General features: G+C 37.6%; 54 protein-coding genes and 2 pseudogenes (1 of these 56 cut by a window edge). 23 read left to right on the forward strand and 33 right to left on the reverse strand.

Translation table 11 applies throughout. The features are described 5' to 3' along the window. Positions 1-48: 48 nt before the first annotated feature. The 9 genes and pseudogenes from F9U64_RS07565 to F9U64_RS07605 form a co-directional block, all read right to left on the reverse strand. Positions 49-879: an AraC family transcriptional regulator gene (locus F9U64_RS07565; RefSeq protein WP_153402404.1), complete on the reverse strand. Its 831-nt coding sequence runs from the start codon at positions 877-879 to the stop codon at positions 49-51. A 706-nt stretch (positions 880-1,585) separates the two neighbouring features. Then, complete coding sequence (gene phnE / locus F9U64_RS07570; RefSeq protein WP_153402405.1) at positions 1,586-2,392, reverse strand: phosphonate ABC transporter, permease protein PhnE; 807 nt, start codon at positions 2,390-2,392, stop codon at positions 1,586-1,588. Positions 2,393-2,407: 15 nt separating this feature from the next. Beyond that, complete coding sequence (gene phnE / locus F9U64_RS07575) at positions 2,408-3,223, reverse strand: phosphonate ABC transporter, permease protein PhnE (protein ID WP_153402406.1); 816 nt, start codon at positions 3,221-3,223, stop codon at positions 2,408-2,410. Next, on the reverse strand, positions 3,216-3,998 hold the full coding sequence (gene phnC / locus F9U64_RS07580; RefSeq protein WP_153402407.1) for a phosphonate ABC transporter ATP-binding protein: 783 nt from the start codon (positions 3,996-3,998) through the stop codon (positions 3,216-3,218). Before phnC ends, phnE (F9U64_RS07575) begins: the two co-directional genes overlap by 8 nt. Positions 3,999-4,121: 123 nt before the next feature. After that, entirely contained in the window at positions 4,122-5,234 is a 1,113-nt protein-coding gene (locus tag F9U64_RS07585; RefSeq protein ID WP_153402408.1) for a phosphate/phosphite/phosphonate ABC transporter substrate-binding protein, read from the reverse strand. 194 nt (positions 5,235-5,428) lie between these two features. Next, positions 5,429-6,412 (reverse strand): ring-cleaving dioxygenase, encoded by a 984-nt coding sequence (locus tag F9U64_RS07590; protein WP_153402409.1) that lies wholly within the window; start codon positions 6,410-6,412, stop codon positions 5,429-5,431. 636 nt (positions 6,413-7,048) lie between these two features. Further along, positions 7,049-7,876, reverse strand: a complete 828-nt coding sequence (gene nadE, locus F9U64_RS07595) for an ammonia-dependent NAD(+) synthetase (protein ID WP_153402410.1) — start codon at positions 7,874-7,876, stop codon at positions 7,049-7,051. Between the two features lie 14 nt (positions 7,877-7,890). Next, a pseudogene (locus F9U64_RS07600) lies at positions 7,891-9,346 on the reverse strand (nicotinate phosphoribosyltransferase). Positions 9,347-9,349: 3 nt separating this feature from the next. Then, positions 9,350-9,916: a cysteine hydrolase family protein gene (locus F9U64_RS07605; RefSeq protein ID WP_153402411.1), complete on the reverse strand. Its 567-nt coding sequence runs from the start codon at positions 9,914-9,916 to the stop codon at positions 9,350-9,352. 183 nt (positions 9,917-10,099) lie between these two features. Here F9U64_RS07605 and F9U64_RS07610 point away from each other — a divergent pair, with 183 nt between their 5' ends. Next, complete coding sequence (locus F9U64_RS07610; RefSeq protein ID WP_153402412.1) at positions 10,100-10,984, forward strand: TIGR01777 family oxidoreductase; 885 nt, start codon at positions 10,100-10,102, stop codon at positions 10,982-10,984. Between the two features lie 123 nt (positions 10,985-11,107). After that, positions 11,108-13,363 (forward strand): PepSY1/2 domain-containing protein, encoded by a 2,256-nt coding sequence (locus F9U64_RS07615; RefSeq protein ID WP_153402413.1) that lies wholly within the window; start codon positions 11,108-11,110, stop codon positions 13,361-13,363. Positions 13,364-13,427: 64 nt separating this feature from the next. Here F9U64_RS07615 and F9U64_RS07620 read toward each other — a convergent pair whose 3' ends face one another. Together F9U64_RS07620 and F9U64_RS07625 are read right to left on the reverse strand one after the other, a co-directional pair. After that, entirely contained in the window at positions 13,428-14,600 is a 1,173-nt protein-coding gene (locus tag F9U64_RS07620; protein WP_153402414.1) for a TraB/GumN family protein, read from the reverse strand. 73 nt (positions 14,601-14,673) lie between these two features. Next, positions 14,674-15,396 (reverse strand): GntR family transcriptional regulator, encoded by a 723-nt coding sequence (locus F9U64_RS07625; protein WP_153402415.1) that lies wholly within the window; start codon positions 15,394-15,396, stop codon positions 14,674-14,676. Between the two features lie 132 nt (positions 15,397-15,528). Here F9U64_RS07625 and nagA point away from each other — a divergent pair, with 132 nt between their 5' ends. The 5 genes from nagA to F9U64_RS07650 all read left to right on the forward strand — a co-directional run bounded on the left by nagA (position 15,529) and on the right by F9U64_RS07650 (position 20,081). Further along, positions 15,529-16,686, forward strand: coding sequence for an N-acetylglucosamine-6-phosphate deacetylase (gene nagA, locus F9U64_RS07630; RefSeq protein ID WP_153402416.1), 1,158 nt, complete (start codon positions 15,529-15,531; stop codon positions 16,684-16,686). 4 nt (positions 16,687-16,690) lie between these two features. Then, complete coding sequence (gene nagB, locus F9U64_RS07635) at positions 16,691-17,413, forward strand: glucosamine-6-phosphate deaminase (protein ID WP_153402417.1); 723 nt, start codon at positions 16,691-16,693, stop codon at positions 17,411-17,413. Positions 17,414-17,778: 365 nt separating this feature from the next. Then, on the forward strand, positions 17,779-18,330 hold the full coding sequence (locus tag F9U64_RS07640) for a sigma-70 family RNA polymerase sigma factor (RefSeq protein ID WP_153402418.1): 552 nt from the start codon (positions 17,779-17,781) through the stop codon (positions 18,328-18,330). Between the two features lie 18 nt (positions 18,331-18,348). Beyond that, a complete protein-coding gene (locus tag F9U64_RS07645) occupies positions 18,349-18,795 on the forward strand; it encodes a PadR family transcriptional regulator (protein WP_228275620.1) in 447 nt (148 codons plus the stop codon). Continuing rightward, a complete protein-coding gene (locus F9U64_RS07650) occupies positions 18,765-20,081 on the forward strand; it encodes an FtsW/RodA/SpoVE family cell cycle protein (RefSeq protein ID WP_153402420.1) in 1,317 nt (438 codons plus the stop codon). The genes F9U64_RS07645 and F9U64_RS07650 overlap by 31 nt, the downstream gene beginning before the upstream one ends. 154 nt (positions 20,082-20,235) lie before the next feature. On the opposite strand, the gene F9U64_RS07655 is transcribed toward F9U64_RS07650, so the two are convergent. Continuing rightward, positions 20,236-20,775 (reverse strand): DUF7010 family protein, encoded by a 540-nt coding sequence (locus F9U64_RS07655; RefSeq protein ID WP_153402421.1) that lies wholly within the window; start codon positions 20,773-20,775, stop codon positions 20,236-20,238. Between the two features lie 400 nt (positions 20,776-21,175). On the opposite strand from F9U64_RS07655, the gene F9U64_RS07660 reads away from it, so the two are divergent. Continuing rightward, positions 21,176-21,424, forward strand: coding sequence for a hypothetical protein (locus F9U64_RS07660; protein ID WP_153402422.1), 249 nt, complete (start codon positions 21,176-21,178; stop codon positions 21,422-21,424). Between the two features lie 302 nt (positions 21,425-21,726). Here the strand turns inward: F9U64_RS07660 and rlmD are convergent, their stop codons facing one another. The 5 genes from rlmD to F9U64_RS07685 form a co-directional block, all read right to left on the reverse strand. Then, positions 21,727-23,115: a 23S rRNA (uracil(1939)-C(5))-methyltransferase RlmD gene (rlmD, locus tag F9U64_RS07665; RefSeq protein WP_153402423.1), complete on the reverse strand. Its 1,389-nt coding sequence runs from the start codon at positions 23,113-23,115 to the stop codon at positions 21,727-21,729. Positions 23,116-23,169: 54 nt separating this feature from the next. Next, a complete protein-coding gene (locus tag F9U64_RS07670) occupies positions 23,170-23,784 on the reverse strand; it encodes a peptidylprolyl isomerase (RefSeq protein ID WP_153402424.1) in 615 nt (204 codons plus the stop codon). Between the two features lie 108 nt (positions 23,785-23,892). After that, positions 23,893-24,795, reverse strand: a complete 903-nt coding sequence (locus F9U64_RS07675) for a helix-turn-helix transcriptional regulator (RefSeq protein ID WP_153402425.1) — start codon at positions 24,793-24,795, stop codon at positions 23,893-23,895. Positions 24,796-24,820: 25 nt separating this feature from the next. After that, on the reverse strand, positions 24,821-25,822 hold the full coding sequence (locus F9U64_RS07680) for a pectinesterase family protein (RefSeq protein ID WP_153402426.1): 1,002 nt from the start codon (positions 25,820-25,822) through the stop codon (positions 24,821-24,823). 25 nt (positions 25,823-25,847) lie between these two features. After that, positions 25,848-27,371, reverse strand: a complete 1,524-nt coding sequence (locus F9U64_RS07685) for an extracellular solute-binding protein (protein ID WP_228275621.1) — start codon at positions 27,369-27,371, stop codon at positions 25,848-25,850. A gap of 365 nt (positions 27,372-27,736) precedes the next feature. On the opposite strand from F9U64_RS07685, the gene F9U64_RS07690 reads away from it, so the two are divergent. From F9U64_RS07690 to F9U64_RS07705, 5 genes are all read left to right on the forward strand, one after another. After that, positions 27,737-28,495, forward strand: coding sequence for a CAP domain-containing protein (locus F9U64_RS07690; RefSeq protein WP_153402427.1), 759 nt, complete (start codon positions 27,737-27,739; stop codon positions 28,493-28,495). 165 nt (positions 28,496-28,660) lie between these two features. Next, positions 28,661-29,170 (forward strand): DUF2243 domain-containing protein, encoded by a 510-nt coding sequence (locus tag F9U64_RS07695; RefSeq protein WP_153402428.1) that lies wholly within the window; start codon positions 28,661-28,663, stop codon positions 29,168-29,170. Further along, positions 29,139-29,756: a cytochrome c oxidase assembly protein gene (locus F9U64_RS07700; RefSeq protein WP_323125828.1), complete on the forward strand. Its 618-nt coding sequence runs from the start codon at positions 29,139-29,141 to the stop codon at positions 29,754-29,756. Before F9U64_RS07695 ends, F9U64_RS07700 begins: the two co-directional genes overlap by 32 nt. 84 nt (positions 29,757-29,840) lie before the next feature. Beyond that, positions 29,841-29,993 (forward strand): hypothetical protein, encoded by a 153-nt coding sequence (locus F9U64_RS23485; RefSeq protein WP_323125829.1) that lies wholly within the window; start codon positions 29,841-29,843, stop codon positions 29,991-29,993. A gap of 116 nt (positions 29,994-30,109) precedes the next feature. Next, positions 30,110-30,484, forward strand: coding sequence for a PH domain-containing protein (locus F9U64_RS07705; protein WP_153402429.1), 375 nt, complete (start codon positions 30,110-30,112; stop codon positions 30,482-30,484). Positions 30,485-30,656: 172 nt separating this feature from the next. Here F9U64_RS07705 and F9U64_RS07710 read toward each other — a convergent pair whose 3' ends face one another. After that, a complete protein-coding gene (locus F9U64_RS07710; RefSeq protein ID WP_153402430.1) occupies positions 30,657-31,571 on the reverse strand; it encodes a glycine-rich domain-containing protein in 915 nt (304 codons plus the stop codon). A 39-nt stretch (positions 31,572-31,610) separates the two neighbouring features. Continuing rightward, the gene (locus F9U64_RS07715; protein WP_153402431.1) at positions 31,611-32,462 is read right to left on the reverse strand and encodes a MurR/RpiR family transcriptional regulator; all 852 of its coding nucleotides are present in this window, start codon (positions 32,460-32,462) and stop codon (positions 31,611-31,613) included. Between the two features lie 217 nt (positions 32,463-32,679). Between F9U64_RS07715 and gnd the strand changes: the two genes are divergently transcribed. Both gnd and F9U64_RS07725 read left to right on the forward strand, forming a co-directional pair. Continuing rightward, entirely contained in the window at positions 32,680-33,576 is an 897-nt protein-coding gene (gene gnd, locus F9U64_RS07720; RefSeq protein ID WP_153402432.1) for a phosphogluconate dehydrogenase (NAD(+)-dependent, decarboxylating), read from the forward strand. 90 nt (positions 33,577-33,666) lie between these two features. Continuing rightward, positions 33,667-35,010, forward strand: a complete 1,344-nt coding sequence (locus F9U64_RS07725) for a GntP family permease (protein WP_153402433.1) — start codon at positions 33,667-33,669, stop codon at positions 35,008-35,010. Between the two features lie 42 nt (positions 35,011-35,052). On the opposite strand, the gene F9U64_RS07730 is transcribed toward F9U64_RS07725, so the two are convergent. Then, complete coding sequence (locus tag F9U64_RS07730) at positions 35,053-37,050, reverse strand: methyl-accepting chemotaxis protein (RefSeq protein WP_153402434.1); 1,998 nt, start codon at positions 37,048-37,050, stop codon at positions 35,053-35,055. A gap of 157 nt (positions 37,051-37,207) precedes the next feature. Between F9U64_RS07730 and F9U64_RS07735 the strand changes: the two genes are divergently transcribed. The 4 genes and pseudogenes from F9U64_RS07735 to F9U64_RS07750 all read left to right on the forward strand — a co-directional run bounded on the left by F9U64_RS07735 (position 37,208) and on the right by F9U64_RS07750 (position 40,250). Continuing rightward, the gene (locus F9U64_RS07735; RefSeq protein ID WP_153402435.1) at positions 37,208-37,537 is read left to right on the forward strand and encodes a four-helix bundle copper-binding protein; all 330 of its coding nucleotides are present in this window, start codon (positions 37,208-37,210) and stop codon (positions 37,535-37,537) included. Positions 37,538-37,557: 20 nt separating this feature from the next. Further along, positions 37,558-38,007: pseudogene (locus F9U64_RS07740) on the forward strand (DUF2188 domain-containing protein). A gap of 399 nt (positions 38,008-38,406) precedes the next feature. Continuing rightward, positions 38,407-39,759, forward strand: coding sequence for a PepSY-associated TM helix domain-containing protein (locus tag F9U64_RS07745; RefSeq protein ID WP_228275622.1), 1,353 nt, complete (start codon positions 38,407-38,409; stop codon positions 39,757-39,759). A gap of 17 nt (positions 39,760-39,776) precedes the next feature. Continuing rightward, positions 39,777-40,250, forward strand: a complete 474-nt coding sequence (locus F9U64_RS07750; RefSeq protein ID WP_153402436.1) for a FixH family protein — start codon at positions 39,777-39,779, stop codon at positions 40,248-40,250. A gap of 57 nt (positions 40,251-40,307) precedes the next feature. Here the strand turns inward: F9U64_RS07750 and F9U64_RS07755 are convergent, their stop codons facing one another. From F9U64_RS07755 to F9U64_RS07780, 6 genes are all read right to left on the reverse strand, one after another. Then, complete coding sequence (locus tag F9U64_RS07755) at positions 40,308-41,591, reverse strand: hypothetical protein (protein ID WP_153402437.1); 1,284 nt, start codon at positions 41,589-41,591, stop codon at positions 40,308-40,310. Positions 41,592-41,616: 25 nt separating this feature from the next. Beyond that, positions 41,617-41,946, reverse strand: a complete 330-nt coding sequence (locus F9U64_RS07760) for a hypothetical protein (protein WP_153402438.1) — start codon at positions 41,944-41,946, stop codon at positions 41,617-41,619. 166 nt (positions 41,947-42,112) lie between these two features. Continuing rightward, positions 42,113-42,871, reverse strand: a complete 759-nt coding sequence (locus F9U64_RS07765; protein ID WP_153402439.1) for a sporulation protein — start codon at positions 42,869-42,871, stop codon at positions 42,113-42,115. A gap of 172 nt (positions 42,872-43,043) precedes the next feature. After that, positions 43,044-44,120, reverse strand: coding sequence for a type II asparaginase (locus tag F9U64_RS07770; protein WP_228275629.1), 1,077 nt, complete (start codon positions 44,118-44,120; stop codon positions 43,044-43,046). Positions 44,121-44,283: 163 nt separating this feature from the next. Then, positions 44,284-45,123 (reverse strand): Cof-type HAD-IIB family hydrolase, encoded by an 840-nt coding sequence (locus F9U64_RS07775; RefSeq protein WP_153402441.1) that lies wholly within the window; start codon positions 45,121-45,123, stop codon positions 44,284-44,286. A 17-nt stretch (positions 45,124-45,140) separates the two neighbouring features. After that, positions 45,141-46,583: a glycoside hydrolase family 1 protein gene (locus F9U64_RS07780; RefSeq protein WP_153402442.1), complete on the reverse strand. Its 1,443-nt coding sequence runs from the start codon at positions 46,581-46,583 to the stop codon at positions 45,141-45,143. A 191-nt stretch (positions 46,584-46,774) separates the two neighbouring features. Between F9U64_RS07780 and F9U64_RS07785 the strand changes: the two genes are divergently transcribed. Continuing rightward, the gene (locus tag F9U64_RS07785; protein ID WP_153402531.1) at positions 46,775-47,500 is read left to right on the forward strand and encodes a MurR/RpiR family transcriptional regulator; all 726 of its coding nucleotides are present in this window, start codon (positions 46,775-46,777) and stop codon (positions 47,498-47,500) included. A gap of 100 nt (positions 47,501-47,600) precedes the next feature. Here F9U64_RS07785 and F9U64_RS07790 read toward each other — a convergent pair whose 3' ends face one another. Beyond that, a complete protein-coding gene (locus F9U64_RS07790; protein WP_153402443.1) occupies positions 47,601-49,052 on the reverse strand; it encodes a flotillin family protein in 1,452 nt (483 codons plus the stop codon). 11 nt (positions 49,053-49,063) lie between these two features. Next, positions 49,064-49,453, reverse strand: coding sequence for an NfeD family membrane protein (locus tag F9U64_RS07795; RefSeq protein WP_153402444.1), 390 nt, complete (start codon positions 49,451-49,453; stop codon positions 49,064-49,066). 557 nt (positions 49,454-50,010) lie between these two features. On the opposite strand from F9U64_RS07795, the gene F9U64_RS07800 reads away from it, so the two are divergent. The 3 genes from F9U64_RS07800 to F9U64_RS07810 all read left to right on the forward strand — a co-directional run bounded on the left by F9U64_RS07800 (position 50,011) and on the right by F9U64_RS07810 (position 54,136). Further along, positions 50,011-51,744, forward strand: a complete 1,734-nt coding sequence (locus tag F9U64_RS07800; RefSeq protein WP_153402445.1) for a methyl-accepting chemotaxis protein — start codon at positions 50,011-50,013, stop codon at positions 51,742-51,744. A gap of 143 nt (positions 51,745-51,887) precedes the next feature. Next, positions 51,888-53,369, forward strand: coding sequence for a sodium:solute symporter family protein (locus tag F9U64_RS07805; protein ID WP_153402446.1), 1,482 nt, complete (start codon positions 51,888-51,890; stop codon positions 53,367-53,369). 17 nt (positions 53,370-53,386) lie between these two features. Then, complete coding sequence (locus F9U64_RS07810; protein ID WP_153402447.1) at positions 53,387-54,136, forward strand: SDR family NAD(P)-dependent oxidoreductase; 750 nt, start codon at positions 53,387-53,389, stop codon at positions 54,134-54,136. 81 nt (positions 54,137-54,217) lie between these two features. Here F9U64_RS07810 and F9U64_RS07815 read toward each other — a convergent pair whose 3' ends face one another. The 5 genes from F9U64_RS07815 to F9U64_RS07835 all read right to left on the reverse strand — a co-directional run. Beyond that, a complete protein-coding gene (locus tag F9U64_RS07815; RefSeq protein ID WP_153402448.1) occupies positions 54,218-54,643 on the reverse strand; it encodes a DUF2512 family protein in 426 nt (141 codons plus the stop codon). Positions 54,644-54,718: 75 nt separating this feature from the next. Then, positions 54,719-55,375: an SOS response-associated peptidase gene (locus F9U64_RS07820; protein WP_153402449.1), complete on the reverse strand. Its 657-nt coding sequence runs from the start codon at positions 55,373-55,375 to the stop codon at positions 54,719-54,721. A 251-nt stretch (positions 55,376-55,626) separates the two neighbouring features. Further along, positions 55,627-56,883, reverse strand: coding sequence for an erythromycin esterase family protein (locus F9U64_RS07825; RefSeq protein WP_153402450.1), 1,257 nt, complete (start codon positions 56,881-56,883; stop codon positions 55,627-55,629). A gap of 20 nt (positions 56,884-56,903) precedes the next feature. Beyond that, positions 56,904-57,635 (reverse strand): ABC transporter permease, encoded by a 732-nt coding sequence (locus F9U64_RS07830; protein WP_153402451.1) that lies wholly within the window; start codon positions 57,633-57,635, stop codon positions 56,904-56,906. Then, positions 57,636-57,671, reverse strand: partial view of an ABC transporter permease gene (locus tag F9U64_RS07835; protein ID WP_153402452.1) — the final stretch only. It continues 675 nt past the right edge of the window; only the last 36 of its 711 coding nucleotides appear in the window; its start codon lies off the right edge, out of view; the stop codon is at positions 57,636-57,638.

The following is a 57,671-nucleotide window of genomic DNA, read 5'->3' on the forward strand; positions in this document are numbered from 1 at the left end:
AATGATAAGATTACAAATTTTATCCTCTTTCCTATAAAACGCTTACAATTATGTATTTTTCTCTCTGTACTCATTTGGGGATACACCTGTCATTCTTTTAAATGCCCTCCAAAAATTCACATGGTTTGCATATCCTGTGTTCCTTGCAATCTGTGCAACCTTCATCTTTGACTCTACCAGTAATCTCTTCGCTTCATTAATACGAATAGCGTTCAAATACTCAACAAAACTGCAGCCCGTTGTTTGTTTAAACAACTTACTAATATATTGTTCATGCAAGAAGAATTCATGAGAAAGTTGAGATAAATTTATATCTTTATAAAAATGTTCATTTATATGAGTAATAATCTTGTCAATTACAGGAAAATCCTTATTTAATCTTACACCAGCATTAGTCTCTTTTATCTTTTGAAGCGATCGTTCAGATTCTATCAATAATTGTGATAGTAATATTCGAAGATATTGTTCACTTCTCTCTTCATTTAAATGATATTCATGTAACATTTTTTCGAATATATAGTGCAGCTGCTGCTCATTCTTCATCTTAATCATCGTAGGGCCATTTTTAAATAATTTTTCAATTAATTTGCAATCAGTTTCCGCGATAAATTCTTCGCGAAAATTAATCACAAGCCGTTGGAAATTCCTATCCTTTACAGATGATTTATGTAACACATTTTTATCAATAAAGATTAAATTCCCTTTTGCAGCAATAAACTCAATACCATTCACGTGAAATACCTTTTCACCCTCAAGTAAATAGAAAATCTCATAATCTTGGTGCAAATGATAGTTATCCATGTCTTTCGTATTTTCATAGCCACGTGAATAATCTAGATAAAATGATTGATTTCTTAAAGATATGTTCACCCTTCCCATCAAAAGCAGCCTCCCCTATTTAGTGAGTCTATGTATACAATATCTTAAGCATAACGGATTTCATGGATTTGGAGAAGTTAGGATATACCTATTACTATTGAGGTGTATTTTTACCGTCATAAAAAAACTGAGCAAACAATATAGAGGCCACTGAAAAAGTCCTCCAAATTTACTGTCCGGATCGTTGGATATTGGCTCTTATCAACAAATCTCCTGCTCCTTTGGCTAAACATTTGTGATAACCTTCAAACAAATAATAAAGAAGGGAGCTTCCACCCATTTGAGGAGATCCCTTCTTTGTTATTACATCATTTTTCATTATTCTTTTAAGATACATCATATTTTTTTCAGTGGCCTTGAACAACAACCTAAGACCCACAGGAATCGGTTTATGCTTCCGCGGAGACTGAGGGTGTTGCAATGGTAAAGTAGACAATACCCAGGGTTTTCTCTTGACAGATAAGAAAGTATAAACGGAGATGTCTAGCTCCAAGCGCCTGCCCCTCGAGGTCTTAAGCGACCCTGCTATGTGGCAAAGGTCGCCACGTCGCAGTTTCGCTTAAGCTTGTCGGGGCAGAACGGGCGCTTTGCGCTTTTCTAAAGTAGATGTCGCACTCATATCCTTGGGTAAATGACAGTATTTCCTCCGCAGGAGCTGACAATATATATTTGCCTAGTGACACACTTGTATATGTATTTGTCGTTTTTATCCTCTAATTAACTTATTCCGAATCTTATTGGAGGATAGTTCAACAATTAAGATTAAGATCACCAGTCCAATTAAAATAGAACCTGCCTCGTTCCATCTGTAGGCATTCATTGCAAAAAGCAGTGGTGCACCGATCCCACCTGCTCCAACTAACCCAAGCACAGAAGCTTCCCGCAAATTCATATCAAAACGATAAATCATAATGGACAAAAAGACAGAAAATAACTGTGGTACAATTCCATAGCGAATTTTTTCAAATGTTGTACAACCAATTGAAGTCATCGATTCTAGAATACTTGTATCTAGATCTTCAATTGCATCAACATACAATTTTGCTAACATTCCAATGGAGATAAGGGCAATCGTTAATACCCCTGCAAAAGGTCCTTGTCCTGTTACACGAATTAACATCAACCCATACACTAATGCTGGAATCGTCCGAATAAAAATAAGCAGTAATCGTGTCAAATACGCTACAGGTTTTGGCACAATGTTGGATGCAGAAAGAAACGCCAAAGGAATGGCTAAGATGGAACCAATAATTGTACCTAAGAAAGCAATGGATATCGTTTCAAGTAATAAATATGCAACACCTTGTTTATTAAAGGTGAATAATAATTCTAAATCTGGTGTAACAATCCCTGCTAAAATGCTGCCAGCTATTGACCAGCCATTTTGTTCTATATTACTTAAGTCGACTGTGCTAGCTGACCAGGCAATCAGCAGAATGATAAGAACAGATAATGTACCATAATACCAGTACCTTTTTGGTGCGGCATATAATTGTTTTTCTACTAAATTCATTTCGTAAAGCCCCTTTTATACTAACTTTTTCCTGAAATATTCACTAACTGTTTCAATAACTAAAACAGTAATCACAAGTACTAATAGAATCATTCCAACACTTGCATAATCACGCCAGCCTATACCTTCTTTTAATAAAAGTCCGATTCCACCTGCACCAACATATCCCAGGATCGCAGAATAGCGCACATTCCCTTCAAAACAGAAAAGGGATGTGGATAAGTAATTTGGCAGAATTTGCGGAAATATGGCATTACGAAATGCTTGTACTCTAGTCATACCAAGGGATTCCATCGCTTCGAATGACCCCATACCAGCATTCTCAATTTGCTCATACAGCAGTTTACCAACATAAGCGAGTGTGAATAAAAAGATGGCCACAGTACCTGCTAATGTTCCTAAACCAAAAATAAATGTTGCAATTAATGCTGCAACTAATGTAGGCAGTGTTCTTAAAATGCTGAGAAAAACTTTGGCAATTGTGTTGATCACATTGCTGCAAACAATATTGGATGCGGCACAATATGCTACAGGGATAGCAGCCAATGACCCTAGTAATGAGCCAAGCAGAGACATCTTAATTGTATCCATTAATGGTGTCCATACATCTGGGAGACTTTCCCAATTAGGTGGTATCATCTCACCAATTATGACAAAGAACTCATCCCATCTATCGATTAACTGGTTCATATCAAAATTGGTAAATTCGCATGATAAAATGATTCCGATTCCGATCAGAATAAGAATAAGCGGTGTTCTTGTTCTTTTTTCCAAAACTGTTTTTCCATTAGGCAAAAGAATCTTCTTCGGTGGAAAGATCTTGTCATACATAAGCCTGCTCTCCTTTTACTTCTTCCATGACTTCCTCTGTTTTTCCTTTATAGATATGGTCAAGCACATCATCTGTTACATCTGCAGACTTCCCGTCGTAAACAACTTGCCCTTCCCTTACACCAATAATTCGATCAGCATATTCCAATGCCACCTCTACATGGTGAATGTTCATAATTACAGAGATATTCATCTCTCTGTTGATTCGTTTAAAATCCTCCATTACTTGTTTCGATGTAACTGGATCTAATGAGGCGATCGGCTCATCTGCCAGCAGAATATCCGGATTTTGTGCCAATGTTCTTGCAAGGGCTACACGTTGCTGCTGTCCGCCAGATAACTGGTCAACCCTGACATATGCCTTGTCCAGAATGCCAACCTGGTCTAATGCAGTTAGTGCTTTTATTTTCTGTTCTTTTGCAAACAGGCCTGTTATCTTTCGGACAAAAGATAATTGAGGAACAAAAGATACAAGCACATTTTTTATGACAGTAGTTCTTGTCACAAGATTAAAAGATTGAAAGATCATCCCAATTCTTCTGCGGAATTTACGAATCTCTTTCCCTTTTAGCTTTTTCACATCGACGCCATCTACAATTAATTGGCCGCTGGAAATATCGTGCATCCTGTTAATACATCTGATTAATGTGGATTTCCCTGCACCTGACAAACCAATGACGGCAACAAATTCACCTTTACCAATCTTCAAATTAATATTTTGCAGTGCTTTTACTTTGTTAGGATAAACTTTATCTACATTTATAAATTCAATCATATTTAAAACTCCATTCCGGTTATTAGAAAATTACTTCTAGTTGATGAAAATCTACTTTTGAAAGATTCGTGAGAAAAAGAGAACACCAGGCTGATGTTCTCTTTTTTCATCTTATTCACCTGATTATTTCATGTTTTGGACCATTTCTTGTGCTTTTCGTTCGTTATCATAGTCAGAGCTTTCTGCTTTTTGATAACCTTCGTGATTATAAATAGAGATAACTTCTTTCCCTTCATCCGTTTCTGCAATGTTGATAAATGCCTGTTGAATTGCTGCTTTTACATCATCTGTCATTTTTTCTGAGTTTTTGCTAACACTGATTGTGTCATTATATATACCTGGTGTTACACCAATAACGTTCGTTTCGTCCCAAATCGTTCCTTCACGTCCAAACTCTCCTTGCCATGCTTCCGCATTATCTCTTCTTGCATCAGCATATGTTACCATTACATCAATTTGCTCTTGTGCCATTCTTGCAAACGCGCTTCCATAGGAATCTACTTGAACGGCATTGTCTAAATCAGAAATTGTTTTTTCAAAATTGTTCTGAAGCCATATAGCAGGGTAAATATATCCAGCTGGAGAGGATGTTGACATTACAGCCCAATTCGCACTGTTTACATCTTCAAATGTTAACTCTTCACCATTATTTACTTTTTCCGCAAGTTCCTGTCCTTTTGCAGAAGGGCCTGCAATCATTAATGCACGATAATATGTTACCTGCTCATCACTTGGTTCTGTCGGTTTATTTTCATTCCAGTCTTTTGCATTATCTGAATCATTATTTAATCCCGCACGTGTTGCTGTTAAGATTACTTCTGCTCCATCATCATAAAGAACATAAGTCCCACCAGGGATTAGTCCGATATCCGTTGTTCCAGCTACTAATCCTTCACCAACAGCTTCATAGCTTGTACCTACATTGATTTCAACTGTGCCAATATCATATCCCAGGTTCGCCATTTCTGTTTTTAATAATTCTTTTAATGGCTCTGTTGCCGTAATAATTTCATCCGGCTCTCTTGACGGGACAAAATCAATGGATAATGTGTCGATTGCTTTATTTGCCGCCTCTTCAGCAGGCTCCTCTTCACTAGCAGAAGAATTAGTTTCCGTTTCTGTTGTTTCTGCTTCTGTATCGTTTCCTTCATTTGCTGATCCTTCTTCTGCATTACCACATGCTGCTAACACTGTTGCAAATAGAACAGCAATAAGTAATAACCATAATTTTTTCACAATATTTCCCCCTATGTATTACTATTCGAATCACTTCCTTTATTGTAAGTAATGGATATTAAGTGAATACTCTATTTTTGTAAAGAGATTGTTAAGATTTACCTGTTTTAGTTATATAAGAAAAGGGTATTGATAAATTTAAGCTATGTAATAAAAAAGGCTTTCTTCCATCTTGGAAAGAAAGCCTTTTTTATCTATTCGTATTCCTTTTCGAATTTCTTATCACTTCTTACAGTATCTATATGTCGTACCATTCCTTCAATCTGTTCTCTTTTTTCTTCAAGAAAAGGAGGCAGTGACAGCTTTTCGCCTAATGTTTCGTAATCCTCATCACCCATAAATCCCGGTCCGTCTGTAGCTAATTCAAACAAAATCTGCGGGGCAACTCTCGTATACAATGATTGGAAGAAGAAGCGATCAACATAACCAGATGTCTGGAAGCCAAATTTACGATAATGTTCATCCCAATCCAGCAGTGTCTTCTTATCATCAACCCGAAATGCTGCATGGTGAACTGTCCCGAAACCTTGGCGGGCCATTGGCAGGATTTTATTTTCCTCGACAATAACCTGAGCACCATTACCGCCCTCTCCTACTTCAAACAAGTGGGTGGAGCCTTCTTGTGCAACTTCTTTAAATAACAGGACTTTTTCCATTACTTGTTTAAAGTAATTTAGATCCTGAATCCGGACAAATAACGGACCTAATCCTGTGATGGCATATTCTAACGGGATGGGGCCATCCTGCCATGGGGTTCCAGACTCTACACCAGTGTTATTTTCATCAGAAATAAGCTGGTAGTTCTGCTCATCAAAATCAACAAATGACAGAGTCTTCTTGCCGAACTGCTCTATAATCCCCGTATGTTTCACTTCAAGACGATCAAATCTTTTGGCCCAATATTCGATAGCTTCATTACTTGGTACGCGAAACGATGTTTTATAAATCTCATTTGTACCATGAGATCCTTTTGGAATACCAGGAAAATCAAAGAAGGTCATATCTGTTCCTGGACTTCCTTTATCATCAGCAAAGAATAAATGGTATGTTTGGATATCGTCCTGGTTAACCGTTTTTTTAACTAAACGCATTCCTAATATATAAGTAAAAAATTGATAATTTTTTTCAGCACTGCTCGTAATAGCTGTAACGTGATGTAACCCTTTCAGTCCGTTCATAGTTTTACATCTCCTTTTATCTTTATTATCTCGATTTCGAGATAATTATAACACCTTACTGTTCCATTCGTCAATCTTATACTAAATGAGCAAGGACCTGAACGCCCATACTAAGCGTAGTCAAAATACGCAGACTATAGCGGAAATAGCGCGAGCCGAGACAGCTGAAAATGTCAAATTTCCTATCCGCATTATAGATTGTTGGCATATCTGTTATATGTTATCTCTTATTGAACAAATCTATGCTCTGTTGATAAATATTTGTTCTTTATCTTCGTTTTATCGACAAATCTTCTGCTCTGATGCCATGGATTTGTTCTTTATCTCTGTTTTATCAACAAATCTCATGCTCTGGTGCCATGGATTTGTTCTTTATCTTCATTTTATCGACAAATCTCATGCTCTGATGTCATGGATTTGTTCTTTATCTTCATACTATCGACAAATATTCTGCTGTGAAGAAGACAAGTGTACTTGAGTAGATATTGCACTTATTGGTGCGAACAAAAATTTTACGAGAGCGATAGTGGAACCCGTTTCTATATGAACAACCCGAACACATTTTTTTGATATGTTCGGGCCTTGATGCGAATAAAATTGTTTTGTCCCAGCATGTTTTACTTCCAAGCTACAGGATCATTTCCACCACTCATCAAATACACTAATTGGCTCTTCTCTCTTATGTCTTGTTTTAAGATACCAGTTTTCAATTGTTTCTGCATCTTTTTCTGATACCTCTCTACCTTCTAGGTAGGCATCAATCACCTCATAAGAAACACCTAATGCCACTTCATCAGGTAATTGCGGTTTATCAGTTTCCAAGTCTGCAGTCGGAGTTTTTAAGTAAAGGTGTTCCGGGCAGCCCAGCATTTTCAAAATTGCTTTCCCTTGTTGTTTGTTCAGACGGTATAGTGGGATAATGTCTGCCGCTCCATCACCATACTTTGTATAAAAGCCAGTCACAGCTTCAGCTGCATGGTCCGTTCCAATAACAACACCACTTACTGCTGCTGCAATGTCATATTGCACTTTCATTCTTTCCCGTGCTTTGGTATTTCCTTTAACAAATTCACTGATTGAGCCAATTTCTTTTTCAACAGCTGCCTGACTTGCATCAACTGCTGCTTTAATATTGACACGTACTGTTTTACTCGGTTTAATGAAGTCTAATGCATCAATACAGTCTGCTTCATCAGCTTGCTCTCCATATGGCAATCTTACTGCAATAAATTGATAGTCGTCTGAACCTGTCTCTTCATTCAATTCATTGATTGCTGTCTGGCATATATAACCAGCTAAAGTAGAATCCTGTCCGCCGGAAATTCCCAGTACTGCCGCTTTTAGAAACGAATGTTTTTTCAAATAAGCTTTAATAAGGTCTACACTGCGGCGAAATTCTTCCTGTGGATCAATTTCCGGTTTTACTTTTAAATTTGCAATAATCTCTTTCTGTAATGCACGCATTTTAACAAACTCCTTTATTTATGATTGACCATTCCTTTTACTTTTCTTTTAATCTCCTGAATTCGCTCCATCTTGTTCTCCCAGCAGAGTTCACTTAAATCAACAGGATATTCCTCCGGCTTCATTGTCCGCTTATACTCTTCCCATAATAATCCCATATTTTCACGGGCATAGTCCTGGATTTCCTGCAGACTTGGTGATTGATAGTTTACTTTGCCGTCAACAACAACATCCAGGTGCAAATCCTTAGCTGTGAAGTTAGTCACAAATTTACTAATATAGGTATGGACAGGGTGGAACATCTTTAATCTCTCTTCATCTTCCGGTTTTTCATGCAATATAGTCACCTTCTGAATGCTTGTTTTCATTGTTAATAATTCGATAAACCCGTTTGCTTCCAGGTGTCGTTACTTTTTCAGGATTTGCAGAAATTTTGATTGTATCTACCATTTCCCCATTTTCTTCAATTGAAACTAACTTATATACACCTCCAAGCGCTGCCTGATCATAAGCAGTGATCAGCTTCGTCCCAATACCATAAATGTCAATTTTTGCTCCTTGTGCCTGTAAATTAAGGATAGTATATTCATCAAGGTCATTTGATGCAATAATTTGTGTATCACGGAAGCCTGCATCATCCAGCATTTTGCGCGCTTTCTTTGATAAGTAAGCCATGTCCCCGCTATCAAGACGGATTCCCCTGAAATTAATTCTGTCACCGAATTCTTTTGCCACTTTGATTGCATTAGGGACACCGGATCGAAGTGTATCGTACGTATCAACCAAAAATACACAATCATAATGGGTACTTGCATATTTCTTAAATGCCTCATAGTCGCTTCTGTAAGCCTGAACCATGGAATGTGCATGTGTCCCTGCTATTGGGAGGCCGAACAGTTTCCCTGCTCTTACATTACTGGTTGCTGAGAACCCTCCAATAAACGCAGCACGCGTCCCCCAGATGGCCGCATCCATCTCATGTGCTCTTCTTGTACCGAATTCCATCACAACATTTTCTCCGACAACATGTTTGATTCTTGCCGCCTTTGTCGCTATCAATGTTTGATAATTCACAATGTTTAATAAAGGTGTTTCAATTAACTGTGCCTCTGCCAATGGTGCTTCTACACGAATTAATGGCTCATTGGCAAAAACCACTTCGCCTTCTTTCATAGACCTGATTGTTCCGCTAAACCGCAGTGTACGTAAATATTCGAGAAAATCTTCATCATAGCCGCCGATTTCCTTTAAATAGGTTAGGTCACTTTCTGTAAAGCCGAAATTATTAATAAAATCAAGAACTCTTTCTAAACCAGCAAATACAGCATACCCATTATCGAAAGGAAGTTTGCGAAAATATAATTCAAAAACTGCCTTTTTATTTGCCATCCCATCACGCCAGTATGTTTCGGCCATATTTACTTGATATAGATCGGTATGCAGCATTAAGCTATCATCTTCGTAAGTCATTTTTTATTTTCCTCCAAATTCTTTCACAGATGCTCCGAGTGTTTGTGCAAAATGTCCAAGCGCCCATTTATGGCCTGCCTGGTTAAAGGAAGCAACGGCATCTTGATAAATCACGATCTCAAAACCTTTGTTATAGGCATCAACCGCAGTGTGTAATACACATATATCTGTACATACTCCTATTAAGTGTACCTCATTTATATTCCTTTCACGAAGCAGAAGTTCTAGATTTGTTCCAGCAAAGGCCGAATATCTTGTTTTATCTATATAATATACTTGTTTCTTCTGATTATTATCTTTATAGACGTCTTTTAAGCTTCCGTATAACTCTCTTCCCTTTGTACCACGAATATTATGCGGCGGGAATAAATTAGTTTCTGGATGAAAAGGATCTCCTTCATCATGAACATCAATTGCAAACACGGTCAAATCTCCGGAATCTATAAATGCCTGTGTAATTTCAGTGATTTTTGTTTCAATCTGCTGTCCTGGTTCACCGCATGTTAACGCTCCGTCAGATGCAACAAAGTCATACGTATAATCAATATTAATAAGCGCACGTTTCCCCATAAACATACCCTCCTTTTTAAATCGACCTGATTAATTTTTTATTATATCAAATCTTCCTGAAATTTTCAGACATTTTTTACAAGGAAGGGATTTAATATTATAATAAAGTAAGACATTGATCAGGAAGAAGTTTAATGACGTTTAGCTCTGTGATAAATACAGAAATACAGTGGAGGTGGCAGAATGAAACAAAAAGTTGTATTAGCAGGCGGATCAGGATTTATCGGTACATATTTCAAAGAAAAGCTGGAAGAATTAGATTATGAAGTAGTTTTCATTTCAAGAAGAAAGTCAGCCATTACATGGGATGATCAGGCTGGTATGACAGAGGCGCTAGAGAATGCGGAAATGGTGATTAATCTAGCAGGTAAATCTGTCAATTGCAGATATAATGAGAAAAATAAACATGAGATTATGACATCACGTGTTGGTACAACAAGACTGTTGGGTGATGCAATAAAAAAATGTACAAACCCTCCAAAACTATGGATTAATTCCAGTACAGCGACCATCTACCGCCATGCGGAAGACCGCCCAATGACAGAAGCGAACGGTGAATATGGAACAGGTTTTTCTGTAGAAGTAGCTCAAAAATGGGAACGCGCATTTTTCAGTTTTGATTTACAGGATACAAGGCAAGTCGCCTTACGCACTAGTATCGTTTTAGGACAAGATGGCGGTGTCATCACACCATATAAAAACCTGGTAAAATTCGGCCTTGGCGGCATTCAGGGGAATGGTCAGCAGATGTTTAGCTGGATTCATGTAGAAGATTTGTTTCAGATCTGCTTATTCTTAAAAGACCGTTCAGATTTAGAAGGAGCATTTAATTGCTCTTCACCAAATCCTATACAGAATTATGTTTTCATGAATGCATTAAGACAAGAATTGCATCGTCCTTATGGGCTCCCCGCACCAAGACCATTGCTTGAATTAGGGGCAACAGTAATCCGAACAGAATCAGAGCTTGTTTTAAAAAGCAGATGGGTAGTACCAGAGCGACTGCTTAAAGCGGGTTATGAATTTCAATTCCCTACCATAAGAGGGGCACTTGCCGATATCTTGTAATCTCTCAGCATTAGGTGATCTACCATCTAATGCTTTTTTATATAAAACTATTATTTTCTGGTCATTATTGGAATATATTGTGTTATACTATTGTATAATATACCAAAAGGAGGAATTATTTATATGAAATGGAAACTCGCAAGCACACTATCCATCACATCTGTCATTGCACTTAGTGGTTTAGCCTCACAAGTCAGTGCAGCGGAAGCCACAGAAACAACAACAGTTATAGAAGATGTAGAAGAAATAACGGAAGCAGCTGAACAAGGGGATGTCTCAAAAGAACAACTGATTGATAGAATTAAAGAAATGTTCCCAGATAAGTTTGCAGAAGGGTCTGATGAAGATTTCCATATGGAATTCTACTCTCACTATCCCGAGGAAGAAAATACTGAATTTTATAATATCTATTACTCGAAAGATTCAATGAATGCTAATTTTGAATTTACTAGTGAAGATTTAGAACTATCTCATTTCAGTTTTCACTCCCAGGAAAATTCTGACGCACTTTATCCTCCAGAAGTATCAAAAGAAGAAGCAAGAGAAATTGCGGTAGAATTTATAAATGAACTAGGTTACGGGAGCGATTACGAACTGAATGAAAGCGCTGCAGACCGCTATTATTACGGGACCAATCGTCCTTTAACAGAACCAGTTGAATATAGTTTCACTTTTAACAGATTAGAAAATGATATTCCAGTAACAGACAAAAGTATTTATCTTTCCGTCTATGGAAATGGTGAGATAAGCCAATTTAGTTCTTCCAATCCTCATGAATCCGCACAATATGAATCTACTAATAATATACTTGATAAAAATACCCTGTTAAATAAGTTAAAAGATGAGCTTAACATCGAACTGCAATACATAGTGTTACCAGATTATACAACAGGAAACAGCAGTAAAGCTTATCTGACATACCGTGAAGTTCCAACAGTTGACGGGATATCTGCCAAGGATGGGAAATATTATATCAATGGCGAATATGCAGATGAAATTACTGATAGTGGACAACAAGTGAAAATGTTAACAGGAAGTTCAAAAGAAGCAGCACCAATTACAAAAGAAGAAGCAAGGCAATTAGTAGAAGGGATAATGGAACCGACCGTTGATGGGAAAACTCTTCATATTGAGCAAGTTTACGAAAGAGTCTATCCTGACGGGACAGAAGTATTTGATGTAAACTATATGTACATGGATGACAACGGCGGATTTGGTTCTGCTGTTTCCGTAAGTAAAAACACGGGTGAACTGCTCGATTTTTATGGCGAAGCAGGAACGAATGGCTCGGAGCAAGCTGAGACAGAAATATCTAAAGAAGATGCCCTGGAAAAAGCGGTAGAATACATTCAGGAATATGCCTATGTTAATATGGAAGAGTATGCGTATCCAGTGACTAGTAATGATATGTACAGATCCTATAATGACAACTACTCTTTCAATTTCCCGAGAGTGAAAAACGGCATTATCGTAGAAGGTGACAGTATTCGTGTACGTGTTTCCAATAGTGACGGATCTTTATTATCTTTAAGTAAAGACCGCTCCAATATTACAGAATGGCCAGCAGCAGATCAGGCAGTCAATGAAGCAGATGCGCTAGAATCTATCAAGGACAAAATTGACCTTGAATTATATTATATCAACGAGAATTCTGATTCCATGAAGGAAGAAAGTCAAACATTACAATATAAGCTAAGTTATTTAAGAGCCGACAGTGACAACCCATTGTTCTTTAATGCGGTTACAGGTGAATGGGAAACATATGCTCCATACATCGAATCACCTGATGGTACGAACCAAGACATTCATGTGAATCACCAATGGGCCGAAGATGAACTTAATTTCTTAATTAACAACAATATTATTTCTGTTGAAGATCTTAATAACTTTGATGGAGATGCTGTTGTTACAAAAGGAGAGGCTTTAGAAATTTTAATAAAGTCTATCACCCATGTATATGAAGATCCATATTTCGAAGAACAACCAGACTCTCCATTCACAAATATTGAAAAAAGCCATCCACTGTATCCTGTTATAATCCAGGCAGTTGAAATGGGTATATTAGATACAGAAAGCAGTACATTTGATGTTGATGAACCGATTAAAACGGAAGAGTTGTCTGCTTGGTATATACACACTTTAGGACTTGAATATGTAGCTCAACAACACGATACTTTCCAATATGACTTCGAAGGTGCAGACGACATCAGTGATGAATATCGCGGGTATGTAGCGCTGGCTAATTCATTTGGTTTATTGGAGTATAATGATGGCAACTATTTCAATGCACAAGATGAAGTAACCTATGCGCAATTAGCTACAGAAAATATAAAGTTAGTAAAATTAATTTCTTCAGAGAAATTTGAAGTATATTATTAATTTGCAAGCTGCAAAAAAGAGCTGCCCCTGCGGGAAGCTCTTTTCTTTTTTCTCGTGTTGTTTTTTATAAATTCTCAAAGAATACTCGAAGAATATCCGTTCCTGCTATAATTGTTCCAACAGTACTTCCGAGATTTGCCAAAATGACGATTAATAAAATCCTTGTTACCTTATTTCGCCAAAACCCTTTTACAGTAAAAACGTCTTCTGACAATGATTCAAAATCAGATACATTGGGCCGTTTGACAAGTGCTTGTACGAAACCTGCAAACCAGCCTGCTGCCATTAACGGATTCAACGAGGTAATCGGTGCAGCAACTAATGCTGTCAGCACTGCTAATGGATGACCTAAACCAATGATAACACCTACAGCCGAAAAACCGCCGTTCCAAATCAGCCAACTCATGATTTGCTGCCAGCCGTCCATTGGATTAGCTATAAACGTGTAGGCAATTAATGCAATAATAACAAGCGGGATTGCCCAGCCGATAATCTTCGGTGTTTTTGATTTTGGCGGCAATTTTGTTAATGCCTTTAAATCATGTTCTTTATGAAACTCTTTTGTAATTCCTGGCACATGGGCCGCACCCAATACTGCCACAATTTTCTCACCTGGTGCTTTTCTAATCTTCTGGGCTAAATATTGATCCCGTTCATCAATTAATGGTTCCTTTAATTTAGGGAAGCTTTTGGTAAATTCACTTAATACACTGTCAATCGAATCCTGTGTTTTCATTTTTTCCAGTTCTTCTTCTGTTATGGCATCTTTTGAAAAAACACCTGCTAACACTTGGGTTAATAAAGACATTTTCCCTTTAAAACCGATATTGCCCCAAATTCTCGAAAACGTAATTTGAATATTTCGATCTGCCAGTACAAGCTCAGCACCAATCTCGTCAGCTGATTCTATCCCTTGAATCATCTCCTGTCCTGGTTTTATGCCAAACTGTGCTGCCATTCTTTTTTGAAAAGAAGATATCGCCAAGTTTATCAACAATAATGTGGCCTTCTTCTCTTTAATAACTTGGAAGATGTCCATTTCCTTCCATTTATCTCCATTTACAATGGACTCATATCTTTGTTTATCTAATTCCACACAGATAGAATCTGGCTGTTCTCTTTCAATAACTTCCTTCACTTGCTCTGCACTCTGCTTCGAGACGTGTGCTGTCCCGATCAATATATATTCTTTTCCATCAAGTTCAATTCTGGTTATATTTTGATTTTCCTCCGCCATTAACTATTCCTGCCTTTTTAGATTATACTCTTCATTATATAGCAATGAAGAAAGAATGCCCACCATTTTCCTTTTACCTTGGCAAACTTAATTTATATTTATATTTATCTGCTCGATAAGCTGTTCTCACATATTCGAATGGTCTATTGCCATCAACATATGTTAAACGGTTAATTAATAATATAGGGGAACCCTCTTCTAGTTCTAAATATTCTTTATCCTCTTCTTCTGCTAGTGTTGATTCAATATCCTGGTTTCCGTGAGTAATTTTCAATTGAAGGGTATTTTCAACATAGTCATAAAAAGATTGAGCGAAATTTTCTTCTTTTATTTCTCCTACTATCTTTTTTGGCATATAGGAAGTTTCAAAAGCGATTGGTATTTGATCAGCTAAACGAACTCGCTTTAATTTCCAAATGCTCGAGTCCTTATCTACATCTAACTTTTCAGCGATATAGGGATTTGCATTCACTTCTTCCAATGTAATGATTCTTGAAGCTGCCTTTTTTCCTTTTTGCTTCATTTCTTCACTAAAACTGGTGATTCCTTTTAATGTTTGCTGAATCTTCTGCTCAGCGATAAAAGTGCCTTTTCCCTTCATTCGCACAAGCAAGCCTTCCTGTGCAAGGTTATTTATCGCCTGCCTTACGGTCATTCGGCTGATATTGTACTTTTCTGTATAGGCTTTTTCAGATGGAAGTAATTCGCCAGGCTGGAGTTCACCTTGTTGGATCTGTGCTCTAATTGCCTGTTCCAGTTGATAATAAATTGGTAACGGAGAATTTTTATCTATCATTTGCAGCTCACTTTCTACTTTAATAATATTGATAACATTTTAACAAAAACATGATAATATGTATAGACGCACAAATGTATAGACAACTATACATATATATGATACATTATTTTCAGAAAGGGGTGGGAAGCTATGAGTACAACACTGATATACAACGCAAGGATCTACACAGAAGAGAAAGTAATAGAGCAAGGTGCAATCCTTTTAAAGGACGGAAAGATTGCTCTTATATCAGATCAGGAAATCTCTTCAGCAAAAGTGGAACATGTTATTAACGCCAATGGAATGAAAGTAATTCCAGGATTTATTGATGGGCATATCCATGGTGCCTATGGTGTTGATGTGATGGATGCAACGCCTGAAGCACTTGATATGATGGCAACTAAATTGCCGTCCGAGGGAACAACAAGCTTTCTTGCGACAACGATCACACAGTCACCTGATCAAATAAAAAAAGCACTACATAACATAGCAAATTACCGAAACAGGAGCAGTGTTGCCGAAATAATCGGGATTCACTTAGAAGGCCCCTTTATTTCAAAAGCAAAAGCAGGAGCTCAACCACATCGTTATATTTCCCCTCCTGACATTGATATTTTTAAAGAATGGCAAGAGGACGCACAAGGATTAATTAAGACAATTACATTTGCACCAGAATTAGATAAGGCGGATAAATTCATGGAGTATTTGAGCAATCAATCTGTCAATATGTCAGCTGGTCATACAGATGCCAGCTTTGCTCAAATTAAACAGGCGGCAGAGTCAGGCGTCACACAGTTAACCCACCTTTGTAATGCAATGAATGGGATTCACCACCGCGACATTGGTGCAGTAGGTGCTGCATTTATGCTGGATAATATGTATGCAGAAGTAATTGCTGATAAAGTTCATCTATCTGAAGAAATGCTGCAAATGGTTTATCAGAATATCGGCAGTGACCGGTTACTGCTAATCACAGACGCCATGCGCGCCAAAGGACTGCAGAATGGAACATACGATTTAGGCGGGCAGCAAGTTACGGTAGAGAATAACAGGGCCGTTCTGGCCGATGGAACACTTGCCGGCAGTACATTAAAGATGATTGACGCAGTGAAAAACATAGTAGAACTAACCAATGCAACCATGGAAGGTATTATTAAAATGACATCAACCAATCCAGCTAAACGAGCGAATGTTTTAATGAAAAAAGGATCTATTAAGACAGGAAAAGATGCCGATATTCTCATCGTGGATGACCATTGGAACATAGCTTATACCATCTGCCATGGGGAAATTGCTTATAAGGGGTGAAAACATGAAGATTATGAAAGCGAAAAACTATTCAAATATGAGCAAAATAGCAAAGGAAATAATTGCAGATACAATCAACGGTAAGTCTGACGCTACCCTCGGTTTAGCTACAGGCTCCACTCCCATCGGCTTGTATAAGGGATTGATCAATCTTTATAATGAGAAGCAACTAAGTTTTCAAAACGTGACAACATTTAATTTAGATGAATATGTTGGCTTAACCCCATCAAATCCCAACAGCTATCATTATTTTATGAATGAGCAATTGTTTCAGCATATTGATATAAAAGAGGCAAATATTCATATCCCTAATGGCATGGCACCTGACTTGCAGGAAGAATGTGACCATTACGAGCAATCAATAAAGAATGCAGGCGGTATTGATTTGCAGATTCTCGGAATTGGCGAAAATGGTCATATTGGATTTAATGAACCTGGCACTTCATTTGCCGAACGAACTCATATTATCACACTTGATCAATCAACAAGAGAAGCTAATGCCAGATTTTTTGAGACGATTGACCAAGTTCCAACAAAGGCCATTACAGCTGGCATTGAGACTATTATGCAAAGCAAACAGATCCTCTTATTAGTCTCTGGAGAGGCAAAAAAAGAGGCTTATAACCAATTACTTGAAGGGGAAATAACAGAAGAATTCCCTGCATCTGTTTTGCATCAGCATGAGAATTGTGTGGTGATCGTGGATAAGGGGACTGTTTTGAAATAACAGAGAAACTGTATATAATGCTTCTGTCATCCTCAGCTTTGCCGCTTAAAACAGGGGAATCTCTCTTTAACCTTCCATAATTGTTTAAAAGCAGCCTACCTTCTCTTTGGTATCTGCTTTTTTAACTTGCGCATTAAAAATCAACAAGCACAGCTTTTACTTTGATGTATAGTTCTTAATCATCCTTCCCAATTTCCATTCCAAATCAGTTGTAAATGGGAGTTTAGAGAATTCCCATTCACTTGGCAAATCTGTATTTTCATCATAACTACCCCCTAAACTAGATTTTTAACGATAAATTTAATCTTTTTCAAACCAAAAGCAGCTTAGTGTCGTCTAAAATGGAAGAGGAGGTGAAACATTTTATGAATGAACTGGAGCTAATGGCGGTGACAGAAGAAAATATGATGGATGAGAGAGAACAGATAATTGATCATCTAATGCATGAATATAGCGACGATATCCTGCACCTCGCTTATACATATGTGAAAAACCGGACGACTGCAGAAGATCTGACACAGGAAATTTTTATAAAGTGTTATGAGAAGTTAAATCAATTCAATCAACAGGCAACAATGAAAACCTGGCTATACCGCATTGCCATCAACCATTGTAAGGACTACTTAAAAAGCTGGCATTATCGAAAAATAATGTTGAACGATAAAATTTTGGATTGGATACCATCTAAGTCCACTCATGTAGAAAAAGAAATTATAACAAAAATAGAAGAAAACAGTTTAACAGATGCTGTCATGAATTTACCTTTGAAATACAGAGAAATAGTATATCTGCATTATTATGAAGAACTACCTTTAGCGGAAATCAGCAAAATCACCTCAGTTAATATTAATACGATAAAAACGAGGTTAAAGCGGGCAAAAGAATTGCTAAAAGACAGGATGATCAAGGAGGTTTAACAATTGAATGATCCATTAATGAAATTAAAGAATTCAATGAAAAAGACAGTTTTTAAGGATTTTTCTTTTTCAGATGAACGAAAAAATGCAGTAAAAGAGGCAATTCGCAGCAATCAATCCCAGCAGCAATATAATACGTGGAAGGCAGAAACGATTATGGCGGTATTGGGATCTGTACAACAACAGCCAATGCAAGGCTATGATATCTCCATCCAGCTTTTCCAAAAGGGTGAGCTTATTTTCCAAAATAACGAAGGCCAGCTTTACACCTTATTGCATCTGCTGGAAAATAAAGAAATTCTTACATCGAGTTGGTCGGATAATAAGAAGCATTATGCGTTAACTCCTAAAGGAAAAAAATACTTAGCTGCTTACAAACAAGATAACTCACATCAGCCTGTATCTCTTAAACACTTACTTGAGGAGGCGTCTTTATGGGCACAACAAAATTTGAAGAATTTTTGAGCAAAGTCACCTCTAAAGTAAAATCTAAGGAAGCTCACAGTATGATTAAAAATGAGCTCACCAATCACCTGCAAGAACTGAGCCAATCCTTTCAAAAGAGGGAATTTTCTAAAGAAGATGCACAGGAAAAGGCAATACAGGAAATGGGAAATCCATTTACCATTGGAGAGAAATTAAATCAGCTTCATAAGCCGAGAATGGATTGGGCTCTTATCTTTTTATTTGCTATTATGGCAAGCTTTAGTTTTCTTCTGTTAGGCGGTGAAGTTGTTGATGTCTCATTATCTGCATCTTACTATATGGGGCGGCAGGCAATCTGGTATATCCTCGCTGTTCTTGTGATTATTGGCTTTCTTTTCTTTGATTACAGAAAACTAAAGAACTGGTGGATGTATTTCTATGGTGGTGGTTTGCTATTGCACTTTTATATAGGGGTATTTGGAATTGAGGTAAATGGGGCGCAGAGATGGATTTCTCTTGGCGGCATCACCCTTGACGGGACAGCAATAACCTTATTCTTATTTTTCCTTGCGTGGACTGGTATCTTTAACAGAATTAATGAGTTCAACAGTTTGATAAAACAAGTATTACTGTTTTTACTGTTTTGGATTCCTATTTTTCTCTTTATGACGATCCCGCATTTTATGGTTAGTATTATTTATTTTTTCAGTGTGATAGCGATGTTTACTTTCTCGCATGTGCAAAAAAAATTAGCCATTAAATTAGCCATTCCCAACATACTAATGGGTATAATTATCATTGGAATTGTAATCACTAATTCTATCAGTGGAGAATTATCTGACAGATTACTTGGCTTTATCAATCCAGAAGCCGATCCACAGGGAGCAGGATATTTATACATTGCCATTCATAACGCCATTTCGCAGGCAGGGTGGTTCGGTAATAACTCCAATGATATAGATTTTCTTGGCGCTCCACATACGGATTTCGCTTTTCCTTATCTCGTATACTCTCTTGGCTGGATAGTTGGAATTGCATTATGTCTGATATTATTGATATTTATTGCGAGAATAGCAAAGAATGCTTTTAAAACAAGAGATCATTATGGAAGATTATTAGTGATTGGCAGTGCTGCTCTAGTAGCTGTTCCTGCCTGCTGGAACATTCTGATGTGCTTTGGAATTGTTCCAATAATGGAAGTATCCCTGCCATTCATTAGTTATGGAGGAACGATGCTGCTGATTAATTCTGCTCTTTTAGGCCTTACATTGAGCGTTTATAGAAGAAAAGATATTGTGGAGGCTGCGAGAGTTACATTTGAATAAATACATCCACAAAATTCAAATATGATTTATCATGTTTCATAAAACTTTCCAAATGCTTTTTAAATACTTATTCTTTGTACTCTTATCCGTGAAAAAAGGAGCTAGAGCCACTGATCCGTATTGATCTTCAACTCTAGCTCCTATTAAATAATCCTTAAGCTTTTTTCTTATAATCTATGTAATTCAAAATGAATAATATAAGTAATAGAATAGCCATGGACAGTGGTATTAACCATAGGTTTTCACCATCTAAAAATAAACCTAAACCTAAAATCAAAACTGATATTACTGGAGCCATTACATAATAAGATTTGGTATTATAAAGCCATCCATAAGGAAAAAAGTGAGCACCAATTATAATTGCAAAAATCATTATTGCATCATTCGGACTTTTTATTATTGCCCAGATGAGGATTGGAAAATAGATAATCTGCGCCAGGTTCAAATATAATCCAATTTTAGCTAGTGGAATGTCTGTGAACTTCCATTCCACTTTTAATAAAGTAGACATCGCTACCGACAGAGGGAACATTAAACCTGTTGAAAACAGCATAAATATGTTTTTCTGTTGGATGTCTAGTGATTGTAAGAAAATAATTGTAATTATTGACCAGATTACAACAGCTGACAACAAAAACCCCATTCCATTTTTTCCTTTTACAGACAATTCGTTTCTAATTTTATTTAGTTCCAATAGCGTATATCCTCCCGTTTGCTTATAAAGTTTTTACTTTTAGTTTAACATTAAATTCCTTTATTCAGTATGCTAATTCGTTTTTTTGTTTTCGTATATCAAAAATTTCTTCATTATTTTCTCGTCTTAACTGCAATTTTATGGATAAAAAGGAAAAATGGTTATAATAAATCCATCAATAACCAACCATTCCTTTGATGAAATAATCAATTTCTGCAACAAAATAACTAAACATGATCCTGAAATTCATCCTTCGATATGTTTGTATTTGTTAGTTTATCCTCGAGAGACATTAGAAAAGGCTTATTCATCAAACGCTCTTTAGTGGAATAGCGAAACCTTTTTTCTATCCCATTCGTAGGAAGATATTACTTACTAATGAAATTAGGGGGTGTCAAAAGTGAAGAAATATTTTATTTTTGCCATTAGTTTTATATTACTGTTTTTAATATTCCACGTTTTGTCCGGAATACTTCTTACATTCACATTTACTCCAGATATGGCAGAGGCTTGGAATTTGAGAGGTAATTTATCTCAGGAAACTACTATTAATAGTAGTCTTACTTCCTTTTTACTTACATTACTTATTGCTTTTCTTTCTGCTACAATTGCTTACTTTATACCGACATCTATTAGAGAAAGGAATTGAGAAGATTATATCTGCCTTACCACGATAACCAAGTATATTTAAGTCACAGCGTAATATTTTCCAGAGGTTTATATTTGAGGATTTTAAAACAGAACTATGATGAGTTTGTTAATATAATGCAGGAAAAGTGACAACAATTAGAAATAGAAAAAGCAGAGACTAATAAAGCTAATGTCGAAATACAATCAGCTATTATTATCTCTGCCATCTTAGGACAACTAAATACGCATTTAAACTTTCATACTTTAACAACGAAGAGTTTCTACGCTTTTGAAAAGCATGTGGAGGGGTTATAACACCCCTCACTCATCCTTTAAAACCAGCTGTGCCACACACTCCACGTGCACGGTATGAGGAAATAAATCGACTGGCTGTACCTGCTTCAATTCATAACCAAACTCCGCCAATTCCTTTATATCTGTTGCAAAAGTGTCTGGATTACAAGATACATAAACTACTTGCTTTGGTTGAGCCCGTCCAATCCGGCGCATCACTTTACCGCCTGCACCTGAGCGTGGAGGATCAAGCAGCAGTAAATCCGGAACACCAAATGATTCCAGTATCTGATCAATGCCTCGTCTCGCATCTTTCGCCAAAAAATGCGTATTGGAAATGCCATTATCCTTCGCATTTCGTTTGGCCGACTCTATCGATGATTCGACAATTTCTATCCCGGCAAGCTCACCAGAAACGCTAGCAAATGGCAGTGAAAAAGTACCTACACCACAGAATAAATCAATTACTTTATCCTGCTTTGTCGGTTTTGACATTTCTAATGCTAACTCTACAAGTTTCTGTGCCTGCAGCGGATTTGTCTGGAAGAAAGTATCAAACCAGAGACGATAGCGATAACCAAGCATTTCATCATAAATAAAATCACGTCCAGCTAATACATGTGTATTCTCTGATTGCGTCCGATCCGCCCAATCCCTGTTTTCCAGCCATAACAAACTCTTCACCTGTGGAAATTGGTCTGTAATGCGTGCAATTAAATCAGCAGAAGCTTCCGCTAATTTCCCATCAGGTGATTCTGTTGCAAATAATCCTAACATAATCTCCCCTGTTACAAAGGACTGGCGCACCATTAAATGTCTTAGTAAGCCTTCATGTGTATCCTTATCATAGCCTGACAAGTGATGGTCTTTTGCCCATCTAGCTACTTCCATTGTTGCCTCTACCATTTCCTTGCCTGCGATTAAACACGTTTCTAGTGAAATAATTTCCCGAAAGTTTCCTGCCTCATGAAGTCCAAGCGACCCGTCTTTCGCAAAAGTAAATTCCATCTTATTCCGGTAATGCCAAGGATTGTCCATCCCAATAGCATCTTTTACAAGCTCGGCATTAAATCCTTGCTCATCAATTACCCTTTTGACATGATCGGTTTTCTCTTTCAACTGTCCTTGATAAGACCAATGCTGCCAAACACAGCCACCGCATCGTTCAAAGTGCGGACAAGGTGCTTCTACACGCTCCGGGTGTGTTTCCATCAGTTCATCAGGCTTCACAATTGCCCACTTCCGCGGATTTTCAACCGTTACCCTGACCTTCTCCCCAACTAATGTTTGTGGAACGTTTAACTTTAATTTCTTCGGATTTTCTTTGCCGACATCACGCCATACAACAGAGCGGCCGGAACCTTTTCGATCAAGTTCTTCAATTCTTGTCACATATGTCTCTACATTTGAAGTCAAACTTTTTCCCCCTTCTTCCTTTACATATCTCTTCCTATATTAAATGCACGTCCGTTATTCCTGAGTTAATTCTACCGTCATTTGACTGATTACCTGATCATCTACAGGTTTATCATTACGTCCTCGCTCTACATTGGCAATCTCATGCACAACTTCCATTCCGCTGATAACCTTGCCGAATGCAGCATAGTCACCATCTAAATGCGGCGAGTCGGCATCCATAATAAAAAATTGGGAACTTGCCGAATCCGGATCCTGACTTCTTGCCATCGAAATCACTCCTTCTTCATGAAGAAGCGGATTGTCATATCCATTGCTTTCAAATTCGCCTGGTATGGTTTCACCAGAACCACCTGTACCGTCCCCGCTTGGATCACCACCCTGAATCATAAATCCAGGTATCACTCGGTGGAAGGTTAATCCATCATAGAATCCCTGCTCAACTAATTGAACAAAGTTTTCTACCGTTTTCGGTGCAACTTCCGGATACAGTTCGATAACGATCTCTCCTCCATTATCCATCACCATTGTTACAACAGGCTTTTCTCCATCTTTTATTTCAACCTGTTCCGCTGTATTATTATCTGTTGTGTTCTGCTGGCCTTGGCCACAAGCGCTTAATAGAACGACAACAAATAATGTTATTAGAAAATAAAGCAATTTTCGCATTATTATTATATCCTTTCTATACCTTTATCATTGGTATTATACACACCAAAAAAAGAAAAGTATACCCCTAATGGCGCATACTTCTCTTTTGCGATATTATTTAGAAATTCACTTCATGATATTTGGATTATGAGCATTATTTTTTCTAAACTGATTAGGCGTTATTCCTGTTCTGTCTTTATATTTCCTGATGAAACTGGACGCAGACATAAATCCAACATATTCTGCAATCTGATGAACAGGCTTTTCAGTATCTGTTAACAGTTTATTCGCTTCAAACAGCCTTCTCTGGAAAATATATTCTTGGATGGTTACACCGAATTCCTTTTTGAAAAAGTGGGAGAGATAGTATTTACTTACGTGTAAATTCTCCGCCATCTCTACTAGATTCCAATCGGTATTCCACACTTCATTAATCTCCTGGATAATTTTATCATGCAAAGCGACTGGATTTTCCTGCTGCTGCTCAAAGGTTAATGGATGTTCCCGCTTATTTGCATCTTTAATTTCCCTGCAAAGAAATAATAGCAATTCTAACAAATACAACTCAAGAGCGGCTTTTTGCTGCCACCTCTCTTCATTCTGGTCCTCAGCCAATAAGTTATCGATAATGTTTTGCAGTTTTTCTGTATGCCACACAAACAAGTCCAGTAAAAAGTTTGGTGATGGCAGCTGATCAAGAAAATCGTAAAACTTCATTAAAACAGGGTGATCAAAGGAGAGAAAATCCTCCGTGAACATAACCACAACTCGTTCATAAGCAACGTCTTCTTTCAAGCTTACACGATGAAACTCCGAGCTTTTAAAAATTAGAATTGTATTTTTCCTTAGACGGTACACTTTCTCTTCAAATACATACAATGCTTCTCCATCCTTCAGCCATACAATTTCATAACCAAAATGGCGATGAAAGATCGGCATTGGAGAATGGTCCTTTTTATAATGAATTAAAAACCCTGGTACATCTTCATCCTGAAATTTCAGTGACGTTTGTTGTCCGGTTTCATTCAACAGCTGATCACCCCTTTACTCTTTACTATCTTACACAACGGTTTCTTAAATGATCGCGAAAAGCTTCCGCCTCTTCTTCATTCAGTACTCTTCTATTCTGACTGACTGCCGCCCCAGCACCTGTGCTCTCATATTCATACAATCTTGCATCCATCGGGGAGAAGCCGCCCATCTCTGTCCATGCATCTGGCTTAATATGGGCATCCATCTTACATTGATAGAATAAGACACTAGCTTCTGCATTTGGATCTCCTCCAGGATGCCATGGTCTGCCTAAATAAACGGTTTCATTACTCATTTTAGCAGATTCTTTTAATAGATTACATGATTCAAAAATATATCCATAAGGTGTGTCTATGGAGGTACTTGCAGCTGTTATGAAACCATTATGGAAAGAATCGCCTCTATCTAAGGAAATGATGTCACATGTTTCGAATACGGCTTGCCCTGCGCCAAAAATAAAGTCGACATTTCCTTCAATGATACAGTCTTTAAAATAGTGCGTTCCTCTGTCAACAAGCAGGGTATCCTGATTGCCTTTGAAGCAGCAGTTTTCTAATTTCACCTGATCACTTTGATCTGTTGTCCGAAACGCAACTGCTTGTAAGTGCGGGACTTTCGTCGGATCATCATCTGATTTGAAATATTCTGTCATATAATCAAAACCATTCTCAAATGTTACATTATATGCAGAGAAGTTCTGTGCTCTTACAATGACACTGGCACTATCAAATGTGCCATATGTTGTTCCGTCTGCTTTCTCCGAGCCACTTGCCACATCAAAAGTCAGGATTGTTTCACCCCGATCCTCACCAATAAGGGTCACATTGGGTTTTGATATGTCTATTTTTTCATGATAAACGCCTTTTGCAATATAAATAACAGCAGAATCTCCCCCTATTGCATTTAAGGCCTTTTGTAATGACGGGTAAACCTTCTCACCTTGAGCATTCGTATCATTCTGATCCACAATAACATCAATCTTTTCCCCATATTTTTCCGTTAAATCTTTAACATTGTAACTCATCATTTTGTCCCCCTGTATCCTTTGTTTAATTGTTCTGTAATGCATTGTATTGTTCATTATATTCCTGTGTAATCTGGTCGCCGCCTTCTTTACGCCATTTCTCAACAGCCTCTTCAAACCCGGCCAAGTCGATCTCTCCGAGCATATATTGGAAAGTTGCATCAGTGATAATCTGTTGCAGGTAGACTCCTTTTTCACCAAAAGTCTTGGAATGAAGCGCGACTGTTGGGTCATGAATTAAAATATCGTTATTGTCTTGTGTCTGGTTATATTGTTTTTCATCTAAATCACTGACAAAGCTCGGCTCTAATGCATCAATAGATAGTTCCCCTCCAATTGCCAAGCCTAGTAATGGTCTGATTTTTTGTTCAAAAGATGCTTCCACATCTTCCCCCTCGATTCGTTTCGCTCTTCCATCCACTAATTCGTAATGCTCGCCTTCAATTCCGTAAGCGATTGCATTATAAATTTCAGGTTCCATCATTTTATCAAAAAGAGCTAATGTCTCTTTTACATCTTCTTCTGTTTTATTTGTTGCTTTCGGGAATAAAACAACGGAACCGTATCCAGCAGTAGACCATGTTCCAGGCACGCCACCAGGAACAGCGATTCGATTCTGCACATCTAATTCTGCCTCAGGATTTGTATTCTGGATACTATCCTGGAAACCTACTGCATTACATAAACATCCTACAAGTGCTCCTGATTTGCCGCTTGTCAACATTTCTGTCTGATCTGTTTTACTCGTAACAGGAAAGTCTTTATTCACTAACCCCTCATCACGTAAGCGCTTAAAAAAGTCCATTGTCTCGATATATTCCGGGAACATAAACTCTGGCTGCAGCTTTCCATCTTTTTCTCCCCAGTTGTTTGGTGAGCCAAAATAGGAACTGACAAATTTAAATCCACCGTAAGTCAGGTCAGAATTTAGCGTAACACCAATCGTGTCGTCCTCTCCATTGCCATCAGGATCATCTTCAGTAAATGCCCGGAACATTTCATATAGATCATCTGTTGTTTCAGGCGCTTCTATTCCAAGGTTCTCTGCCCAGTCTTTGCGGTACATAACGCCCCATCTTGATAAAGGTGTCTCACGATAAAGCGCAAAGATCTTTCCGTTTACAGCTGTGTTATTTAAAACGACTGGATCTAAGTTGCTTAAATTTTCATATTCCTCGATGTATTTGCTTATCTCCCAATAAACCTCCTCATTGAAAGAATCTTTCATTTTATTATAAGAATCTGAGTTCTTTACAAACATCGCTCGAGGATAACTTTCTGTAGCGATTACTGTGTTCATTTTATCATCATACATTTCATCTGGCACCCATGAGATGTCTAATTCCACATCTGCCGCTGTTTCAATTTGATCCAGGACAGGACTGTCTGTCGCTACTTGGGGTGTATGGACATTCGCCATTACACTAATTTCCTTCTCCCCTTCACCATTCGTATTATTCGCACATCCGATAAGCAAGAAAAGAAGCAGACTAAGAACCCCAACTGCACTGAACCTCATCTTAAATGAATGGACATTATAGCCTTTCATTACATTACCTCCCTAATTTAATTATGATAACTTTAATAAGAAAGCGATTTCATAATTAAGATTAGCACAGAAAGGCTGATTTTCCATTAGTACAAATTGCTAAAAAAGTATACCGGTATTGCTGTTGTTGTATTACAAGAACGTAACAATATGATTAAACAGATTTCTGTTAAAAAATATTGTCAACACCTTTTTCCCTCCTATTATTTCCTGTACATTATTTTTATTCCATTTATTAATAGAAATTCTCCTAGTGAACTCTATTATTCTCTCACCTAATGTCTATGTTCCAATTCTATCCACAAATATTACAAGAAAACTCATGCTATGCTATAGAGGAAATTTCAACAAGGAGTGATTTACTAATGTTTAAGAAAATAGCAATCGGCACAGTTTTAGTTTCTACTATATTATTTGGCAGCGGCTTTTCACAGGATGTTCAAGCACAAACTAATTATACTAAACACGTTTATTATCAATATAGCGGAAATCATATCTCTAACTCTTCTATTCAAGAGATGCTTAATAAGTGGCTGGCTAAATATCCACAGGCAAAAGTAGAGTTAAAAGACAACCAAGGACAAGAAACTGCAAAACAGGAAGAAACAACTCAGAAACAACCAGTAGAACAGAAAGAAACAACTCAAAAAGAAACAGTAAAAGAACCAGCAGCACAGCCAGAGCAGCCTGCAAAGCAGGAAACAGCTAAAGAAAATACAACTAAGAAGGACCAAGCTGCTAGTGAGCTTAGCCAGTTCGAACAACAAGTTGTCACACTTACAAATCAGGAACGTCAAAAACACGGCTTAGCAGCATTGAAAGTTGATACAGAACTAAGCAAAGTAGCAAGAGCAAAATCACAAGACATGGCTTCAAACGGTTACTTCAGCCACAATAGCCCGACATATGGTTCACCATTTGATATGATGAAACAATTCGGTATTAACTACAAAACTGCAGGAGAAAATATTGCAAAAGGGCAACAGACTCCTCAAGAAGTAGTGAATGCTTGGATGAACAGTGAAGGACACCGTGCAAATATCTTAAACGCTAACTTTACCCATATTGGTGTAGGTTTTGTTGAGAACGGAAATGTATGGACACAGCAATTTATCGGAAAATAAGAGTTAATACAAAGACTCTCATCTTAAAAACAAGATGAGAGTCTTTTTTTGTTTTGTTTGTAACAATAATTCACAACCAGGTTTACACTCACTTATATATGAATCTAGACGTTTATACTTCTATCAGATTGGATAAAGTAGTTAATAAGGAAAGGGAGTGTAGAGGTGGGATATTCTGCTAGAGGGAGAGCTAAAAAATCTGTATTATCACGCAATCAATGGTCTGGTATTCTTTTCGGGTTAGGACTTGTGGCATTTATAGATGAAGTAGTCTTTCACCAGCTACTGCATTGGCACCACTTTTATGACAGGTCTACTACAGCCATAGGTCTAGTATCTGATGGATTGTTTCATGCATTCAGCTGGTTCGCAACTGTTGCCAGTTTATTCATGTTAGCAGATTTGCGCAGACGTGGAGAATGGATCATTACCAGATGGTGGGGATTTGTACTAATAGGAGCAGGCAGTTTTCAATTATATGATGGCATCATCCAGCACAAACTATTAAAAATTCACCAGATCCGTTATGTTGAAAATGTGCTTATATACGATATTGTGTGGAATGTTACCGCTGTACTTCTGATTATTGCAGGAATAATGGTTGTTTTTAAAGCCAAAAAGAAACGGAAAGGATCTCAATCAGATGGCACATCATCATCATCCATTACCGAATGAACTGAATCATACTAACTTTTTTGACCTGCTTTCCCAGATTTTGTTGTCCCTCCCATTCTTTATCGGGATCTTTCTTTATGTTGCTGCTATCATTCATTCCAGAAAAAAAAGCCGAGAGTGGCCGGTATATCGGACAGTTTGCTGGATGCTTGGAAGCCTGCTTGCTATTGTTGCTGTCACAGGTCCACTCGCTGACAAAGCAATGCTCAGCTTTTCTCTTCATATGGTTGTCCACTTAATGCTTGGAATGATTGCCCCGTTATTAATGGTGGTCGGGGCACCAGTGACATTGTTTCTAAGGGCACTTAGTGTAAAAAATGCCAAACTGTTAACAAAGATTCTAAGAAGTACCCCTGTCAAAGTAATCACAGACCCTTTTATCGCTGCATTGCTAAATATCGGCGGATTATGGATTTTATACACGACTGATTTGTATCATCTAATGCATGAAGACATCCTGTTACATATAATCATTCACCTTCATGTATTTCTGGCAGGCTATGTCTATACACTCTCTATTATCTACATGGAGCCGCTCTCCCATCGCACAAGCTATCTATATCGGTCAATTATTATGATTCTGTAATTGGCTGCTCACAGCATTTTAGCAAAATATCTTTATGCTAATCCTCCAGCCGGGATAGAAAGGTCTGATGCTGAGTCAGGCAGTATGATCATGTATTATGGCGGGGACTTGGTTGAGATTATTATCATTTTTATTCTTTGTTTAGAGTGGTATAGGGAGAAAGGGAAAGCAGACTGGAAAGATGATGACGAGAGAGCTCTTAAAGAACTAGTTGTGCAAGAAAGATGTAAGGCCTGAAATTGAGGTATAGAAACATTCTAAGTAATACATTTCCTTTTTTAGGTTTTTATTCAATATAATGATATACTTAACTGAAAGAATAACTCATTCAAAAAAATGAAGGAGGATCTTACATGGGATTTTTAGATGGTCTAATGGGAAATGCATCAGAATTAGATGTAAGTGATATCGAGAAGGAATTTGCGACAACCTTAGCATCAGGAGAGCAGGTTGAGAAAGCATACAAATTGATTCGCGACTTGTTTATCTTCACTAATAAGAGATTAATTTTAGTCGATAAACAAGGAATTACTGGCAAAAAAACGGAACTGCTTTCTCTCCCATATAAAAATATTACTTACTTTAGCATTGAAACAGCGGGCAGCTTCGACTTGGATGCCGAACTGAAAATATGGGTTTCCGGCAGTTCCACACCGATTCAGAAACAGTTTAATAAAAGTTTAAATATTTATGAGGTTCAGAGCGTTTTGGCAGGGTATGTCTTGTAGCTGAATTTCTTTCGTTGATAAATAAAGCAAGTCGGAGATATATGATGGACTCCGACTTGTTTTTCATTTCTATAAATCTGCCAGCATTTTTTTAGCATTTGTAACTATACTAAATATACAAAAAGACCGTAAGAGATCAAGAATTTGAACTCTTACGGTCTTTCTAGTTGACCTAATTTCCACCACACCCAGATCCACATGATGATCCACAAGAGGAGGAAGAATCGCCCCCACCAGAACTGTCACTTGAATCATGTGTATTATCGGCACCACCTGCAAAAATTACCGCACCACTGGAATCAGCCGGGGCTGCCACATCTTTTTTATTCTTCTTTTTCGTATAATTTCTATCCATCTCATCAAATATTTGGTCATTTGATTGAATGTATTCAATTAATCCTGTTTGTACCTTATATAATAATGGATCATCTGTTTCACGGAAGTATTTCTCCAGAAGAAATGCAATACCTTCTCGTTGAAAGTCTCTTCTAACTTGGTCATCCAGCCGATAACGATAGAAAGGATTATGCCAGAACGCTGTTTTCTCATCAACTTCAAATAAAACGGAATAGTAAAATTCAAATAATGCGCGCTTATCCGGGTCTTTCCCATCATCATCCGCTGCATTTGGCTGATGGTGTATCAGATCACCGATAAAATCATGGCAAAACGATTGGTAATCCCTTGTATACATAATCATTTTATGCCAAATGTCATCAATATCCAGATTATACATTGGTATTTCTTTAAAAATGGCAGCCATAAAATAAAAACGTTTTAACTCATAAAAAAGCCATGTGAAATGCCGCTCTGTATTTTCACTATTTTCATCCACATATTTTTGCTTTATCTGTGAAATGTATGTGTCAGTAAAAGATCGGTGAAGTTTACTCTCCAACTCATCGATGCCCTCTATATTTGCTTGAAAAACAAATTGCCCTGGTGCAATATTTGTTTCTAATTCATCTTTAATTCGAGCCATACTTGTTATTTGTGAATTTTCCTTGGCCGTATGTCTATTGGATAAGTTAACCACCACAATCACTGCAAAGATAATGATTATTAAATAAATAATCAAACTTCCCAAGTATATCCCCTCCTTTTTTTTCCATTATATCACAGTTATCTAAAGCCGCTTGATAAGTAGTGCTTCCCGCATCTTCTTTAATGCTTCCTGGCCTTTGTCTTCCATTTTCATCAATACACTCACATAAAGGGCATCAATAATGGTTAGTTGAGCAATCCTGGATGAAAATGCTTCTGATCGGTAAGAAGTTTCCTCAGAACTTGTATATAAAGAGAGGTTGGCTGTTTCGCTCAAAGTTGATTTAGCAAAATTAGTAATGGCAATTGTTTTCACATTGCTTTTTCTTACTATATTTAATACATGAATAATATCCTTTGATGTTCCAGAATGAGAGATTAATATTGCACAATCATCTGCTGTAAGCTGAGAAGCAGCCATTAATTGCAGATGGGTATCCTGCACTGCTTGCACCTGTAATCCAGTACGAATAAATTTATGGTAGGCATCCAGTGCTACAATATTGGAACCCCCGCTTCCGAAAAAATGGATATTCCGTGCCGAAGTTAATGTGTTTACTGCTTTGTCCAATCGATCTTCATCAATAATTTCCAATGTATCTCTTAATGTTTGAATGTGTGACTGGAAAACTTTTGTCGCAATTGTTTCTACCCTATCTTCCTGTTGTACACTTTCATGAATATTTTCCTCTGAGGAAATGACTTCCGAGGCCAGTGCAATTTTCATTGCTTGATATCCTTTATAACCAATTCTTTTACAAAAACGGAAAACGGTTGACTCTGCAACATTCAAATCTTCCGCAACTTGATTAATAGATGAATGAATTATATTTTGTGGATGTTTTAAAATATAATCTGCTATTTTTCTTTCTGTAACACTAAATCTTGGGTAATTTGTTCTGATATTAATTAAACATGTTTGACTTTTTCTCATGAGATACTCTCCTGACAACACTATTTTTCTATGAAGTATGACTGCTCAGCGGGGTCTTCTGATGATTAACACTGAAATAAAATTCAACTGCGTTATTTGTTTTAATTATACAAGATCTAACTGTGAAAAAAAATATTTTTTGTAAACGCTTGAAAAAAGAATTTTTTTTCGTATAATGAATGAGAGCGAAATTTTTTTCGATAAAGGAATGATCTAAATGGAAATTGGAATGATAGGATTAGGTAAGATGGGATATCAGCTTACCCTTAACCTTATGGATAAACAACATAATGTAATAGCACACGATGTAGATAAAAAGGTGATGGAACAAATAAATTCGGAAGGGGTTACAACGTCCGATTCTTTAAAAGAATTAGTCCAAGCACTTACTCCTCCAAGAACTATTTGGATGATGTTACCTGCAGGCGAAGTTACAGAAACAGTTTTCACAGAACTTTTAACATATCTTGAGAACGGTGACAGAGTCATTGATGGCGGAAATGCACACTACAAAGATTCGATCAGACGAGGCGCACAATGTAAAGAGAACGGAATTTATTTCTTTGATTGTGGCACAAGCGGCGGAATTGAAGGTGCGCGTCAGGGTGCATGCACAATGGTTGGTGGTGATGAAGCTGTTTTTCCTGAAATAGAACCGATATTTAAAGATCTAACGGTCGAAAATGGCTATTTATATACAGGTGAAGCTGGAAGCGGTCACTTTCTAAAAATGGTTCATAACGGAATTGAGTACGGCATGATGCAAGCAATTGCAGAGGGATTCGATTTATTAGAAAAGTCGCCATTTGATTACAATTATGAAAAGGTTGCCAAAGTTTGGAATAATGGATCTGTTATTCGCTCATGGTTAATGGAGTTAACCGAAAATGCCTTCTCTAAAGATCCAAATCTTGATCAGATACGGGGTGTCATGCAATCATCCGGCGAAGGAAAATGGACAGTAGAAACAGCATTAGACTTACAAACTGCCGCTCCTGTTATTACTCTTGCTTTAATGATGCGTTACCGATCACTGGAAGACGATACTTTCACCGGGAAAGTGGTTGCAGCTCTAAGAAATGAATTTGGTGGACATGCTGTTAGTAAAGCATAAAGTGAGACTATGATCAGTGGGGTTCTCCCCCCCACTTCATTAGCTACAAACAATTAAAAACGTAATTTATAAGAGAGGATTAAGATAATTATGTCAGATCAAATGTTAATATTAATTGCAATTGCAGGTATTTTCCTATTATTATTTTTAGTTATCAAGACAAAACTTCATGCTTTTGTCGCATTATTAGTAGTTAGTTTAATAGTTGGTATTCTAGCAGGTATGCCGCTTAATCATGTAGTTGAAACGATGCAGGAAGGGATGGGTGGAACGCTCGGTTTTGTTGCTGTTGTTGTCGGATTAGGAGCAATGTTTGGTCAGATGCTTGAAGTGTCTGGTGGTGCTGACCGTTTGGCTAAAACGATGATTAATAAATTCGGTGAAGACAAAGCACAATGGTCACTCGGTATTACTGGGTTTCTAGTAGCTATTCCTGTATTTTTTGATGTTGGTTTTATCATCCTTGTTCCAATCGTATATGGTCTTGCGAAAAAGACAGGGAGATCATTACTTTATTATGGTATTCCATTACTTGCAGGTCTTGCCGTAACGCACAGCTTTATACCGCCAACTCCCGGACCGATTGCTGTCGCTGAATTAGTCGGAGCAGACCTTGGCTGGGTTATCTTGTTTGGTGCTTTAGCAGGTATTCCTTCTATGATTATTGCAGGGCCGCTGTTTGCAAGATATATTTCCAAACGGTTACATGTGGTCGTACCTGACTATATGAATACAGAGGAAGTGGAATATGATCGGGATCTTCCTAGCTTTCAGCTTATTGCGACAATTATTTTAATTCCTTTAGTATTAATACTGCTTAATACATTTTCAGGGGTATTGTTAGATGATGACCACATTGTGAAGCAAATTTTAACATTCTTAGGTCACCCATTTGTTGCTTTAACTATTGCTACGATTTTAACGTTTATTTTCTTAGGTACAAAACGCGGCTACACTCGCCAGGAAGTTCAGGATATTGCGAATAAAGGACTCGAGCCTGCCGGTATTATTATTCTTGTAACAGGTGCAGGTGGTGTATTTAAACAGATACTAATTGACTCTGGTGTCGGAGATGTAATCGGAAACATGATGGCCGGTTCAAACTTGCCTCCTATCCTGCTTGCTTTCTTAATCGCTGCTGCTGTTCGTGTAGCACAAGGTTCGGCAACCGTATCAATGGTTACTGCTGCTGGTTTAGTTTCACCATTAATCAGTATACTAAATTTAGAAGGGCCAGTTCTTGGCCTGATTGTTATTGCTATTGCATCAGGGGCAACGGTATTATCTCATGTGAACGACTCTGGCTTCTGGTTAGTAGGGCGCTACTTTGGACTTGATGTAAAAGATACACTGAAATCATGGACAGTGATGGAGACACTTATTGGTCTCGTTGGTTTAGGTGTCGCTTTATTATTAGGAATTTTTATTTCCTAAAAGAAAAAGTAGAAGGATCTGATTCCTTCTACTTTTTTTCATCTATAATTTAAATCTTTTCACTAATTCTTCCAGGTTGCTCGCCATTTCTGCCAATTGTTCGGAGGCTGCAGAGACTTCCTGCATTGCTGCCATTTGTTCTTCTGCTGAGGCAGAAGTTGTATGAGCGCTGTCTGCAGACATTCTGGTTACTTTTTCTAATGCAGCGATATTCTGAGTCACTTGTTTGGTCCTTTCAGAGATATAATCTGTGACTCCAGTGATGCCTTGAATTTGTTGCACAATTTGTTTTGTTGAATCTTCTATGTTCACAAATGCCTCCGCAGCTTCTTCACTAATGCGCAAACCTTGATTCAATTGGTTGTGTACATTTCCCCTCATCGTTTCGGTGGTTTTTTCAACTATATGAATCATTTTCATGATAGTAGAATCAATACCTTCTGCCACCTCTTTTGATTGGTCAGACAATTTTAAAATTTCGTTTGCCACAACAGCAAATCCTCTGCCATGTTCTCCTGATCTTGCAGCTTCAATCGATGCATTTAATGATAGCAAGTTTGTCTGCTGCGAAATATCGCCGATAGCACTATTCATCTTAATTGCTTCATTCGACAAATTCGAGAGTTCGACAATCATATCCGAAGATTCCTGGACAGCTTCCAGTATTTTATCCATCTGGGCAGTAACATTTTTAATCGTTTCATTGCCTTTATCAACATCCCGATCGGTTTTATTTACCGTTTCCTTCATCATATCGACAAAATCAGTAATAGATTTCACACCATTTGCCATGCTATCAATGGCTTCTGCGGTTTCTTCTGATGCTTCTGCACCGCTAGCAGCTGTTTCTGCCGTTTCCTGGATCGTAGTGACAACATCTTCAATTGCTTTCGTTGTTTCTTCTGTACTAACTTTGATCGATTCAGAAGAGCCTGTTAATAAATTCGATGCTTGCTTCAGCTCCCCGACAATCGTGCGAATAGAGCTGGTCATTTCATTAAAGTCTTCTGCTACAAGTCCAATTTCGCCTTTTCGCTTTATATCTACCTGCTCATTTAGATTTCCATCCCGGACGTTCCTTGTACTCTTGCGTAACTTCTTCAATGGGATAAAAATCGAACGAAGAGTAAAGATTAATAAGATTCCACCTAAAATAATGAAAATACCAAGCACAATTAATACAGTATGTAAAATAGGTGCAGCCGCCTCATTATAGTCACTCACTGCAACTAATCCAGTTACAGTCCAACCTGTCATTGGCTCTACTATTTCATATAATTCTGTCATCATCGTTAAATCTATTTCTGTTACGGATACTTCTTCTTGATTTGCATCCCCGCTGGCTATTGCAAAATTGTCACCTTGCTTTATCTCACCAGCTTCAAAAATAAAACCAGTACCTGTTACAATATTCCCTGCTCGATCAAGGATAGCCATCGTACCGGTGTCACCTAGTCTTGTAGTCTGAACTGCTTCTGCTAATGGAGCCAGACTCATTGATAACTGAACAACTCCTTGCTGATTGGAAAGTGGCTGTGATAGTCTGATAACCCATTCGTCAGTCTCCATACTTTTCACAACATTAGAGATTGCCACACCATCGGTTTCCATAGCTGAGGTATACCATTCTTCTTCCCGAGGATTAAATAATCCTTCCTCATTTGTAGGTGTTCCTAAGAATGTCCCATCTTCCAACCCTATTGTGACCTCTGTTATCTCATCATTACTACTGACAAAATACTCCATAAATTCACTGACAGTAGCATCATCACTTTCTAGCGAGTATCTGTTTATAACATCCGTTAAAGTATTAAGATTCATCATTGATCTGTCGATAAACTGGCTCGTATTACTTTGGACTAACGTAAGACTTGACTTTGTTCCAGTTGTTATCTTATTCCTTACCTCACTTTTTGCTGTTTCATAGGCTAAATAACCTATAATTGATGCAGGAATAATTAATATTACTAGAAAAGACACGATCAGTTTTGTCCGAATCATCCCTCTTTGTCTCTTTAATGCCATCCACCAATTTTTCATTTTAATCCGTTCCTCTCTATGCTGAATTAACCCCCCTTATTTCTATATCGGCATTTTTAGCGAGATTTAAATTACGTGCAATAGAGCCCTGGTATGTTTATGTCTGGTTTATTCGGGAAAATTATATGTGAAATCGATATAAATGGAGGTTTTTATTATGAATAGAGAAAAGCTTTTAAAAACATTACATGAATGTATGGATTCCTGTAATCAATGCTTTGACGCGTGTTTGCAAGAAGAGAATGTAAATATGATGACAGAATGTATTCGTTTAGACCGGGAATGTGCCGATATTTGTAATTATCTTGAATCAGCCATATCGAGAAACTCCCCATATATTAAAGAAATAGCAGCAGTATGTGCCAAAATCTGTAAAGCTTGTGCAGCAGAATGCGAGAAGCATGAACATGAGCATTGCCAGCAATGTGCAAAAGCTTGTAGAGAATGTGCGGAAGCGTGTGAAGAAGCAGGTAAAGAAATCATTTAATCTAATGAGGAGGACAGCAAATGCCTTGGGATACTAATGATTATCCTAGTTCATTAAAAAACTTAGACAAACCAGTCAGAAAAAAAGCCATTCAGATAGCCAATGCGATGATAGATTAGGGATATAAGGAAGGACGAGCTATTCCGATTGCAACGAATCAGGCAGAAGAGTGGTATGAGAATGCCTCAAAGAAAGAGATAGATGACGTGAACAAAATGAGTGATCAGGATTTACGCACAAGAGATGAGGATAAGCAATCCAGCCGTCCGGAATTACTAGATAAAGGTGAACATGTCATTCCCCATGAGGATGGGTGGGCAGTGAAAGCAGAAGATGCAAAAAAAGCATCGAACGTTTTCGATAAAAAACAGGATGCAATAGATCGCGCAAAAGAAATCGCTGAGAATAAACAAACGATGGTAATTGTTCATAAAAAGGATGGATCGGTTCAGGATAAAGTAAGATTTTGATCAAGGGATATATTATTCACTAATCATGCTATTCAACCAATGCCCCAAGACGCGCTGTCTCGGGGCATTTGAACTCCATCTTAATGCCTTCAGCTACATCTTGGAAGCCATCTCAAGGCATTCAAAACACATCCTAATGCCTTCAGCTACTTCCCAAGTCCGTCTCAAGGCATTCAAAACACATACTAATGCCTTCACCCCCATCTCAAGTCCGTCTCAAAGTATTCAAAACACATACTAATGCCTTCACCCCCATCTCAAGTCCGTCTCAAAGTATTCAAAATCCATCCTAAATCTACCAATTCTATCATTCTGCATATTTCACAATATTGTCAGTGGCTAGTTACTGCAGATTCTCATATAATGAAGAGTGAATCTGAAAGAAAAGAGGCAATGCCCATGACTCAAAGAGAGAAGAAGAAAGGCCATGCAAACATCTATCAGATCGTTTGGCGATGGCATTTTTATGCTGGACTCATTTTTGCTCCTTTTCTAATTATTCTCGCTGTAACAGGTGCTATTTATTTGTTCAAACCACAAATTGAAGCAAACCTGTACGCAGATTATTATCAGGTACAAGAACAAGGAGAAAAGATGGCTCCTTCTGCACATATAGAAACTGTTATGCTGGAATATCCAGACGCAGAAATTACAAGATATCGGCCTGGTGAAGACAGTACCCGCTCAGCTGAAGTGCGCGCCCTCGTTAATGGTGAATCTTTTACCTTTTTCATAAATCCATATACTTCTGAACTAATCGGGAAAATAAATGATCAGCATCGATTGATTGACCGAGTGGAAGAATTTCATGGAGAATTAATGATGGGGACCATTGGGGATCGTATTGTAGAGCTGGCCGCATGCTGGACATTAATTTTAGTAACAACAGGCCTTTATATTTGGTTTCCCAGAAAGAGGAAGGACATTTTCGGTGTCCTGCTGCCAAGGATAAGAAAGAATAAACGGACATTATTCCGGGATATGCACGCTGTTACAGGGTTTTGGTTATCGATCGCGATTATATTCCTTGTTTTGTCAGGTTTATTATGGTCAGGCTTTTGGGGAACGAAAGTCCAAACTATTTTAACGAATGCCGGAGCAGGCTATCCGCCGTCTATCTGGGTGGGTAGTGCACCTGAATCTGGACTGCAAACAAAAGATATTGCAGATGTACCATGGTCTGCACAAACCATGCCTGTTCCCAGCTCTGATCAACATGATGGATTTATTCCAATAAGTATTGATGAAGTTGTCGAGATTACCGATAAAGAAAATATTTATCCAACATATGAAGTCATTTATCCATCCAGCCCGGAAGGTGTTTATACCATTTCTGTCTTTCCGCCTAAAGCAAGAGATGAAGCGACAATGCATATTGATCAGTATAGCGGGGCTATTCTGGCAGACTATCGATTTGACAATTATAAGCCATTAGGGAAGTTAATGGCATGGGGAATAACCGTGCATAAAGGACAAGAATATGGTCTGATCAATCAGATTGGCGGATTATTGGTATGTCTTGGGATTATCACGCTTGTGATCAGCGGATGGATCATGTGGTGGAAGCGAAAACCAAAAGGACAGCTCGGCTCGCCTAATAGTCCAAGCATTTTGACAAAGAAAAGATTAACGATTCCATTACTAGTTTTCAGTGTTGTTTTTCCACTTGTCGGACTATCTGTCATCATTGTTTTCCTGTTAGACTGGCTTGTGTTCCGGAGAATTCCAAAATTGAAAAGATTCTTCCGCTAATAGAAAGTGGTGCAAATATGAAAAGAAATTGGATATGGTTAATGGCTGTTCTATTAATGGCATGTTCTCCTAACCAAGTAGAGGAATCGTCTGCGGAACTATATCACACAGAGATTCCTCTAAAAGCAAAGTTTGATTTACCATCAGAAGTCCTGCCTGAGCAGGAAATGGATATGGGATTTTTATTAACCCAAAATGGGAAGCCAGTTGAAAATTTAACAAATGTAAAGCTTAGAATCTGGCAGGATCAGCATGAAGACAAGGCAGTGGAAGTAATCGTCCCATACGCTCAGGATGGATGGTATCGAACAAACATGACACTAGAGGAAGATGGTATTTATTACATGCAGTTGGTTGCAAATACCGAAACCTCCTCCATCATGCCAACAAAACGCTTTATTGCAGGGGAACTAACTTCAGAAGAGTTAGAACAACTGGAGAAATCCAGCAAAACAGAACCAGAAGAACATCATCACGGGGAGCATCATTAGGTGGGTTTATCCATCTTATGATGCTCTTTTCTTTATAGCTCAATTAGAAAGTATAAGTTAGGTGCGTTTTTCCTTATGAAGATCATCCAGTAATCCTGTTTCTCCTGTTACTGCATCAACATAGTAATCACAATCAAGCTTTCCGCATAAAATATACTTTTCTTTGTGATAATCATAAACATAATAAGGCTTCAACTCAAAGAATGATCGTAGTTTTTCAAATGCAGCAGTTTTCTCCATATTCCTGTCACCATCTCGCTCAAACTTACAGATCATATCTAAAAATCGTCTTGTGTCCATGTAATTTAACACCTCAAATGTGAGGCGGTCTATCATTACGACAATTTTTTTATTGAAAATATTACTGTTCTTTTTTACAGGCTTTACTATTGCATGAATCATTTCCATATCTCTATACAAGTGGTCTAACACCCATTTGCCAGATTCATCTGCATATTCAATCCGCATAAGAGATTCTACACTCGTCACACATTTATTCTTTTCTTCTTCTGTTATCGGCTTGGCATCAGGACTAGGTTCATTGGCAAACGCGATTTCAGCAGATACTTGTCTGTCTTCGAAAACAGGCTGGCGGTTTATTTCTCCATCCAAACTCGTTTCCCATGTTAATATCTGCTCAATCTGAGTGCGTAATCCTTGGGGAACACCTATATCATAGCTGATTGTTGATTGGTCATTATTCACCACAAATATCTCTTCCATTCCATATACTTGTTGAATTCTCGCATTCTTAAAGTCCGGAAATTCAATTAATTTCAGTTGGTTATACGCTTTATCATGAATATTTTCCTGGGATAAGATGAATTCTTCCTTTATTATTGATTCCATTGGCGGAAACTCCCCAAAAACAGAAAAAAGCAGCAACTGACCATCCTGATTCAAATTAACATCAATCTGTGCCGAAGGAAAAACGGGTATATTATCAACACTTGCCTTGAACTGCCAGTTGTTTTCCGTCTCCTTCACTAAACGATATTGATCGCGGTTTATCCCCGTTTCGCTTTCCACCCAGTTAACAACAGATTCTGTACTTGGTTCCAGCTTGAAGTTCGCAAAAGATGTTTTTCCAACAAATATGATACTTTCCATCTTTTCGCTATGAATATCCACCTCAATACTCGCCGTTCCCTCAGGGTTAAAATCTTCCCCTTCTGGATCTTCAGGAATGTGAAGTGGAAACCATTCCATACAGTAAATATATTTTGTACGCCGGTATGTATCTATTTTACGTCTGATACTAGATCTCTTTAAAAAATAGTGGTCTAACCCTAACTTTTCTTTTATTGAATCTGCTAATTTTTGCAACCTTTGATCCAACATATACTCACTCCTAGTTAAGACTCTCTTAATTCTGATATAAATCTACCGTATTTGCACGAGAATAAGCTATTTCCATATTTAAAGATAATTCTGTTTTGAGTTTATACAAAAATTCTTCACCTAATAAATTGAATTGCTTTTCCTTTTCAACTGCGCCTTGTAACAATCGATCATTATCCCAATCTATCCACTCACCATATCCCAATGTCCATGCCATTAATTCTTTCTTTAACCTGTCTGAAATTGGAAAATCCTCTAAATCAAGATTTATCCCACAATGAAAACACCATAAAGGATCAGCACCAATATCCGCTTCCAGCTTTATCACTGTTATTTTCTTACATCGGCATATCATTTTTTTGCCCTCATTTATGTATTGAAATCTTCAGATTGAGTCCTGCTTCATACAAAAATACCGAGTGCCTGAGCAGACACCCGATACTTTTTGATTAGCGGGGTAGGTTTATCCCGCTAATCATTAACGAAACTTATCAGGACGGTTAGCCTATGATAAAAAATCGTTAGATATATTGACGGATTAAGTCTCTGATTTTTTCTGCAACATATGCCGGTCCCTGCTCTATTTCTGATCTGGACAGTGACATACGTACATTCGATTCATCCATATCTAAAGCCTCTGCAAACAAACTGCCCAGACTCTTTGCTCTTCTATCCACTTGCAGTACGATATCCATACTATCCTCTTTTACAAAGAAAACAGCTTCTAATTCATCTAAATCGGAGCGGAATTCTGCGGATGGACGAAATTCAAATTCCTGAATATATCCATGACGTCTTGAATGTTCCATCTCTACCTTTCTTAAATCAAACCCTAAATTATCCGTAATAGCACGTATTGCTGTATCCATGTAAAAATGTGGTGTTACATGTAAGTAATCACGGTCGTTTGGATCAATCGCCTGAGGGATATCCAAACCTGTCTGAACCCAAACCCTTGTACGGTTTATTGTCGGCGGTGTATGAATTGGCAGTTCAAAATCAAAATCAATCTCTTTTCTTTCTTCAGCGTTAATAGTAAATGATTGATTTAAAGCAAAGCGGTGTAAGACAACTTTTTCATAATATTTCTTATCATCTCTTTCTCTCAAAGCCTCTGTCATTACAAAAAGATTGATCCGGTCAACCTGCTGCTCGGTTCTTCCGCCTTTAATCACTACTTTTCCTTTCAGAATATCTCCAGGGCTTAATTGATCATTTATTAATTGTGTATCAACTTCTGCACTTCCGATTCCCGCACTTGCAAGTAATTTCTTAAACATTTACATCTACCTCCAAATTTTTTATCCTAAAGTTTTTTTATATGCACTGTTTTGCCTCAATATTCCTAGTATTTTATTTAATTGTCTAACTAACTTACGATTGAAAGTGAGAGATAGTTTCATATTATTTAAAATTTTCGAAAAAAAGAGGACCAGATGGCCCTCTTTTCCATTAATATTGATCATAAAAAGATTGAATTTGATCATCATCCTCAGTAACCGTTAATGCCAGCATTAAGAGAATTCTCGCTTTTTGCGGGTTTAACGAATCAGATGTCATGAAGCTGTCCCTTGGTGAAACCGTTCCTGATCCAACCCTGCTTGATACAACAATTTCTGTTCCACTCTCGACCGCATCTTTTGCACCTTCTACATAGGCAGAGGATAATGAACCATTACCAGATCCAGCAATTATAAGTCCTTCCGCACCATTTTCAACAGCTGCATCAATCATATAACGCTGATTGTTTTGGTAACTATACACAATATCTACTTGCGGCAACTCATCAATCTCAGAGATGTCAAAAGCTGTTTCGTCTGTATGCTTACGTGTCGACTCAGTATAATAGTAAGGCACCCCACCAACAATTCTGCCTAAATAACCTTCTTCTGTTGCTTTGAAAGTATCTACAACCGTTGTGTTCGTTTTTGTAATGTATCTTGCTGCACCAATTCTATCATTCAGTGAAACTAATACTCCTTTACCCTTCGACTCTTCTGATGAAGCTAATAAAACAGCATTATATAAGTTTAATGGTCCATCAGCACTGACTGCAGTTGCCGGTCTCATGGAACCTACCACAACGACTGGTTTATCACTTTTTACTACCAAGTTAAGGAAGTATGCTGTCTCTTCCAATGTGTCCGTACCATGTGTTACCACAACACCATCCACATCATCTGTTGCTAATAATTCATTGATTCTTTTTCCTAATTGTAAGAGAATATCGTTTGTTATTTGCGGACTTCCTACATTTGCAATTTGTTCACCAGATATATCTGCAATTTCCGCCATTTCAGGAACAGCTTCAATTAAGGATTCCACACTTAATTCTCCTGCTTTATAACTAGTTGTATCTGTTCCTGAATTACCTTTTCCAGCAATCGTACCACCTGTTGCTAAAATTGCTACATTCGGTAAATCCTCCGTTTGAGCTGCCTTAGTCGTTTCTGTTGTTTCGGTTGTCGCCGCATCAATCGATACAGAGTATGGTACCACTGTCGATAATGCGAGCATTAATGCAAGCATAATAGATCCATAGACTTTTCTTGAAGACTTCATTTTGTTTTCCTCCTAATATGTATGATAGAAATTACTTTACCATCAACTTCTTTAGAAGGAACATTAGTTGTGAAGTTTTCTGACAATCTTTTCTCGTTATATAAAAAAGCCTCTCACGAAGGGAGACTTTTTATATTATCTGATATTTCTTAAAAGAATGATACAGCCCATCTTCATCTGGAGAAAAAGTAACGTCATCAGCTGCTTCCTTCAGTTTTTCCTTAGCATTTGCCATCGCGATACCGCAATTGACATAAGAGATCATCTCCAGATCATTCATGCCGTCACCATAAGCAAAAGTATCGGCCCGATCTTTTTTCAAATGTGCCAAAACTCTTTCAATTGCAATAGCTTTGTTAATTCCTTTAATTGATAATTCACCACTGTTCTCTCCGAATAAGGGAACAGTACTTAGGATAACCTCAAATTTCGTCTGGAACTCTTTTTGGATCATTTCAAATGGCAGTGCTGACCCTAAAAAAGAAATTTTATTAATATCTTCACGAATAATGTTGTCATCATCTATTAAGATATCATGAAAGGGCCGTAATCCTTTTTCCATTTCATCCTTCAGTTCTGGCTTCTCAGCAATTGTTTGGTCGATTATTTTCAGAATATGTGCCTTACACCCTTTACTTGCAAAAAGTCCGCCATTTGATTCTAAGTAAAAATCAATATTGTGATGATTGAAAAATGAGACTAAGTGTTCAATTGCCTCTTTCTCTACGAACTGGTGAAAAATCACCTCATTAGTCACTTCAATATAACCACCGGCTGCCCCAATGATACCATCAAATCCAATTTCCATTATATGATCAAATAACTCTGCCTTTGATCTGCCTGTACTAAGGAAAACTAAGTGCCCATTTCTTCTGGCTTGCTGAATGGCATGATACGCAGAATCTGGTATAATCCCATTGTCATTAACAATGGTCCCATCCACATCGAGAAAAATAATTTTCTGATTCATCGACTCACACTTCCTATCTATAATTCCGCTCCATTAGTTTTGATCACATTTTGATACCAATTGAATGACTTTTTCTTTTTACGCTCTAATGTACCTGTTCCTTCATCCTGTTTATCCACATAAATAAAGCCATAGCGTTTAGACATTTCGCCAGTTGATGCACTAACCAAATCAATGCAGCCCCAGGCAGTATAGCCCATTACATCGACACCATCTTCAACAGCCTCACCAATTTCACGAATATGCTCTCTTAGATAGTCAATGCGATAATCATCGTGGATTGATCCATCTTCTTCTATCTTGTCATATGCACCAAGACCATTCTCCACAACAAATAATGGCACACGATAACGGTCATACAGCTGGTTTAAAGCAATACGCAGACCTACAGGGTCAATTTCCCAGCCCCAATCACTTGCTTTCAGAAACGGATTTTTCACACCATCCATAATGTTCCCTTCCACACTGCTTTCACCTGATTTATCTTTCTTCTCCGTTCGTGACATATAATAGCTAAAACCAATATAGTCTACTGTATATTTTTTAATGATGTCTAAGTCGCCTTCCTCGATCTCCAAGTTAATATTATTTTCCTTAAAGTATCGTTTTGCAAATACAGGATATTCTCCGCGTACATGTACATCCCCGCAAATATAATCAAAAATCTGTTCTTCTCTTAACGCAAAGAAAACATTCTCTGGGTTACAGTCAGCAGAATATACCGGTGCATAAATTAACATACAGCCAATTTGTGAGCCAGGAATGATTTCATGGCCTGCCTTCACTGCTAAACTGCTTGCCACAAATTGATGGTGAAGACCTTGGAATGTTTCTTGCAAGCGAGATTCTTCATCTTTCGCAGAGAAACCAAGACCTAGAATCGGATGAAATACTGCACCATTAATCTCATTAAAGGTCATCCAATATTTCACTTTGTCTTTATAACGTTTGAACAATGTTGTCGCATAATTCTCAAAGAATCCAATCACCTCACGGCTTCTCCAGCCACCATATTCCTTAATCAGATGCAATGGCATTTCATAGTGCGATATCGTGACAACAGGTTCAATCCCATGCTTATGCAGTTCATCAAACACTTTATCATAAAACGCCAGTCCTGCTTCATTTGGCTCTTTTTCATCCCCTTTTGGGAAAATTCTTGACCACGCAATGGACATTCGGAACGCTTTAAAACCCATTTCTGCAAATAATGCAATATCTTCTTTATATCGGTGATAGAAATCAATTCCCTCATGGTTTGGGTAATAATATTTATAAGTATCTATCTCAAAATCAAATCCATAATCTTTAATTTTTTCAAGCCTTACTTTTCCGCCTGGTAAAACATCAGCTAAGTTCGGTCCTTTGCCATCTTTATCATAAGCGCCTTCTAATTGGTTTGCAGCGGTTGCTCCTCCCCATAAGAATCCGTCTGGAAATTGCAGATTGCTTTTTGCCATTAGCTGTTCCCTCCTAAAAATAATATAGTTCCATTATAAAAATTGAATAGCAGTCAGGTAAACAGGTTAGGCATGTTTCGTATAGATTTACATGGATAGTTATTTGTTTCATTAATGTAACACATTGTTACTTTCGTTGAATATATGCTATTATTAAAGTTAAATTAGATAAGCAGGTGATCATAGTGTCCATATTTACTCATGAAATGATTGCTTCATTTAACGAGCTGGAAACAGCTTTATATAATTACATTTCGCAAAACAAAGAGAAAGCAGCTTATATGAGAATACGTGAGCTGGCCGATGAAACACATGTATCAACAGCTACAATATTGCGCTTTTGCCGCAAGATAGGCTGCGAAGGATTCTCTGAATTCAAAATTAAGTTGAAAATGAGCTTGGCAGAAGATAAAAAGACGGTAATCAAAAGTACTCAACAATCGATTACTGAATTTTTTGAACGCACTTTGAATAATGGAGATTTAGAATCGAATATGGAAGAAGCTGCTTCGGCAGTAACAGAAGCAGAGAATGTTGTGTTTATCGGAAGTGGCAGCTCTGGAATTTTAGCCGAGTATGGTGCCAGATACTTTTCCGCGTCAGGGAAATTTTCATTATATATTAAAGATCCGCACTTTCCCATCCATAAAAAGTTTCAGGATACCAGTGTAACGATTGTATTATCAGTATCTGGGGAAAATCCTTTTACTATTACACAAATCAACCAATTAAAACAAGAGGGCAGCAAGATTATAAGTATAACAAACAATAAACTGTCAACTATTGCAAAAATCTCAGACATTAATGTTGCTTACTATGTAACGGAAGAATCCTATCAAAATGCCAATATAACAACACAGATCCCAGTCATCTATATCCTGGAGACAATAGCGCGAAAAATTTCTCTTGTGAACTAGCAGAAGGCAATTTCTCCTCCTCATTCATCTATTCTTTTTAATGGATGTCTTCATTATTTCATCAAAAAACAGGCTGGCACAATGACCAACCTGTTTCTTCTTAATCCATTTCACTATATTCAGGCTTTGCTTGTTTCGCTACTTCCAGACCCTCTTTTATCTTCGATTCATTTCTAGCTGAAATGTTATCTAACATACCTTTTAAATCTACTCCTGACACATCTTTTAATGTTTCCGGCAGTTGACTCATCAGTTTTGTTACATAACTGCTCATTCTTGTTGCACCATCGCCTTCTCCATTACCATTGTCAACAACCGTTACCTTCTCAATCGAGGCAACTGGCTCAGCAATTTTCGCTGCAAAGTCTGGAAGCATTTTAATAATCATTTCTAAGATAGCTGCTTCACCATATTTCTCCATTGCTTCTGCTAATTTTTCTTTTGCTTCTGCTTCCGCCAAACCTTTCTGACGAATTGCATCTGCTTCCGCTTCCCCATCTAGGCGGATTTGGGCAGCCTCTGCCTCTGCTTGTTTGACACGGGTAACTTTGTCCGCTTCTGCCTTTTGTTCTGTTGCATAACGTTCTGCTTCTGCTTTTTTGGAAATTTCCGCTTCATATTGACGTTGTTTCCGCAGTACTTCTTTTTCATCAATCTCAATTTGTTTGCTTTTCTCAACTAATTGAATTTGCATTTCTTCTTGTTTGACTTTTTGTTCTGCTTTTGCGGACTGTAGTTTATAAGCCATATCTGCTTCTGCTTTTGCAGTATCTTGATCACGCTTATATTCTGCTATTTTCAATTCTTTCTCTTTTGTCGATTCTGCAATTTGTGTTTCACTTAATAACTCAGCACTTTTACTTTCTCTTTCTGCAGATGCCTTTTGAATTCTAGCATCGCGCATAGCATTTGCTTCTGCAATCTGAGCATCACGTTTCACTTCTGCAATTCTTGGCTTACCTAACGCTTCCAGATAACCATTTTCATCCTGGACATCTTTAATCGTGAATGATACGATTTGCAGTCCCATCTTCTTAAGGTCAACTGCCGCCTGTGTTTGTACTTCCTGTGCAAAACGCTCTCGATTTTTATAAATTTCTTCAACCGTCATTGTACCTAAAATGGCTCGAAGATGACCTTCCAATACTTCTTGTGCCTCTTTACGCAATTCAGAGTTATCTTTCCCTAAAAATTGCTCACCCGCTGTAGCAATACCTTCTGTAGTACTTTGCACTTTAATAATCGCTGTACCATCAGCCATTACTGGTACACCATTTTCTGTATACACATTGGGTGTGGAGATATCTAAACTGTGTGAACGTAAGCTGATATTTTCTGCACGTTGAAAGACTGGCAGAATAAATGCACCACCGCCACGGACAATCTTTATCCCTCCGCCATCATCTGTTTTATGTACATTCTTGCTGCCAAGAAAACTACCTGTAACGATCATCGCATCATCTGCTCCAACCGTCTTATATCTTACGGCAAATAAAATAGCAAAAGCTATAATTACCCCGACAATTACGCCAATAACAATTAAATAGTCCATTTTACTCCCCCTTAAAATTCTTCTAATTCTGAAACATATAAAGTGTGATCTTTCACTTCTACCACAACTACCTGTTTTCCTTGTTTGATTTCCACTTGATCAAAACTGATGGCTGTTTCATTTCTGCTGCCACTGCTGGAAGAAACAAATACTTCACCCATACCTTTTGCAGGGATCGTTGTGATAACCTCACCGATCTTCCTTTCTAAATCATAGACAGAAATTGATGTTGACGATTCAGCATTTGACATTGGGACAACAAGAAAATAATAAATTAAAAAATAAGCCCCAAGACCAATTAAAATACTGATTATCAAAACATATAAATCTCCTAAACCAGTATATTTTGTTAAAAGAACACCGGCTCCGGCGATAACTGATAATGTTCCGAATACCAGCAATGGATTAAAGAAATCTCCCAGTGAATCAAAGACACTCTCTAAGATTCCATCAAGAATACTGCCAAAGAATAAAGAAATTAATGCAATCGCCAGACTTCCCCATAATAACCACCAGTATATATCTAATGCTCCAATACATACACCTCCTCTCTCTTACTAGATATATACGAATGAAACCGGTAAAAGTTCCATAATTTCAAAAAAACGGATAAAACGAGACTCTAAGCAGCGGGTAATGGCTGCAGTTATTTGCCACAGTCACAGCATGCTGAATCTGATACCTTCATACATCTTCAGATAATATTACTAATTATTACTTTTCGTCATTATAGAATGTAATATCTTTGTAAATATAAGAAAATCATAGCAAATTTTGTTGAATTTTAACGAACAATAATATATCCTTATATAGTATTTAGTTATTTAGTCATGGTTTGTTTTTATTAATTGATACATATGATTTTTTTTTACCACTCAAATAGTGCTGATAACTAAGGTTTAAATAGTAACAAACTATTTACATACATAAAAAATAATACATACAGGGGAGATGCTTCATGAGGAAAATTTCTGATCTATCATTAAAGAACAAGATTGCACTGATAATTTTACCTATTATCATTGTATGCTTTATTGCCGTCACATGGACTAATATTAACAGTCTGGAATCAAATATTCGACATGATCTTGAAAAGGAATTAACTAGTGTAGGGATTTTGACTGCACTAAACTTAAATGGAGATTCAGTTGACACGATATTGGAAATCGAAAGTGAAGGTGACCAGAGTTTTAATGAAGTACAACAAACTTTAGAAACTATTATGAATGAACAAGGGACAATGGCATGGAGTTATGTCTGGTTTATGGACGGAGAGGATTCAGTAACACCGATAGCTTATACCGAGAATCTTAACGAAGTTTATAATGCAGGTGAAGTATTTACTGATCTGGCCCCTATCCATTTGTCTAATGCAAAAATAGCCATGGATACTGGAGAACCTGCTGTGACCGAAATATTCACAGACCCTTACGGAACATGGCAGACTGTTTTTGTTCCACTGGAGGACAGCGCCGGCAATCAGGTAGGTGTAATTGGAATTGATTATTCAGCTGATTATATCTCTTCAACTGTTAATAGTGCTACATTAACACAAGTAATAATTGGTGCTGTCAGTGCCATTATCTTAAGTGTGATTATTTATGTCATTATCAGTCAGATGACTCGACCATTAAATAAGGTGGTAGCAGTTGCCAGTGCTATTGCTCAAGGAGATCTATCCCACCAGAATCTTGAAGTAAAATCCAATGATGAAGTTGGTAAATTAACAAAATCATTCAATAATATGTTAGACAAATTAAGAGATGTTATTACAAGCATCAATAGTACAACAGAAGTCTTACGGGATCAAAGCGAGGATTTAAACACATCTGCTAAAGAAGTGCAGCTTGGATCTGAACAAATTACGACAACAATGGAGGAATTAGCTTCCGGATCCGAACAACAAGCTAACAGTGTCGGGGATCTTTCAGCACTTATGGATACATTCCTTTCCAGAGTTCAAGAAGCTAATAAAAATGGTGATCTGATTCTCCATTCTTCTAATGAAGTGGTAGATCTGACCAATAACGGCAGTTCGTTAATGAAGTCATCTAATCAGCAAATGGTGAAAATTGACCATATTGTGCAGGACGCTGTGCAAAAAGTACAAGGTTTAGATGACCAGTCGAAACAAATTTCCAAGTTAGTATCTGTAATTAAGGATATCGCGGAACAGACAAACTTACTTGCATTAAACGCAGCAATTGAAGCAGCACGTGCCGGAGAACATGGACAAGGGTTTGCAGTAGTTGCAGATGAAGTAAGAAAGCTTGCTGAACAGGTTTCCGTTTCGGTAACAGACATTACTGGAATTGTAGGCAATATCCAATCTGAATCAAGCAGTGTTGCGGAATCATTGCAAGGCGGATATAAGGAAGTTGAGCATGGTACAAGCCTGATTAAAAACACTGATGAAACATTCCAGAACATTATCAGCTCTTTATCTGGAATGGTAGAAAAAATCGAAACAGTTTCCAATAACTTAGCTGATATCTCAGAGAGAAGTAATGACATGAATCAATCAATTGAGAATATCGCTTCCATTACAGAAGAAGCTGCTGCAGGTGTAGAAGAGACCACTGCTTCTTCCCAACAAACAAGCAGTTCAATGGAAAGTGTTACAGAAAGCTCAGAGAAATTGGCTCAAGTATCAGAGGAATTAAATCGTTTAGTCAAACAATTTAAATTATAAGTAAATCACTAATAAAAATCAGCAGTAATTATTATTGCTGCTGATTTTTGATTTCTAAAGTAATTTGACATGTTTATCTTCAGATCTCTTCGATTATTTTCAACTACAAATTAATAAATTAAAAGACACAGGAGATGAGACAGATGATTATCACCATTTTTGTAATTTTTATGCTGGCAATTTATTATTTAGGTTTTAAAGGATATCAGCGTGTGAATTCAGCTGAGGATCTGATTGTTGCTAACTGGAATCTGCCACTACCGTTAGTAACTTGGAGTTTAACTGCCGCATTACTCGCAGCACCATTCTATCTTGGCGCAGTGGATTCTGGTTATTTCTTAGGAGGATGGGAAGCATTTGCCACGATGGGTGGTTTAGGTACCTGTATGATCATAGGTGCATTCACATGGGTAAAGCCTTTAAGAAGGTTAAAAGGCTGGACAATAGGAGATTATTACGGGCTTCGTTTTGCTGATAAGAAGCTTGGAGCATTTGCAGGTATTATTACGATTATTGCCTTTGGTTTCTTTAATGCTGGTGCATTAACCGTTGGTGGAGCATTAATTATTGAGACAATCTTTAATATTCCGCTTTGGGCTGCCGCTCTTGTATTTGTTATTTTAACATTAGTTTATTCTATTATGGGGGGATTATGGTCTTTAGCTTATGCTGATATTCTGAATGGGATTGTATCTGTTTTAGGAATTATTGCCGTTACCGTCGTAATAGCTGTAACATCTGATGGTACAATCTTTAATGCTGAATGGTGGGATCCAAGCAAGCTGTTCACGAAGGCAGGCGCAGAATTCTGGTCATTATTTTTAGTATTGGCAGTTGGGGATATTGCTGCAGCCGACTTAGGACAAAGGGTTTGTGGAGCAAAAAGCCCAAGAGTTGCTTCTAAGTCAATGATTATTGCCGGTATTATTATTATATTAGTTGCCTGGACACCTGGTATGATCGGCGAAGCATTTCGTACCATCTTCCCTGGTGCAGATAATGCAGAATCTTTATTGCTGACATATACAGCTACCTATTGGCACCCATTCTTTGCAGGTCTGTTTTTAACCGCAATGGTAGGGATGGCAATGTCCACATTGGCCGCTTGTTATATGGCTGCCGTTGGTGTTTTCACTAAAAATATTTATCTTGATTTCATTAATCCAAAACCGCGACAGGACAAATTGTTATTTATCTCCAGAGCAGCAATTGTTGTTTGTGGAGTAGTCGCTTTAGTATTATCTGTTGCATTTGAAGAAATCCTGTCATTAGCTTACCTGGCATGGGATATTATATTGGTAACATTAATTTGGCCACTAGTGATTCCTCCATTCTGGAAGGGCGTTTCAGGAAAAGCTGTCTGGTGGAGTATTACAGTTGGATTAATCGTATACTTAACAACGAATTTCTTTGGTGTACCACTGCCTGGTGAGGGTGGATTAATTTGGACTTTATTACAAGTACCAGGTTTCTTCAGTTTTATCATATCTGGTATCGTTATGTTCCTTGTTTCATTCCTTTCTCCACCGAATAAAGCTACATTAGAAGCTCATCAAATTGAAAAAACAATTTCTGAAGAAGAGCTGGAAGAAATGAACGGACTGCCAAAAGAACAAACAGCATAAGAAAGCGGGGAATTGAAATGGACTTAAAAAATAAAGTTGCCGTCATCTCAGGCGGAAGCAAAGGCATCGGCAAAGGGATTGCTGTCAGATTTGCAAAAGCCGGAGCGAATATTGTATTCACACATTTACCTGGCGAAGAAGAAAATGTTGCTCTCGCTGCAAAGGAAATAGAATCATATGGTGTCAAATGTTTAACAGTAAAGACGGATATAAGTATAGAAGATGATGTCATTCAATTAGTTCAATCGGTAAAAGAAAAATTCGGCAAAATCAACATATTAGTTAATAATGCCGGAACTATCGGTAATGAAATGCCTTTATCCGAAATGCCTACAGAAGAATGGGACAAGCTGATGAATGTCGATTTACGTGGAGTCTTCTTAATGTGTAAATATTTTATCCCATTATTTGATAAAGAAAACGCTGGTAAGATCATTAATATATCTTCTGAGTTATCTGTAAAAGGGAGAGCTAATTTCACCCATTATACTGCAGCAAAAGGTGGGGTAAACAGCTTAACAAGAAGCTTAGCTCTGGAATTAGCACCTGACATTCTTGTTAACACAATAGCACCTGGCCCAATTGGAACGGACATGATTTTAGCAGATATGGAGCCAGAATGGATTGAGAAAGAAAAGGATATTCCGCTTCAAAGACTTGGAACAGTAGAAGAAATTGCAGCAACAGCATTATTATTAGCTTCCGACGAAGGCAACTTCTTCTGCGGACAATTTATCAGCCCGAACGGTGGCGCTATATTTATTTAAATTCAATTATCCCTTCGAAATACTTCGAGGGGATATTTTTATCTTTTTTTAAAATAGAAAGAAAATAGAGAGGAGGATAAACTATTTATCCTCCTCTCTTTCATCAAGTTCCTTACTAATTTCAGTCTGAAAGCGATCCTTGCTTAATGTCGTTACATTACCCATTTCCGGCCGTTCTAATAACAAATGCACAAATGGTTCCAGAACGGTGATTAACACTGCTGCAAATACAGCAACAGATAAAATTTCCCATGTTGGCGCGAATAATAACAATTCACCTGTTAACCACAACAAAGCAAAGTTAAGTGGCAAGTCCATTATAGTTGCCATTGTATTACTAACTCTTGGCAGAAGCATCATATCGCCAATTACAAATGACACACCCGTAATGATGAAAATCGCCAAAAGTACCTTAAAAATGCTCGCATCGTAAAATATACTAAATGTTGATAAAACCGCAATACTTGTTATCAGGAGTTTTACCCCAAATGCTTTTAAATAATTCATGATACACCTCAGTTAAAATTCCTATTCTAACTTTAATTTGCACGAGTGTTCACAAATTTATTCACATATATGTCGTTAAACTTGTTCGATTAAGCTTTCATCATTATTTCGCGGATTATTAACTGCTGAGGAGACCTGATAAAATGACATTTCATCAGCATTATACGGCTTCAAAACTGATTTCAACTTTTGTTCTTCTTGTACAGACGGATTGAGCCACAATTCTCTGCTTGGCTGATCCAGGATTACCGGCATGCGATCATGAATTTCGCTCATCAGATCATTAGGCTGAACAGTCAAAATTGTACATGATATGACTTCTTGCCCTTCCCTTTCCCATCTGTCCCACAATCCTGCAAACGTGAATAACTGATTATTATTCACCATGATGCGATAGGGAACTTTCTTTCCTTCTTCCCGTTTCCATTCATAGAAACTGTCCGCAACAATCACACACCTTCTTCTGCTGAGCAGCGGCTGAAAGGAACGCTTTTCCTCAATTGTTTCACTTCTGGCATTAATCATTTTTGACCCAATGGATAGATCTTTGGCCCATTTAGGGACAAGACCCCACTTGAAATACCCTGCACGATACCCTTCTTTTGAACCAACTACCCCAAGAATATTTTGTGTAGGGGCAATGTTATAACTTTCGTGATATTCATTGATTTGAATACCGAGCTCCCTTTCAATTAATTCTTTAGAAATTGTCAATGTAAATCTGCCGCACAAGTGAACCAACTCCTTAATGTAAAAAAAGAACCGGTTCTCATAAAAGTATGATACCGGCTCCCCTATATAAAAAATGGCTATTCTTCCTTTACTATAACCTAAAATTGCTAACTAATCCAATTAATTTTGAAAATTATTTAAAAAAAGCTTAATTTTTTTAAAAAAACTGCAATTTTCAGGTATCTTATACAAATATTATGAACTTTTTACCATTCCTTTGAATAGTCAAATCTTCTTAATTAGCGATGTTCTCATTTTTCGCCAATAAGCTCTGTTGGTTTTGCTTCTTTCACAATAATCAGCCCGTCATACGCTTCATTTGGTATCATTTCAATTGTATAAAATTTTTTCATTAATTTATACCATGAACTGAATTGGTCTCCAACATTGACCATTTTTTGCTTACTGGAAAGAATCATCAAAAGCTTTGTTGATTCGGATGCATTGCCAAAATCGAGATAGAATATATTCTCTTTAACATCCTTGAATGAGTCAACTAAATCGTTATTATTATTTATACGAAAAACTCCCCGCTTATCACCTGAACTGCCATTTTTAGCTAGAAATTCACTCTCAAGAAGATCTGTACCAATTGCAAAATACTCAGAGCCATACAATTCATCCAAATATTGACCCATAGACTGGTACCCGGCTACATTTGCGGATGTTTTCTCAATATGACCATTATGTCCAGAAACCAGTACTTTATCATTACCTCTTGTTGCTTCATAATCAACAATCCATTTTAAATTTTCTGCTAAATACTGATCACGCAACTGTGCATAATTGTCTGTTAAAAAGAGATTTGTCCGTTGTTTCAACACTTTTGCATATTGGAGAGCAAATTGATAATGATCGGCAGATGTCTGCTCGGTATATTGTTGTTTATTTGTTTGTAAATCTATCATTATTTCCTCTAAAGTTTCCAGTGCCTTATTCCGTTCATCTCTTGATAAATCGCGCAGTGTCTCATTAGATACTTCTGACAGTTTTCGGCGATATTGTTCCCCTTTTGCTTCAGCTACTTGCTGATAAAATTCCAACAGGTTCCGTTTGCTTGCATCATAGCGCTGCATGTCATTTCCATAAAAATAGATGATCTCATCATCACTTGCCTCTAAATTATGCTCATACATCCATTGCACCAAATCGATCATTTCCTGGGTTTTGTAAATATCATAATCCAGTGAAAAAACAGCTTCCTTTGCTGTACCTTTACCGGACAGAATAAACTGGTTTATCTTCCGCCCTGCACCAAAGTCGCCTTCCAGCACAAATACACGAACACCTTCATTCTGCATTAATGCATCCATGACTTCTTTCTTCAATTGTTGGAATTCGCTATTGCCATGAGTGGCTTCCCCTAATCCGATCACTCTAACTTCATCAGGTATGTCCAGCTCACTTATTTCAGAGATATACTTTGCTGGATTTTCCACAGCTTCTACACTACTGCTGCAAGCTGATAAGACGGGAATAAAAAATAGAACAAATAAAAGTTTCCGCATATTGTTTACACCTCTCCTCCCTAAACAGGTTTTCGTTGAAAGTAAAGATACCCACAAACAAAAAATAAAAGAAAACTTCCGCCAACGACAATTAATAATTGATCCCATGGCACAAAGAATAAATCATTTGTATTGTCGCTGATATACATCATCGAAAATGGCTGTGCCCAAGGATAGTAAGGGCCGATTTTTTCGGAATTAACGACCATTATAGTTGGCAATGTAAAAATTACATTCACCGCAAAAGGTGCGGCAAAACTTTTAAATAACATGGACATCCATAATTGCAATGCAACTAATGGCAAAGTAGCGACCCAGCCGCCAAAAATGCTTTTCCAGACTATCTCCATTGGAAATGGATCATCAATTCCTGCAATCATTCCAACTAAAACGATCGAAACAAGATAAAGCAGCTGAATTACCATTACTAAGCCTATAACCAGAATATACTTCGCTGCGAACACCTGCCCTCTAGTTACAGGCAATGCTAATAATTGCTTCAAACCACCAGCCTGGTGTTCATACCTGCATATCATACTAGCAAAAACCCCTGTTATTAATGGCAAAAATAAAAGGGAATAAGTTAAATTCATAAACAAAAGTTTCGTATACCACTGGTTTATTTCCCCACCTAAATTATCATTATTCGTTGTCAAACCTATAAACAAACCAACCATTGGACCGACAAAAAGTAAACTTAATATTCTAGTTTTACGTAATTTATACCATTCTGATCTTATAACAGAAAACATTTATTTCACATCCCTTCTGTTAAAGTCCATCATCCC

It is taken from the genome of Gracilibacillus oryzae, assembly GCF_009498735.1.
GTDB classification, from domain to species: domain Bacteria; phylum Bacillota; class Bacilli; order Bacillales; family Amphibacillaceae; genus Gracilibacillus; species Gracilibacillus oryzae.

What these genes read in the sequence shown, in the direction of transcription:
- F9U64_RS07565 (WP_153402404.1), bottom strand. Translation starts at nt 879, where the DNA reads ATGGGAAGGGTGAACATATCTTTAAGAAATCAATCATTTTATCTAGAT.
- phnE (WP_153402405.1), bottom strand. Translation starts at nt 2,392, where the DNA reads ATGAATTTAGTAGAAAAACAATTATATGCCGCACCAAAAAGGTACTGG.
- phnE (WP_153402406.1), bottom strand. Translation starts at nt 3,223, where the DNA reads ATGTATGACAAGATCTTTCCACCGAAGAAGATTCTTTTGCCTAATGGA.
- phnC (WP_153402407.1), bottom strand. Translation starts at nt 3,998, where the DNA reads ATGATTGAATTTATAAATGTAGATAAAGTTTATCCTAACAAAGTAAAA.
- F9U64_RS07590 (WP_153402409.1), bottom strand. Translation starts at nt 6,412, where the DNA reads ATGAACGGACTGAAAGGGTTACATCACGTTACAGCTATTACGAGCAGT.
- nadE (WP_153402410.1), bottom strand. Translation starts at nt 7,876, where the DNA reads ATGCGTGCATTACAGAAAGAGATTATTGCAAATTTAAAAGTAAAACCG.
- F9U64_RS07605 (WP_153402411.1), bottom strand. Translation starts at nt 9,916, where the DNA reads ATGGGGAAACGTGCGCTTATTAATATTGATTATACGTATGACTTTGTT.
- F9U64_RS07610 (WP_153402412.1), top strand. Translation starts at nt 10,100, where the DNA reads ATGAAACAAAAAGTTGTATTAGCAGGCGGATCAGGATTTATCGGTACA.
- F9U64_RS07615 (WP_153402413.1), top strand. Translation starts at nt 11,108, where the DNA reads ATGAAATGGAAACTCGCAAGCACACTATCCATCACATCTGTCATTGCA.
- F9U64_RS07620 (WP_153402414.1), bottom strand. Translation starts at nt 14,600, where the DNA reads ATGGCGGAGGAAAATCAAAATATAACCAGAATTGAACTTGATGGAAAA.
- F9U64_RS07625 (WP_153402415.1), bottom strand. Translation starts at nt 15,396, where the DNA reads ATGATAGATAAAAATTCTCCGTTACCAATTTATTATCAACTGGAACAG.
- nagA (WP_153402416.1), top strand. Translation starts at nt 15,529, where the DNA reads ATGAGTACAACACTGATATACAACGCAAGGATCTACACAGAAGAGAAA.
- nagB (WP_153402417.1), top strand. Translation starts at nt 16,691, where the DNA reads ATGAAGATTATGAAAGCGAAAAACTATTCAAATATGAGCAAAATAGCA.
- F9U64_RS07640 (WP_153402418.1), top strand. Translation starts at nt 17,779, where the DNA reads ATGAATGAACTGGAGCTAATGGCGGTGACAGAAGAAAATATGATGGAT.
- F9U64_RS07645 (WP_228275620.1), top strand. Translation starts at nt 18,349, where the DNA reads ATGAAATTAAAGAATTCAATGAAAAAGACAGTTTTTAAGGATTTTTCT.
- F9U64_RS07650 (WP_153402420.1), top strand. Translation starts at nt 18,765, where the DNA reads ATGGGCACAACAAAATTTGAAGAATTTTTGAGCAAAGTCACCTCTAAA.
- F9U64_RS07670 (WP_153402424.1), bottom strand. Translation starts at nt 23,784, where the DNA reads ATGCGAAAATTGCTTTATTTTCTAATAACATTATTTGTTGTCGTTCTA.
- F9U64_RS07680 (WP_153402426.1), bottom strand. Translation starts at nt 25,822, where the DNA reads ATGAGTTACAATGTTAAAGATTTAACGGAAAAATATGGGGAAAAGATT.
- F9U64_RS07685 (WP_228275621.1), bottom strand. Translation starts at nt 27,371, where the DNA reads ATGAAAGGCTATAATGTCCATTCATTTAAGATGAGGTTCAGTGCAGTT.
- F9U64_RS07690 (WP_153402427.1), top strand. Translation starts at nt 27,737, where the DNA reads ATGTTTAAGAAAATAGCAATCGGCACAGTTTTAGTTTCTACTATATTA.
- F9U64_RS07700 (WP_323125828.1), top strand. Translation starts at nt 29,139, where the DNA reads ATGGCACATCATCATCATCCATTACCGAATGAACTGAATCATACTAAC.
- F9U64_RS23485 (WP_323125829.1), top strand. Translation starts at nt 29,841, where the DNA reads ATGATCATGTATTATGGCGGGGACTTGGTTGAGATTATTATCATTTTT.
- F9U64_RS07705 (WP_153402429.1), top strand. Translation starts at nt 30,110, where the DNA reads ATGGGATTTTTAGATGGTCTAATGGGAAATGCATCAGAATTAGATGTA.
- F9U64_RS07715 (WP_153402431.1), bottom strand. Translation starts at nt 32,462, where the DNA reads ATGAGAAAAAGTCAAACATGTTTAATTAATATCAGAACAAATTACCCA.
- gnd (WP_153402432.1), top strand. Translation starts at nt 32,680, where the DNA reads ATGGAAATTGGAATGATAGGATTAGGTAAGATGGGATATCAGCTTACC.
- F9U64_RS07725 (WP_153402433.1), top strand. Translation starts at nt 33,667, where the DNA reads ATGTCAGATCAAATGTTAATATTAATTGCAATTGCAGGTATTTTCCTA.
- F9U64_RS07730 (WP_153402434.1), bottom strand. Translation starts at nt 37,050, where the DNA reads ATGAAAAATTGGTGGATGGCATTAAAGAGACAAAGAGGGATGATTCGG.
- F9U64_RS07735 (WP_153402435.1), top strand. Translation starts at nt 37,208, where the DNA reads ATGAATAGAGAAAAGCTTTTAAAAACATTACATGAATGTATGGATTCC.
- F9U64_RS07745 (WP_228275622.1), top strand. Translation starts at nt 38,407, where the DNA reads ATGACTCAAAGAGAGAAGAAGAAAGGCCATGCAAACATCTATCAGATC.
- F9U64_RS07750 (WP_153402436.1), top strand. Translation starts at nt 39,777, where the DNA reads ATGAAAAGAAATTGGATATGGTTAATGGCTGTTCTATTAATGGCATGT.
- F9U64_RS07755 (WP_153402437.1), bottom strand. Translation starts at nt 41,591, where the DNA reads ATGTTGGATCAAAGGTTGCAAAAATTAGCAGATTCAATAAAAGAAAAG.
- F9U64_RS07760 (WP_153402438.1), bottom strand. Translation starts at nt 41,946, where the DNA reads ATGATATGCCGATGTAAGAAAATAACAGTGATAAAGCTGGAAGCGGAT.
- F9U64_RS07765 (WP_153402439.1), bottom strand. Translation starts at nt 42,871, where the DNA reads ATGTTTAAGAAATTACTTGCAAGTGCGGGAATCGGAAGTGCAGAAGTT.
- F9U64_RS07770 (WP_228275629.1), bottom strand. Translation starts at nt 44,120, where the DNA reads ATGCTTGCATTAATGCTCGCATTATCGACAGTGGTACCATACTCTGTA.
- F9U64_RS07775 (WP_153402441.1), bottom strand. Translation starts at nt 45,123, where the DNA reads ATGAATCAGAAAATTATTTTTCTCGATGTGGATGGGACCATTGTTAAT.
- F9U64_RS07780 (WP_153402442.1), bottom strand. Translation starts at nt 46,583, where the DNA reads ATGGCAAAAAGCAATCTGCAATTTCCAGACGGATTCTTATGGGGAGGA.
- F9U64_RS07790 (WP_153402443.1), bottom strand. Translation starts at nt 49,052, where the DNA reads ATGGACTATTTAATTGTTATTGGCGTAATTGTCGGGGTAATTATAGCT.
- F9U64_RS07800 (WP_153402445.1), top strand. Translation starts at nt 50,011, where the DNA reads ATGAGGAAAATTTCTGATCTATCATTAAAGAACAAGATTGCACTGATA.
- F9U64_RS07805 (WP_153402446.1), top strand. Translation starts at nt 51,888, where the DNA reads ATGATTATCACCATTTTTGTAATTTTTATGCTGGCAATTTATTATTTA.
- F9U64_RS07810 (WP_153402447.1), top strand. Translation starts at nt 53,387, where the DNA reads ATGGACTTAAAAAATAAAGTTGCCGTCATCTCAGGCGGAAGCAAAGGC.
- F9U64_RS07815 (WP_153402448.1), bottom strand. Translation starts at nt 54,643, where the DNA reads ATGAATTATTTAAAAGCATTTGGGGTAAAACTCCTGATAACAAGTATT.
- F9U64_RS07825 (WP_153402450.1), bottom strand. Translation starts at nt 56,883, where the DNA reads ATGCGGAAACTTTTATTTGTTCTATTTTTTATTCCCGTCTTATCAGCT.
- F9U64_RS07830 (WP_153402451.1), bottom strand. Translation starts at nt 57,635, where the DNA reads ATGTTTTCTGTTATAAGATCAGAATGGTATAAATTACGTAAAACTAGA.